Source organism: Roseburia intestinalis L1-82, assembly GCF_900537995.1.
Lineage (GTDB): Bacteria > Bacillota > Clostridia > Lachnospirales > Lachnospiraceae > Roseburia > Roseburia intestinalis.
Genome location: NZ_LR027880.1, coordinates 4,408,872 through 4,466,542, shown reverse-complemented (window position 1 = coordinate 4,466,542; position 57,671 = coordinate 4,408,872). Strand labels below are relative to the sequence as shown.

The 57,671-nt window shown below is 42.5% G+C and carries 48 protein-coding genes, 1 tRNA gene and 3 pseudogenes (2 of these 52 cut by a window edge); 37 read left to right on the top strand and 15 right to left on the bottom strand.

The genetic code is table 11. The features are described from left to right. The 4 genes and pseudogenes from RIL182_RS20880 to RIL182_RS20865 form a co-directional block, all read left to right on the top strand. On the top strand, nt 1–887 hold the 3' portion of the coding sequence (locus RIL182_RS20880; protein WP_006858437.1) for an IS4 family transposase. 427 nt of this gene lie to the left of the window's left edge; only the last 887 of its 1,314 coding nucleotides appear in the window; its start codon lies beyond the left edge, outside the window; it ends in the stop codon at nt 885–887. 196 nt (nt 888–1,083) lie between these two features. Further along, nucleotides 1,084–1,826: pseudogene (locus RIL182_RS20875) on the top strand (transposase); the annotation flags it as partial. Nucleotides 1,827–1,998: 172 nt separating this feature from the next. Beyond that, on the top strand, nt 1,999–2,424 hold the full coding sequence (locus RIL182_RS20870) for a hypothetical protein (protein ID WP_006858433.1): 426 nt from the start codon (nt 1,999–2,001) through the stop codon (nt 2,422–2,424). 313 nt (nt 2,425–2,737) lie between these two features. Next, entirely contained in the window at nt 2,738–2,977 is a 240-nt protein-coding gene (locus tag RIL182_RS20865) for a DUF6061 family protein (protein WP_006858432.1), read from the top strand. A gap of 76 nt (nt 2,978–3,053) precedes the next feature. On the opposite strand, the gene RIL182_RS20860 is transcribed toward RIL182_RS20865, so the two are convergent. The 9 genes from RIL182_RS20860 to RIL182_RS20820 all read right to left on the bottom strand — a co-directional run bounded on the left by RIL182_RS20860 (nt 3,054) and on the right by RIL182_RS20820 (nt 11,342). After that, nucleotides 3,054–5,267 (bottom strand): FtsX-like permease family protein, encoded by a 2,214-nt coding sequence (locus RIL182_RS20860; protein WP_006858431.1) that lies wholly within the window; start codon nt 5,265–5,267, stop codon nt 3,054–3,056. Then, entirely contained in the window at nt 5,257–6,024 is a 768-nt protein-coding gene (locus RIL182_RS20855; RefSeq protein ID WP_006858430.1) for an ABC transporter ATP-binding protein, read from the bottom strand. Before RIL182_RS20855 ends, RIL182_RS20860 begins: the two co-directional genes overlap by 11 nt. 111 nt (nt 6,025–6,135) lie before the next feature. After that, nucleotides 6,136–7,149 (bottom strand): sensor histidine kinase, encoded by a 1,014-nt coding sequence (locus RIL182_RS20850; protein WP_006858429.1) that lies wholly within the window; start codon nt 7,147–7,149, stop codon nt 6,136–6,138. Next, complete coding sequence (locus RIL182_RS20845) at nt 7,146–7,814, bottom strand: response regulator transcription factor (protein ID WP_006858428.1); 669 nt, start codon at nt 7,812–7,814, stop codon at nt 7,146–7,148. Before RIL182_RS20845 ends, RIL182_RS20850 begins: the two co-directional genes overlap by 4 nt. A 108-nt stretch (nt 7,815–7,922) precedes the next feature. Next, nucleotides 7,923–8,669 carry a DUF6040 family protein gene (locus RIL182_RS20840; RefSeq protein WP_006858470.1) on the bottom strand — a complete coding sequence of 249 codons (747 nt, stop codon included), beginning with the start codon at nt 8,667–8,669 and terminating at the stop codon, nt 7,923–7,925. Then, a complete protein-coding gene (locus RIL182_RS20835; protein ID WP_134523471.1) occupies nt 8,608–10,329 on the bottom strand; it encodes a MobA/MobL family protein in 1,722 nt (573 codons plus the stop codon). Before RIL182_RS20835 ends, RIL182_RS20840 begins: the two co-directional genes overlap by 62 nt. Beyond that, nucleotides 10,286–10,657, bottom strand: a complete 372-nt coding sequence (locus RIL182_RS20830; protein ID WP_015529843.1) for a hypothetical protein — start codon at nt 10,655–10,657, stop codon at nt 10,286–10,288. The genes RIL182_RS20835 and RIL182_RS20830 overlap by 44 nt, the downstream gene beginning before the upstream one ends. Then, nucleotides 10,657–10,971 (bottom strand): hypothetical protein, encoded by a 315-nt coding sequence (locus RIL182_RS20825; RefSeq protein ID WP_006859613.1) that lies wholly within the window; start codon nt 10,969–10,971, stop codon nt 10,657–10,659. Before RIL182_RS20825 ends, RIL182_RS20830 begins: the two co-directional genes overlap by 1 nt. 140 nt (nt 10,972–11,111) lie before the next feature. After that, the gene (locus RIL182_RS20820) at nt 11,112–11,342 is read right to left on the bottom strand and encodes a helix-turn-helix domain-containing protein (RefSeq protein WP_004843519.1); all 231 of its coding nucleotides are present in this window, start codon (nt 11,340–11,342) and stop codon (nt 11,112–11,114) included. A 171-nt stretch (nt 11,343–11,513) separates the two neighbouring features. Between RIL182_RS20820 and RIL182_RS20815 the strand changes: the two genes are divergently transcribed. The 3 genes from RIL182_RS20815 to RIL182_RS20805 all read left to right on the top strand — a co-directional run bounded on the left by RIL182_RS20815 (nt 11,514) and on the right by RIL182_RS20805 (nt 14,965). Continuing rightward, entirely contained in the window at nt 11,514–12,143 is a 630-nt protein-coding gene (locus RIL182_RS20815) for a helix-turn-helix domain-containing protein (protein ID WP_015529844.1), read from the top strand. 86 nt (nt 12,144–12,229) lie between these two features. Next, nucleotides 12,230–13,525 carry a tyrosine-type recombinase/integrase gene (locus tag RIL182_RS20810; RefSeq protein WP_006859611.1) on the top strand — a complete coding sequence of 432 codons (1,296 nt, stop codon included), beginning with the start codon at nt 12,230–12,232 and terminating at the stop codon, nt 13,523–13,525. Nucleotides 13,526–14,380: 855 nt separating this feature from the next. Continuing rightward, nucleotides 14,381–14,965, top strand: coding sequence for a ParB/RepB/Spo0J family partition protein (locus RIL182_RS20805; RefSeq protein ID WP_006859609.1), 585 nt, complete (start codon nt 14,381–14,383; stop codon nt 14,963–14,965). Between the two features lie 291 nt (nt 14,966–15,256). On the opposite strand, the gene RIL182_RS20800 is transcribed toward RIL182_RS20805, so the two are convergent. Both RIL182_RS20800 and RIL182_RS20795 read right to left on the bottom strand, forming a co-directional pair. Further along, nucleotides 15,257–16,879, bottom strand: a complete 1,623-nt coding sequence (locus RIL182_RS20800) for a glycoside hydrolase family 43 protein (RefSeq protein WP_006859607.1) — start codon at nt 16,877–16,879, stop codon at nt 15,257–15,259. Between the two features lie 77 nt (nt 16,880–16,956). After that, a complete protein-coding gene (locus RIL182_RS20795; RefSeq protein ID WP_006859606.1) occupies nt 16,957–17,142 on the bottom strand; it encodes a flagellin in 186 nt (61 codons plus the stop codon). Between RIL182_RS20795 and RIL182_RS20790 the strand changes: the two genes are divergently transcribed. Then, nucleotides 17,136–17,285: a TipAS antibiotic-recognition domain-containing protein gene (locus RIL182_RS20790; RefSeq protein WP_006859605.1), complete on the top strand. Its 150-nt coding sequence runs from the start codon at nt 17,136–17,138 to the stop codon at nt 17,283–17,285. The two genes, RIL182_RS20795 and RIL182_RS20790, sit on opposite strands and share 7 nt — an antisense overlap. A gap of 374 nt (nt 17,286–17,659) precedes the next feature. Further along, on the top strand, nt 17,660–17,881 hold the full coding sequence (locus RIL182_RS20785; RefSeq protein WP_006859604.1) for an aldo/keto reductase: 222 nt from the start codon (nt 17,660–17,662) through the stop codon (nt 17,879–17,881). Nucleotides 17,882–17,977: 96 nt separating this feature from the next. On the opposite strand, the gene RIL182_RS20780 is transcribed toward RIL182_RS20785, so the two are convergent. From RIL182_RS20780 to RIL182_RS20770, 3 genes are all read right to left on the bottom strand, one after another. After that, complete coding sequence (locus RIL182_RS20780) at nt 17,978–19,174, bottom strand: serine hydrolase domain-containing protein (protein WP_006859603.1); 1,197 nt, start codon at nt 19,172–19,174, stop codon at nt 17,978–17,980. A gap of 86 nt (nt 19,175–19,260) precedes the next feature. After that, complete coding sequence (locus tag RIL182_RS20775; RefSeq protein WP_044999690.1) at nt 19,261–20,424, bottom strand: serine hydrolase domain-containing protein; 1,164 nt, start codon at nt 20,422–20,424, stop codon at nt 19,261–19,263. Nucleotides 20,425–20,521: 97 nt separating this feature from the next. Continuing rightward, entirely contained in the window at nt 20,522–21,976 is a 1,455-nt protein-coding gene (locus tag RIL182_RS20770; RefSeq protein WP_015521711.1) for an MATE family efflux transporter, read from the bottom strand. A gap of 145 nt (nt 21,977–22,121) precedes the next feature. Between RIL182_RS20770 and RIL182_RS20765 the strand changes: the two genes are divergently transcribed. The 18 genes and pseudogenes from RIL182_RS20765 to RIL182_RS20675 all read left to right on the top strand — a co-directional run bounded on the left by RIL182_RS20765 (nt 22,122) and on the right by RIL182_RS20675 (nt 47,068). Further along, nucleotides 22,122–23,423, top strand: a complete 1,302-nt coding sequence (locus RIL182_RS20765; RefSeq protein WP_006857610.1) for a transposase — start codon at nt 22,122–22,124, stop codon at nt 23,421–23,423. Nucleotides 23,424–23,847: 424 nt separating this feature from the next. Further along, a complete protein-coding gene (locus tag RIL182_RS20760) occupies nt 23,848–25,554 on the top strand; it encodes a PHB depolymerase family esterase (RefSeq protein WP_006856509.1) in 1,707 nt (568 codons plus the stop codon). 99 nt (nt 25,555–25,653) lie between these two features. Beyond that, nucleotides 25,654–26,574 (top strand): ABC transporter permease subunit, encoded by a 921-nt coding sequence (locus RIL182_RS20755; RefSeq protein WP_006856510.1) that lies wholly within the window; start codon nt 25,654–25,656, stop codon nt 26,572–26,574. A gap of 14 nt (nt 26,575–26,588) precedes the next feature. Continuing rightward, nucleotides 26,589–27,515, top strand: coding sequence for a carbohydrate ABC transporter permease (locus tag RIL182_RS20750; protein ID WP_006856511.1), 927 nt, complete (start codon nt 26,589–26,591; stop codon nt 27,513–27,515). Nucleotides 27,516–27,583: 68 nt separating this feature from the next. Next, entirely contained in the window at nt 27,584–29,353 is a 1,770-nt protein-coding gene (locus RIL182_RS20745) for a type 2 periplasmic-binding domain-containing protein (RefSeq protein WP_006856512.1), read from the top strand. 183 nt (nt 29,354–29,536) lie between these two features. Then, a complete protein-coding gene (locus RIL182_RS20740) occupies nt 29,537–30,595 on the top strand; it encodes a LacI family DNA-binding transcriptional regulator (protein ID WP_015561081.1) in 1,059 nt (352 codons plus the stop codon). Between the two features lie 108 nt (nt 30,596–30,703). Continuing rightward, nucleotides 30,704–33,016 carry an alpha/beta hydrolase-fold protein gene (locus RIL182_RS20735; RefSeq protein ID WP_242655515.1) on the top strand — a complete coding sequence of 771 codons (2,313 nt, stop codon included), beginning with the start codon at nt 30,704–30,706 and terminating at the stop codon, nt 33,014–33,016. A gap of 55 nt (nt 33,017–33,071) precedes the next feature. Then, on the top strand, nt 33,072–34,679 hold the full coding sequence (locus RIL182_RS20730) for an alpha-N-arabinofuranosidase (RefSeq protein WP_015521716.1): 1,608 nt from the start codon (nt 33,072–33,074) through the stop codon (nt 34,677–34,679). 15 nt (nt 34,680–34,694) lie between these two features. Continuing rightward, a complete protein-coding gene (locus tag RIL182_RS20725; RefSeq protein ID WP_006856517.1) occupies nt 34,695–35,489 on the top strand; it encodes an alpha/beta hydrolase in 795 nt (264 codons plus the stop codon). A gap of 1 nt (nt 35,490) precedes the next feature. Beyond that, nucleotides 35,491–36,267 carry an alpha/beta hydrolase gene (locus RIL182_RS20720; protein WP_015561083.1) on the top strand — a complete coding sequence of 259 codons (777 nt, stop codon included), beginning with the start codon at nt 35,491–35,493 and terminating at the stop codon, nt 36,265–36,267. 88 nt (nt 36,268–36,355) lie between these two features. Continuing rightward, nucleotides 36,356–37,765 carry an MATE family efflux transporter gene (locus tag RIL182_RS20715; protein WP_006856519.1) on the top strand — a complete coding sequence of 470 codons (1,410 nt, stop codon included), beginning with the start codon at nt 36,356–36,358 and terminating at the stop codon, nt 37,763–37,765. 111 nt (nt 37,766–37,876) lie between these two features. Further along, a complete protein-coding gene (locus tag RIL182_RS20710; RefSeq protein ID WP_015561084.1) occupies nt 37,877–39,838 on the top strand; it encodes a right-handed parallel beta-helix repeat-containing protein in 1,962 nt (653 codons plus the stop codon). A gap of 37 nt (nt 39,839–39,875) precedes the next feature. Continuing rightward, nucleotides 39,876–43,736 (top strand): alpha-L-arabinofuranosidase C-terminal domain-containing protein, encoded by a 3,861-nt coding sequence (locus tag RIL182_RS22105; RefSeq protein ID WP_006856522.1) that lies wholly within the window; start codon nt 39,876–39,878, stop codon nt 43,734–43,736. Between the two features lie 202 nt (nt 43,737–43,938). Continuing rightward, nucleotides 43,939–44,874 (top strand): annotated as a pseudogene (locus RIL182_RS22100) (glycoside hydrolase family 3 N-terminal domain-containing protein); the annotation flags it as partial. A 118-nt stretch (nt 44,875–44,992) separates the two neighbouring features. Then, nucleotides 44,993–45,250: pseudogene (gene tnpA, locus RIL182_RS20695) on the top strand (IS200/IS605 family transposase); the annotation flags it as partial. Between the two features lie 6 nt (nt 45,251–45,256). Continuing rightward, the gene (locus RIL182_RS20690; RefSeq protein ID WP_006856526.1) at nt 45,257–45,973 is read left to right on the top strand and encodes an AAA family ATPase; all 717 of its coding nucleotides are present in this window, start codon (nt 45,257–45,259) and stop codon (nt 45,971–45,973) included. A 64-nt stretch (nt 45,974–46,037) separates the two neighbouring features. Continuing rightward, nucleotides 46,038–46,619, top strand: coding sequence for a methyltransferase family protein (locus RIL182_RS20685; RefSeq protein WP_006856527.1), 582 nt, complete (start codon nt 46,038–46,040; stop codon nt 46,617–46,619). Between the two features lie 248 nt (nt 46,620–46,867). Continuing rightward, nucleotides 46,868–47,068 carry a hypothetical protein gene (locus tag RIL182_RS20675; RefSeq protein WP_006856528.1) on the top strand — a complete coding sequence of 67 codons (201 nt, stop codon included), beginning with the start codon at nt 46,868–46,870 and terminating at the stop codon, nt 47,066–47,068. Between the two features lie 45 nt (nt 47,069–47,113). On the opposite strand, the gene RIL182_RS20670 is transcribed toward RIL182_RS20675, so the two are convergent. Further along, nucleotides 47,114–47,956, bottom strand: a complete 843-nt coding sequence (locus tag RIL182_RS20670) for a helix-turn-helix transcriptional regulator (protein ID WP_006856529.1) — start codon at nt 47,954–47,956, stop codon at nt 47,114–47,116. A 192-nt stretch (nt 47,957–48,148) separates the two neighbouring features. Here RIL182_RS20670 and RIL182_RS20665 point away from each other — a divergent pair, with 192 nt between their 5' ends. The 10 genes from RIL182_RS20665 to RIL182_RS20620 all read left to right on the top strand — a co-directional run. Continuing rightward, nucleotides 48,149–49,705: a GH39 family glycosyl hydrolase gene (locus tag RIL182_RS20665; RefSeq protein ID WP_006856530.1), complete on the top strand. Its 1,557-nt coding sequence runs from the start codon at nt 48,149–48,151 to the stop codon at nt 49,703–49,705. A 68-nt stretch (nt 49,706–49,773) separates the two neighbouring features. Continuing rightward, nucleotides 49,774–51,171, top strand: a complete 1,398-nt coding sequence (locus RIL182_RS20660) for a family 43 glycosylhydrolase (protein WP_006856531.1) — start codon at nt 49,774–49,776, stop codon at nt 51,169–51,171. 3 nt (nt 51,172–51,174) lie between these two features. After that, nucleotides 51,175–51,318: a hypothetical protein gene (locus tag RIL182_RS21435; RefSeq protein ID WP_006856532.1), complete on the top strand. Its 144-nt coding sequence runs from the start codon at nt 51,175–51,177 to the stop codon at nt 51,316–51,318. Between the two features lie 15 nt (nt 51,319–51,333). Next, nucleotides 51,334–53,820, top strand: coding sequence for an alpha-L-arabinofuranosidase C-terminal domain-containing protein (locus tag RIL182_RS20655; RefSeq protein ID WP_006856533.1), 2,487 nt, complete (start codon nt 51,334–51,336; stop codon nt 53,818–53,820). A 91-nt stretch (nt 53,821–53,911) separates the two neighbouring features. Further along, the gene (locus tag RIL182_RS20650) at nt 53,912–54,313 is read left to right on the top strand and encodes a hypothetical protein (protein ID WP_243094312.1); all 402 of its coding nucleotides are present in this window, start codon (nt 53,912–53,914) and stop codon (nt 54,311–54,313) included. Nucleotides 54,314–54,390: 77 nt separating this feature from the next. Beyond that, nucleotides 54,391–54,463, top strand: a tRNA-Lys gene (locus RIL182_RS20645). 34 nt (nt 54,464–54,497) lie between these two features. Then, on the top strand, nt 54,498–55,712 hold the full coding sequence (locus RIL182_RS20640; protein ID WP_006856535.1) for an RtcB family protein: 1,215 nt from the start codon (nt 54,498–54,500) through the stop codon (nt 55,710–55,712). 61 nt (nt 55,713–55,773) lie between these two features. Beyond that, nucleotides 55,774–55,995, top strand: a complete 222-nt coding sequence (locus RIL182_RS20635) for a helix-turn-helix domain-containing protein (RefSeq protein ID WP_006856536.1) — start codon at nt 55,774–55,776, stop codon at nt 55,993–55,995. A 165-nt stretch (nt 55,996–56,160) separates the two neighbouring features. Next, the gene (locus RIL182_RS20625; RefSeq protein WP_006856537.1) at nt 56,161–56,376 is read left to right on the top strand and encodes a DUF4366 domain-containing protein; all 216 of its coding nucleotides are present in this window, start codon (nt 56,161–56,163) and stop codon (nt 56,374–56,376) included. A 151-nt stretch (nt 56,377–56,527) separates the two neighbouring features. Then, nucleotides 56,528–57,671 carry the 5' portion of an ATP-binding protein gene (locus RIL182_RS20620; RefSeq protein WP_006856538.1) on the top strand. It continues 89 nt past the right edge of the window, so only the first 1,144 of its 1,233 coding nucleotides appear in the window; it begins with the start codon at nt 56,528–56,530; the stop codon falls past the right edge of the window.

Below are 57,671 nucleotides of genomic sequence, written 5' to 3'. Positions count from 1 at the left end.
TGCATTTAAATGCTTTTTATGATTTATGCAGCCGCCAATACACAGATGCAATTATCCAGCCTTCACGCTTGGCGAATGAAAGACGTGCAATGTGTGAAATGATTGACCGATACAATGATACATCAGCTATTTTTATCGCAGACAGGGGTTATGAGAATTATAATATATTTGCCCATGTGGAACACAAAGGAATGTATTATTTAATTCGTGTCAAAGATATAACAAGTAATGGTATAACTTCAAAACTTACAATGCTTCCAGAGAGTGGGGAATTTGATGAATGGGTTAATGTTACGCTTACTAAAAAGCAGACAAATGAAGTAAAAGCAAATCCCAAAAAATACAGAGTTATTGATAAGAAAACGCCTTTTGATTATCTTGATCTGCATTTTAATAATTTTTACGAAATGAAAATGAGAGTGATACGTTTTCCAATACCTCAAGGTTCTTATGAATGCATTATTACAAATCTGCCACAAGATAAATTTAATTCTGATGAAATCAAACGGTTATATGCAAAACGTTGGGGAATAGAAACCTCTTTTCGAGAATTGAAATATGCCTTAGGACTAACACGTTTTCATTCAAAGAAACCAGAATATATTATGCAGGAAATATGGTCAAGAATGACTCTGTATAATTTCTGTGAAATTATAGCAACTAATGTTGTTATAAATGAGAAAAAAGGCTGTAAACATACATATCAGCTCAACTATACCCGAGCAATTCGGATTTGCTGTTACTTTCTATCGATTAAAAAAGAAAAAGCTCCACCCGATGTAGAATATCTAATCGGACATGAGCTTCTTCCTATACGTCCTGGGAGAATAGACCCTCGCAAAGTCAAGCCCCAGTCGGCGATAAGCTTTCTATATAGAGCAGCTTAAACAAATATTAGTATATACCATTTTTAAGGCAGATGAAAGCATCTGTCTGTTTGTTGTGCAAATTTATTATGTTAAAAGTGTTATAAGATAGAAATACAGCAGATAAACAAAATGTTTATCCGCTGTATAAGAATTTCTGACTATAAAGCAATCCTTATCTAAATGACATTGCCCAGAGATCCCCCCCTCCTGTGGTGGCAGCTCTGATGGAAAAGAAGAAAAAACGGTCAAGGAAAGTACAACGGATCCGGAAAGCGGATGGTTCCGAAAGGGTGAGCATAAAAATGTTTTTGCGTATTCCGTGCAGACAGCCTGTGACAAAAGCGGATGGATTCTGGGTTATGTGTAAATCCCGGCAATCAGCATGACAGCCGGACATTTAAATCCCTGTATGATAAGATAAAAGACATTGGCATTCAGACACTGGTAGCCGATGCAGGATACAAAACACCAGCGATAGCAAAGTTACTTCTGGATGATGGTATCACACCGCTTCTACCGTATAAACGCCCCATGACCAAAGATGTTTTTTTCAAAAAAGCCGAGTATGTGTATGATGAATATTTTGACTGCTATGTATGCCCGAATGATCAGGTGCTGGCTTATCATACGACGAACCGTTCCGGATACCGGGAATACAAGAGCTGCGGAATCGTCTGTGAAGGATGTCTATATCTGAAGCAGTGCACAGAAAGCAGGGATCATGTGAAGGTAGTGACCCGGCATATCTGGGAGCCGTACATGGAAAAGTGTGAGGATATCCGACATACGATTGGGATGAAGGAAGTGTATGCGCAACGGAAAGAGACCGTAGAGCGCCTCTTCGGAACAGCAAAAGAAAACCACGGATTCCGCTATACACAGATGATAGGAAAAGCCCGGATGGAAATGAAAGTCGGGCTTACGTTTGCCTGCATGAATCTGAAAAACTGGCAAAGATGATAGCCAGGAAGGGAAAAAGGGGAGCCCAAAAGTGTTTATTATTGATCAAGTACACACTTTTTGAACCGAAAACAAGAAAAACGCTTCTGGAGTGCTGACCAAAAGCGTTTTGTCTACAGTCTGAAAGGAAGCCCCCAAAAAGGGGGCTTCCTTTCTTTAATATCGGCAAATGTGTTTATTTTTGATTACTCTTGGAGAACCAGTCTCTTATCCTGTCAATCAGGTTGAAGGCTTTGAATTGACCATTGAAAAGCCCACATGGTCTCCGTTTAAGGGATATACCATTCGCTGGGCTGTTACTGCGAATTCTAAAGAAATCTATTCCTTCGGTGAGGATGGTAGTCCTGGCTTTGAGTATCTCGAACGCCACATTGACGGGCAATGGTATCGTTTGACATATTCGCAGGATATATTTCCTTTTAATAATTTAGAATTCTCATTGGGTGGAGACAGTACGGGCTTGCAGGGAAGTATTGTTCAAAAATATGATTATTATGGAACTCGCTTGGAGGCGGGAACCTATCGTGTAGTATTAGAAATGAAGGCAAAGGACGGAACACCGCATTATTTGGCGGCTGAATTTGATGTTGAGTAAATAAGCAGAAAGACAACTTCAAGTTGATATTTCACATATTTTAGGAAATTTAATAACTGTTATATTTGATTATCAAATTCTTCGCAAACCCTTGAAAATACTAAGTTTGTAGCAAGTGTACTTCCCCTTACTCTTTCCCTTGTGTTACATTCTCCCATTAGCTTTCATGAACCTTAATATGGGAAAAATTAAGGGAAAGAAAATTTCATAACACAGTATAACATATAACAATAACGACATGGTGAACTGATTGAAATGTTTTCGATATTTAACTCTATAACTGATTATCAAAAGAAAATGGAGATAAGATACGATGAGAACAATTTATGCAGAATACAACATAAATCACGATAGTATTGATGTTTACACAAGTGCTGGATATATGCTTCGCATTGACTGCTGGGAAGCTGAAAAAGATTTAAAAACCACATATGGATCAGAATGTGCACTTACTTCATTAGCTGTGGATGAGCCTTTGGAATATGCAAGATTATATCTTGAGGGCAATTTACAGATGTGGGTGGATGCAGAAGATTCATTAGAACTTTATTAAGTGAAAGAGGGATAGTGTTCATTAAGAGTGCTATCCCTCTTTAAAGAATGTGCGAAATGCAATAATTACATATTTTCTATGGATTAACAGAGCGCCTAAAAATAATCCATGTACTTATGAAGTAACAAATCAATAAAATTACCAAAATCCCCATTGTTGCCCCTATTTGTAACATCAATGTACTAAACCCAATATAGGCTGAAATTTCTGCTGATATGGTTTGGATAAAGTAAGCTATTACAACAGCAGCTACAATGATTGCTGTGATAATTGGAAGCCCAAACCAAACACTTAATTGTTGCAAGATAAGTTTTCCGATATGCTTTTCTTCCGCCCCCAATTTTCGGAGTACAGAGAAGCGATATTTATATTGTCCTGCGTCTAAGAGTTGTTGCAAAGAAAGTACGGTAAGACATATAACCATCAGTACGACAGCACCATAAATCATTGCAGTCTGTAAAATAAAGTTATTTGCTATGGAACTATTGATTTGCAGTGTGCTAAAACGCACGCCATAAATAGCCCCGGTTTCTGCCTGCTCGGGATATTTCTCTGTAAAAAGTTTTTCCAGTTTCCTTGCATTTTCATAGGAGATATTTTCCGTTGTTGTAATATATCGGTTTTTTATTACTGGCAACAGCTTTTCACAAATATTGTCTGGAAGTACATACAATACATTTGTATAGGAATTGTACGCTGTTTCTCCAATCGGATCCTCATAATAGGACTGCCCGGAAAGAGTCAATTCTCCTGCGTCTGTCATAATGCTGGTGTGTTCTTTCAAAAAGCTATCCCGTTCTTCCTCGGTGGCGATTGCTTTCCATTGTGTTGTAAATTCATCTTCCTCCAGAGAAATCTGTTCGTAACCCAGCATTTCCCGTATAGTGTTATAATCACTCAAAGAAATTGCTACAATCGGAAAATCATATTTCTGTCTGTTGTGAAAATCGTCTTTCTCTGGCAGATATAGATTGAACGTGCAATCATAAACTGTATCTATTTTGTGTTCTGTCAGAAACTCAGTAATGATTTCATAACTGTCTTGCGGCAGATTTTCTTCTTCATATACGTCATTATATCTTGAATATACCTGCACATCATACATAGAGCGCATATCCAAATAACCTGAAGCCCAGCCCGTCAAAATAGGGGCGGCAATAAACATGAAGATTGCAAGGACAAGGGTTATACAAATCAGCGTCATTGTTTTGCTGGTTGTATTTAGTTTTGATATAATTTGCCCGAAAAAGAACAGGTTTTCTCCCTTGTATCTATGTTCCGGCGATTTTACTTTCCATGCTACAATCAAGCTGCTGGCAAGATAAATCAATGCACAAATAAAGAAGAGCAAATCAATCAATACAAATACCAGATATTGATTCAGTATTCCACCATGTAAAGGCAAATAGTATTGATTGGTAAGAGCAGGTACGCTTGCTGCTAAAAAGGCGTGCAATACAGAACAAATAAGCAGCCCATCAATCAACTTTTGAAAAGCAATTTTTTTCTTTTTCAACATCCATAATGCCGCCCAGCCTAATGTAACAACAGGGAGCAAAATATTTCCCCAATACATGATTTTCACCGGGAAAACAAAGCGGGAGTCATAATAAAATCGGACATTTTGTATTCCTGAAAACAATTCCCATAAAGTAAACATTAAAAACAGAATTACTACGACAGGAATGAATCGGCTCTTTTTCAATTCTGGCTCATTTTCTTTCTCTGCGGAAAGCATATCAATAATTTTTGTTTTTTTGATTGTGCGTGTATTGAAAACTCCTACCACAAAAAAACTTACCACAAAAAATATCACTGTCAGCAAAACGGTGTCCGGGAACAATGTCCATGAGATTTCATAAGGCTCTCCATAAGCAGTAAGGAGCATTGCGGTAATGAATTGAGAGCAAAATACACCGCAAAAAATACCAATCAAAATGGAAAACATACCCATAATCAGTGTTTCTGCAAAGAAAATCCTGCCAATAGTTTTTTGTTCCATTCCCATAATGGACTGGACAGCAAACTCTTTTTGCTTTCGTCTTAGCATATAATGATTGACGAACCGTATCAAAAATAACAACAGCAATGTTATCATGCAGATTGCAATTTTCATTCCGTCACTTAACAGAGTAAAATCATACTCGCTGCCTATATCCGGGCTATAATAACTACTGGAAATAGACAAGAACGCATAAAACAAGGTAACACAGATTGTCATTGTGACAATGTAGACCAGATAGTCTTTTACAGACCGTTTTGCATTTCTGAAAACAAGTTTAGCATACATGGCTTTGTCCCCCTCCGATCATGGTAAGGACATTCAGAATTTTATCAAAAAAAGCACTTCTGCTGTCGTTGCCCTTGCGCAGTTCCATAAAGATTTCTCCGTCTTTCAAAAAAAGAATACGGTTGGCATAGCTGGCGGTAAAAGCGTCATGAGTTACCATAAGAATTGTCGCCCTAAGCTGTTCATTGATACTTTGAATGGTAGACAGCAACATTTGTGAGGAATGGCTGTCTAATGCCCCTGTCGGCTCATCTGCCAGTAAGAGCTTCGGGTTGTTGATAATTGCTCTTGCACAAGCACAACGCTGTTTTTGTCCGCCGGATACCTGATAAGGATATTTGTTTAGAATATCGCTGATATTCAGCTTTCCGGCTATATCCAAAATGCGGGATTCTACGCTCCCGGCAGGGACTTTGTTGATTGCTAATGCCAGTGCAATATTTTCTGAAATCGTCAATGTGTCCAGCAAATTGAAGTCTTGAAATATAAACCCTAAATTCTCCCTGCGAAAACGGGCAAGGGATTTTGGTTTGATTTCCGTTATATCTGTTCCATCTAAAAAAATATGCCCTGCACTTACGGTATCAATCGTAGAAATACAGTTGAGCAGCGTTGTCTTTCCAGAACCGGACGCACCCATAATTCCGAGAAATTCCCCAGCTTCCACAGAAAAGCTAATGTCTTTAATGGCTTTGGTAATATTCCCTTCATTGCCATAATATTTCTGGATATGTTCCAGTTTCAAAATCGTATTCATCTGATAAACCTCCTTAACTGTTCCATATCTTTATTGTAAATGGAGTATCTCATTTTTTGTATCAAGTTTTCTTACACAGTTCTTACAAAAATGTAAGAAGTGCAGAACCTGTCAGCCCTGCACTCCGATAATAAAATCATTCATTTGAAAGATAAGTGAAATCGTTGTTCCTCTGTTTTCGGAATAAGCAGTAAGCCCTATTCCCAGTTTATCACATAGACGCTTGCAAAGATATAAGCCAATTCCAGTAGAATTTTTCCCGGTTCGCCCATTCTGACCTGTAAATCCTTTTTCAAAAATACGGGGTAAATCACTTTTAGGAATACCTATCCCATTATCGCTGATAGATAGCACAATCTTGTCATTCGTTTTTGTTGCCCCAAAGTGCAAAATAGGCTGCTCTGCATGGTATTTGATTGCATTACCGATAATCTGATTTAAGATGAACCGCACCCATTTTTCATCGGTATAAACTTTTGTTTCTATATCGTCTATCTGAATTGACATATTGCTTTGACGCAAAAGATACTTATTATCTGCGATTGCACTATGCACAACATCGCATAAATTGACTTCACGGACAGAATAGTCTTTTTCAGCGTGTTCACTCCGGGCATAGTAAAGTGCCTGTTCTGTATATTGGTTGATATTCTCTAACTCTGCCAATACCTCTCTGGAAAAGGGAGAACGGTTATTCTCACACAGCAGCTTCATCGCTGTAATTGGTGTTTTTACTTCGTGTATCCATTGTTCAATGTATTCTTTATATTCCCTGCGTTCCCTCTGTACTTCGCCAATCCGTTCCAACATAGATTTTTCAGCCATTTTCATAATCTGGTAAAAAACCTGTTCATCAGCCCTTTCCGGCACTTGCATGATTTCCGGCAATAAATATCGTTCTTCTAATTGCTCCGTCATATTGAGCAATTTATTCAGATATTTTTTTCGTGAGAAATAAAATGCCAGCAAAGATAAAACAAGGACAATCGACCAGACTGCAAAAATAAACAGGACTGTTTGGATAGGATTATCGCTTGCAATCAGGAACAAAGCAAGGACAAGCATACCCAGCAGATTGATTAAAATAACGGGGAGTTGATTTTTCAAATATTGTTTTCCACTCATAATGTATATCCTTGCCTGTGTTTTGTTTTAATGAAATCTACAAGTCCGATTGCTGCCAGTTTGTCGCGAATACGGGTAATATTGACACTTAGGGCGTTATCATCAACATAAAGCTGATTGTCCCAAAGAAAATCCACAATATCATTTCTGGAACAGATTTTTCCGGAGTTCTTAAAAAGGTAGTAGAGGATTTTCAATTCATTCTTTGTCAATTCTGCTTTCTGTCCTTTGTACTCTATCATGCTACTCTCCAAATGCAGGGTAGCTTCTCTCCACATATAAATTTCTGTTTGAGGGGAACGGTAGGCTTTCTTTAACAATGCAGCAATTTTAGCAAGAAGAATAGCGGGATTATAAGGCTTTGTGATAAACGCATCTCCACCCAGCATAATGCTGTTCAGTTCGTCCATATCTGTATTGCTGCTTGTTACAAATACAATCGGAATATCTGAAAAGGTGCGAATCCCCGAGCATATTTCAAAACCGTTATTCCCCGGAAGTTTTATATCCAGAATAACCAGATGTGGCGCAGCTTCTTTTAACTGCTCTATTGTTTTGGAAAAATCCGTAACTGCAAATACTTCATATCCATTCCCAGACAAAAGAGTTTTAAGCTGTGTTTGTATCGTAAAATCATCTTCAATGATTAGTATTTTTTCCTTCATAGAGATACCTCCCTGACACTTTATTATACTGTATCAGAGAGGTTTTCTCAATCGTATTATTGAATGGGAATTTTAGAATGATTTTGTACATAGCTTTGTAAAAAATGCTTAATAGTTTCTTTTCTCAAGGTACGATTCTAAATAACACCTAAGTCCAACATATGCGCCCTGCAAAAGTACAAAAAGCAATAGAAGATTTACTGACAGTGCTTTTTTGATTGCTTCTCCAAAATAAATGATGACAGCAGCACTTGTCAGTATCATCAGTAGAGTAATGACATCCCAACACTTTTCCCTATATAATTCTATAACCTTTATTTCTATCAGTATCGCCAGTATCCCTGTTCCTGCCACACATATTCCTACAATCAATATTAGCAATATCCAATATACCATTCCGGCTATAAAAGGATTTGGAATTTTTGTGCTAATCTGTGCCACAGATTGCCCGACCTCAATCGTCCAACCGATAAAAGTTTGTATGAATGACGCTGCATCATGGAAGAATGATTTGCAATCGGAAAGGAGCACATCTGACTGTACTGCCTGAAAAAGAGTGGTTGTCAGCGAATACCATGCAAGAAGGAACAAGGTTGTTTGGAACATTACCGTTTTTGCTTTATATTGTCCTGCAAGTCGCTCTTTTTGTGTTTCGTATTTTGCTTTTGCATTCTGATAGTCTGTCCGGTCACAGGCTTCACATTTTTCATAGAGTACCGGCTTTTCTACCGGTATCTCTACGATTTTCTGATGTGTCCGGGCATAATCCCGTTGTTGTGTTAAGCATCGTATTTTATCTTGACATTCCCCTATCGTGACGTTTGCGCTTCGCAGCTTCTCTTTCTCGTTCCGCAATGCTCTGTCTGCTAGCTTCAAGTCGTTCTTTAATGCTTGAATATTCCCGGCTCTGTTCTCTTTGTTTAATTTCTCGTTCAAGGTCAGAGATTCGTTGAGCTGCGTCTTTAGTTCCACGATAAGCTGGTCTTTCTGTTCCAGTTCTTCTTGTATCTCCTCGGTCAAGAGGAGAAGTTCTTCCAACTGTTCGGCGTTCTTTGATTCTCTGGATTCGTTCATCTATATCACGTCCTTTCTCTATCTGCTGTTCCAGTTCAGCAATTCGGTGTTCTGTTTCAGTAATAAACTGTTTTCGCTGTTCAGCTTCTGTACCAATTTCTGCCATTGCTGATTTTCGTTTTCCAAAAGTTCTATCTTCGTTTTCTGTTCTTCCATCTTGGAAAGCAGTTCCTCGGTATTTGGCAAAATGTTGAGCAGCTCGGATAACTCGCTGTTTAATTTTTGCAATTTCTGATTCTGTTCCTGCATAAGAGAGAGTTGGGTGTCCCGGTTCTGCATTTCCAGAATCATTTCTGCCATTAAGGTCTGCTGTTCTTCGATTTGCCCAATCATGGATTCCATTAAGGGTATAATTTCCCGGCTTTCTTCTAATGTCATTTAATCGCTCCTTCCATAATGATAATGCACCCGATACTTTTCCAAAGGTGTCCAGTATCTTTTGCAATAACGTGTTTTGTTGTTTTATGATTTGATTTTCCGCTACTTTCCACGAACCTTTTATTTCCTGCCCGGCAAGAACCTTTTGTTCAATCTTTCTTGCGTCAGCGCCTTCATGGATGGTAGGAATCTGGAGTTTTCCCTGTTTTTCATAAGAACGGTGATCGACCTGATTATGCAAAGGAAGATGTTCATTACACACCTTTGCCCATTCACTCCGCCACAGTTCACAATTTTTTGGATTGTTCCATCCGGTAGCATCGGTCAGCACCCGTTTCCATTGCAGGCGGTTTCTTGCACCCATCTTCTGAATTCCGTTTTCGTCTAATACAGGGATACGGATTCCATGACGGTCAGGGTTTTTCTTATCCTGCCACCAGTTCGGATGGGATTCATCAATCACGATATTTCCGTTTTTATCTCTGAGAAAATCCCAATCCTTGACTTCTTTCTTTCCCCAAGAATGATCCGGGTTAAAAGGACGCATAGTCAGAAGCAGATGGACATGGGGGTTGCCATCCCCTTTATCGTGGATACTCCAATCAGCACACATTCCTCTATCTACAAAAGTTTTTTGAATATAGTCAGTTGTATATTGAATTTGTTCCTGTCTGTTCCATTCTTTGGGAAGGGCAAATTCAAATGACCTGCCAAGTTGGGCATCTGCATTTTTTTCAATCTTCAATACCTCATTCCATAACCTTTGTTTCTGAAATGTGATTTTAAATTTTTCTAAAGCAGCTTCTTTATCTTCTGATCTTTTGTATCGGACAGATTTTTGAAAGCGTTTTATATTTTCTTCTGGTACTATCTGCCATTCAGGAGGTGCGTTTTCACACATCATCAGCCGAGTGTAGACCACTTCTTTTTTAGAAGTGTAATAACTGATTCTCCCGGTTTCCTCGTTTTTCATCACATCCCCATTGAGATATGCGGAAGCGGAGATAACAGATTTCCCTTTACTTCGTCCGACTATTTTGACTGTGTAATGAAAAATCGCCATGTCTGGATTCCTCCTTTCTGCACATCCGGCATAGATTTCCGGCAACATTGCTTTCGGTTTTAGGAAAAGCAGCATTGCCGGAACGCCCTCTGCGTAAGAGTGCCCTGCGCATAGCAGCCTGCATGGAATGCGCCTCTCTGGCGAAGAGTGCCTCCTGCGGCATGAGCAGGTCTGGCTGAAAGCCCCGCCGACGGAACGAGCCCGGCAAGCGTGAACGCAGACCGGTTGCCACTTGTGGCAAACTTATTGGGACGACCTCTGGTTGTCCATAAGTGCGCCCTTCATGAAAAAGCAATGAAGGGAATGAAAAACTCATCCCCTCCGCCATTACACTTCCTCCATATCGGTATTGACTTCTTTCTGCATTGCCTTTGAGAAAAATTTCCCGTTGGCTTCCTGCCTTTTCAGAAAACCAATCAGCTTTGGGATGTCTTCTTCCTCAATAGGCGCACCGAGAACGGATTCCACCGCACCGCCAATCTGACAGAGCCTATGGGTTCGTTTTTTACTTTCTTCGGCTTTCTTTCGCTTCAGAAGTTCTTTCTTCTGTGCCGCATATCGTTTCGCCTTTTCAAGGCTTTCCTGCTCTTTCTTTTCCATTTCAAGCATTCGTGCTTCATAACTTTTTGTTGATTTTGCCATTCTTACATTCTCCTTTCCTTCACAAACATAAGTTCTTGGTTGCGTATCAGAAGAAGCACATGGTATAATCTTCTTGCGTGTAGGTATATCATGGCTTCGGTCTGATAGAACCTTTGGCGGTTTCTTGGGAAGCCGCCTTTTTAATTTGCCGCAGTTCTTGTTACGGCTTTTACATTTCCTCTATCCCTCAAATCACGACCTTCATTCGCTTCCATAAACATTTCCAGAATATCGGTTTTAATCAGGACTTTACGACCAACCTTTAATACCGGAAGTTTCTTCCATTCTACAAGCTGTCTTAAGGTGTTTCTGCCGATTCCCGTATAGTCGGCAGCTTCTTCGATGGATAATGCAATTTTTCTTTGCGTCATATAATCACCTCCTTATAAATTGCATTATGCAATTCCTGTGATGTAAGTATATCCTTTTCACATCTTTTTGTCAAGCGTTACGAAATGTTAAAAATAAATATTGCATTGCATATTGCAATTTCGGAAAAACAATGCTATAATTCATACATACCGAAAAAGGAGGCAGTCAGCATGAAAGATAAAGAATTACGCAAGTTGATAGGCAGCAGAATAAAACAGCGCCGTCTGGAATTGAATCTGACACAGCCTTATGTCGCAGAGAAGATGGGAGTTACCGCTTCTACAATCCTGCGTTATGAGAATGGTTCGATTGACAATACGAAAAAAATGGTGCTGGAAGGTCTTTCGGAAGCACTCCATGTATCTGTGGAATGGCTCAAAGGGGAAACAGATGAATATGAAACCGACATTACGGATAAGAGAGAATTACAGATTCGTGATGCGATGGGAGATATTCTGGAACAGTTACCGCTTGCCCTTACCAAAGAAGAAGATGCTTTTTCAAAAGATTTATTACTGCTGATGTTAAAACAATATGGTCTGTTTTTGGATTCCTTCCAGTTCGCCTGCAAAAACTTCAAGGGAAATGCTGGTCAGACGGATATTGCCAAAACAATAGGGTTTGAATCGAATGAGGAATATAATGAGATTATGTTCTTAAGGGAAATCACTCATACCATCAATGCTTTTAATGAGATGGCAGACATTGTAAGGCTCTATTCCAAGAAACCAAAAACAGCAGAACAAAGGCTTGCAAATCTTTTATCAGAAGTCTTATACGAAGATTCCGAATCGGTATAGTAAGACAACCGGAGTTATGATATACTTACACGCACGAAGCATTTCATCAGTTCCGATTGTCTAATATCGAAAGGAGACATACGATTATGGCAAAAGGATCTGTAAGAAAAAAAGGAAAGAAATGGTACTACCGCTTCTATGTAGAGGACGCAAGCGGCAATCTTGTTCAGAAAGAATGCGTTGGAACAGAAAGCAAAAGTGAAACTGAAAAACTGCTCCGTCAGGCAATGGATGATTATGAGAAAAAGAAATTTGTTGCCAAAGCGGATAATCTCACAGTCGGACAGCTTTTGGATGTGTGGGCAGAGGAGGAATTAAAAACAGGTACGCTCAGCAATGGTACGGTGGAGAATTACCTCGGAACAATCCGAAATATTAAGAAACACCCATTGGCAGAACGTAAACTGAAAAATGTAACCTCTGAACATTTGCAATCTTTCTTCGATTTGCTTTCCTTCGGGGGAGTTCATCCCGATGGAAAAGAGAGAAAGGGTTACAGCAAAGATTACATCCATTCTTTTTCCGCAGTCATGCAGCAATCATTCCGCTTTGCAGTATTTCCAAAGCAGTATATTACGTTCAATCCTATGCAGTATATTAAACTGCGGTATCAGACGGATGAAGTGGATTTGTTTTCTGATGAGGATATGGACGGAAATGTCCAACCAATTTCACGAGAAGATTATGAAAGACTGCTTGCTTATCTGCAAAAAAAGAACCCAGCCGCAATACTTCCAATCCAGATAGCCTATTATGCCGGGCTTCGTATTGGAGAAGCCTGTGGTTTGGCATGGCAGGACGTAAATCTGGAAGAACAATGCCTTACCATAAGACGCAGCATCCGATATGATGGCTCAAAGCGCAAATATATCATCGGACCAACCAAGCGGAAAAAAGTAAGGGTTGTTGATTTTGGAGATACACTGGTAGAGATTTTCCGTAATGCCCGGAAAGAGCAGTTAAAAAATCGAATGCAGTACGAAGAACTTTATCACACGAACTACTACAAAGAGGTCAAAGAGAAAAACAGAGTGTACTACGAATATTATTGCTTAGACAGAACGCAGGAAGTCCCGGCAGATTATAAAGAAATTTCTTTTGTCTGCTTAAGACCGGATGGTTGTCTGGAACTTCCGACTACTTTGGGGACGGTATGCAGAAAGGTGGCAAAAGCATTAGAGGGATTTGAAGGCTTTCATTTCCACCAGTTACGTCACACCTATACAAGCAACCTTTTAGCAAATGGAGCAGCCCCAAAAGATGTACAGGAATTGTTGGGACACTCAGATGTCAGTACCACAATGAACGTCTATGCTCACTCCACAAGAGATGCGAAACGAAAATCGGTTCGGCTTCTTGATAAAGTGGTAGGCAATGACTAAAAAATTTCCCTTATTTCCCTTGTGATTATCTCATAAGGGCAAAAATAAGGGAAACTACATATCATTTCACTAATGAACAGGCGGGAAAGCCTGTAAAATAGGGAAAGTTAGAGGAATAATTATATAAATTCAAGTTTGTAAAACTGATGGAATAAAAAAATGTAAAGCTGGGAGCATTAGCTTACGGCTTTTATAGTTAAAGCAAATAGAAGTAAATAATGGTCAAAAAACAATCGACATCCGACCTCGTACACGTTATAATATAAGTAATCTAATAAGAAAACAGTGTTATCATTACTGCATTGCTAAATGAGAATGGTAGCCATAAATATGAATTCGTAGGAACGGAATGGTTGAACCCTCAGGGTGACAATGTCACTCATTTGTCAGCGAGAGGTGCTTAACTTAGATGATTTTCAGTTTTCTTATTTTGACATGGATTTACAGGAAGGGTAGAAAAATCAATGATTTCATTGACTTATCTTAACTCAAAATAATATAAGTTTCCAACGGGGACTTGAACTCCTAAGACTCTATTGTAGGTTCGATTCCTATAGGAGACGCTCATTTTTAGCGGTAATGAAGACAAAATCATTGCCGCTTTTTTCATGCTTTTTTTTGATTTTGATGGCAAATTTGTCAGCGAAAATGAAATCTTGTCATCAGGATTTATTTTTCAGATCGTCACACGGAGAGATAAGGCACAATGTAGGATAAGAATTGGGGTGTAAATCAGAGTAAAAGTAACACTATTTTCTTGCCTGGTATAAGTCCTGTCGGAAGAGTCCGTTCAGATTAGATAATAACAATCTATTCTGGACGGGCTTTTTTACGTTCAGGGAAAGAAAGTTGCCTATGGCAGAAAAAACAGAATTATTGGAAGAAGATGAAAAAGTAGTTGAGATTGAGCTGGAAAGATTGAGAGGATTTGAAAATCATCCATTCAAGGTCAGGGCAGACAGCCAGATGATTGAATTACAGGAGAGTATCAAAAAGTATGGTATCTTAAATCCTTTAATAGTAAGACCGAAGAAAGATGGATGTTATGAGATTATATCCGGGCACCGAAGAAAATTTGCTGCTGAGAAAATAGGATATAGAAGGGTTCCTGTGATAATACGAGTCCTTAAAGATGATGAAGCTGTTGTATTAATGGTTGATTCAAACCTACAAAGAGAAATGATCAGCCCAAGTGAAAAAGCATTTGCTTATAAGATGAAGTACGAAGCAATCAAACGAAAAGCCGGAAGAAGAAAATGTGGTCAGGTGGACCATAATTTAGGAAAGAAGAGTATTGAGCTGATCGGAGAGGAATGTGGGGACAGTCCAAAACAGGTTCAGCTTCACAGATTTTTCCCAGTCACTTATACAGCAGAGCAAATGAGGCGGGAAATATTGGAAATGTTGAAATTAAATATGAAAAAATATTGGGATGCGTAAAGGAGAAAAGGATTATGTGTAAAGTAATAGCAGTCTCGTCCTCTGGGTTCTCGCCAATTATATCTTTGCCGTGATCTCACACCTGCGCGCTTCATTTCCGGCAGTTCTTCTGCTCTCCGTGCGCCTGATGGCAGGTCACATCAAAGAAAATTTCATCTTATTATTTACAATGGCCGGCGCCTGCCTCATCGTCTTCCTGGTTCCCGGACTTTTCGTCCTTTTTCCCGGAATCCTCTGCGGCATCGCCAGCCATCTGATTGAGCCTGGTTAAAAAAAGGCTCTTGCTATTGATTAATCCAGTTCTTTATAGTCAAAACTGCGGAATTCTGCTGTCTGATCGTATCCGGAGTAGTCCACGCATGCCATGCCGACAAATGCTCCGGTGAAGAATCCACCGTATGACTGGAGTACGTAATCATCGGACAATACAGCGGCATCTAGTGTGCCCGGAATCTCTGTATAGTTCTTTCCGTCAAAGGAATACTCGTAGCTGTAAGACTGCTTTCTTACTTTTGTGCGAAGCCATACAAATTCAACATCATCCGGTACAGGAATCGCATCGTCGCGAAGGAACGAACGATAGCCGCCACGATTGCACTCTGCCACTTCGATCACGCGGCCATTTTTCTCATTCCACGTAACGAAAGCGAATGACCAGTGCTTATCATTGTAAAAATTTGTCAATCCAGCCATCTGCTGATAGTTGAACGGATCAAATTTCACTTTCACTTCGGCATCAAAGTTAAATGCCTGCCAGCGTTTAGCCACCAACGAAAGCTCATGCTTATTGCTGAGGGATCCTTTTCCGACCAATGTCAGCCTGCCATCCCCTGTCGTACCCATTTCCTCGGTAAATGGTACGCGGAGGGTATTCCACTCATCATGAAGTTTTGGTGTGTCAAATTCATCATGCATCGAATGATCTGCCGGTGCTTCTGTCAAGATTGCATCTTTCGGTGCATCCACAAGCACTTTTCCGCCATGTCCGCCCTCGATACGCGGCCAGCCTTCTTCATCCCAGTATACTTTCTGAATTGCCGTCTCACGGCCAAGCGGACACCAGCCGCGTGGGTCGATCGAACTTTCATTTTCGTGGTTCCACGGTCTTCCACACAAACTTGCATAATACCACTCACCGCCGGGAGTCTCTACGAGAGCACCATGTCCCTGCTTCTGGATCTCAAGTTCCGGCGTATCAAAGTTTGTAATAAACGGATCGCCAGGCTCTGTCTCAAAACTCAACGCATCTAACGTCTTTGAACGAGCTACTACTTCCTGATGTGTCCAAACGGTTCCACCCTGTGCAGCAAACAGATAATAATATCCGTTGATCTTATACAAATGTGGTCCCTCAACCAGTTTAACGTCCGTTCCGGCGTAGATCGTACGTGCTGTCTCCGGTTTTAATTTCATTGTATCTGTGTCAAATTCTGTCACTGTAATACCGTCAAAAGCATGGTGGTATTCGCGATGATCCCATGTCTGCTGAACAAGGTATTTGCGTCCGTCATCATCATGGAACAACGATGCGTCAAATCCCACACCATTGACACGGATCGGATCCGACCATGGTCCGCGGATATCTTCTGCCGTCGTCAGATAATTGATCATATCTTTGAACGGTCCTTCGGTTACTTTTACATCCGTATAAATCAGCCAGAATTTTCCATCTGCATAGGAAAGATCCGGCGCCCAGATACCTCCCGATGACGGATTTCCTTTCATATCAAGCAATGTCGTCGTGGACAATGCGGATGGAAGAAGATTCCAATGTACTAAATCTTTTGACTCGTGCAGACGAACTCCCGGAAACCACTCAAACGTAGAGTTCGCAATGTAATATGTATCATCCACACGGATAATGGATGGATCTGCATTAAATCCCGGCAAAACCGGATTTTTAATCTGCAACATAACTGTATGCCTCCTTATTGTTAATCTATCTCTATCATACAGGAAAATGGGGGGTTTGCAAAGGGAAAAAGAAGAATTTATTCATCCTCTGCCTGAGCAAGCATGGAAGTAGCTGCCTGCTGCAAGATGCTCTCTTTCGAGAATCTTGTCATCTCATCTGCCATATCAGTATCACGGATACGGGATTCAGCGGACTGCAGGTTCTCAGATGTGTTGTCATCAACTTTGACAGTGTACTCAAGACGGTTCTGAATCAATGTCACTTACAGGTCATTTTTATACATGTTCTGATAAAATTTTATGCGGTCTTGGAAGAATGTATGTCGGTGGAGGAGAACTTACGGAAAATATTGATGATGTTGGAATGGTAGCCATATATATGAATCCGCTGGAACGGAATGGCTGAACCCTCAGGGTGACAATGTCAGCGGTTTGACAGCGAAAACCATTTTTCTCAGACGATTTTAAGTTTTCTTATTTTGACATGGAATTACAGAATAGTTAGAAAAATCAAGGCTTTCCTTGACTTGGATTAACTTAGAATTATATATGTTTCCAAGGTGGATTCGAGCTCCTAAGCACTAGTTGAGGGTTCGATTCCCGCAGGGAACATCGATTTTTTTGCAGCAATGATCGTAAAAATTCATTGTTGCATTTTTTATTTTATGGGGCTTGCGAGCACCGAAAAGACAAAATGGGCACCGAGAACTAAATCTATTCAAGCACCCAATGGAGATAACTAAAGTGTAGGATAAGATTTAGGTTATCAATGAATGTCCAATGCTTGGACTAGGAACTTTTATGTTATCACCAGAGGATGCCTACACAAGTACATTAGAGGCATTAAAAATGGGATATTCCCTAATTGATACAGCAAATGCTTATGTAAATGAGCGTGCAGTTGGAAGAGCAATCAAGGATAGTGGAATTGACAGAAAAAATATATTTACCATAATAATACGAAGAAGTATTTTGAATTTCAGCAATAAGTACAGAAGATAAATAGAAAAAGAGCTTCCACGCATGTTCTGTAGTAGAACTGCGTGGAAGCTCTTTTTCTGTAAGGAGGGAACTATAAAAAAGAATTATTGGTAAAGTTTACAGGCATCCGTAAGCAACTTCACGCATTCTTAAATGGTGATATTGTTCGAGGTTTGGCTGCAGATTGTGCATATATACAATGGAAAGTCCGGTTTCCGGATCACATTCTGCCCAGGTTCCGGAGCCACCGGTCCAGCCAAACTGACCGAGCATGCCATTGTGCTGACCTTCGTAGCGGTTCATCAGGGTACGCATACCATATCCGTAACCGTATCCGGCCAGATAGTCATTGGAGAAATCTTCCTTTATCATAGTTGGAGTCAGGGTATTCGTACGGATCAGATCTATGGTTTTTCTTCCGAGAATATGTTCTCCATTGTGTATGCCACCGTTTGCCAGCATCTGCATCAACTTTGTGTAGTCACGACAGTTGGTAATGACGCGGGCAAAGCCGGGAACCGTTCCAAGAGGCCCGACAAAGGAAGCTTCGTGTACTTTATCCGGAACGGTCAGACAGTCAGGATCGGCAAGGGTTTTGCCAGGTTTCAGGTAATAATTTTTTACAAGCCGTGATTCAAGGTCTCCGAACAGGAAATTTGCGGAACTGTCCATATCCAGAGGCTCAAACAGCATTTCTTTGATGACCTGTTCTGCTGGCTTGTCACAGAGTACTTCTAAGAGACCGGCGGTCAGCTCGCTGGCAAAACCATAAAGAAAGCGGGTTCCAGGTTCGAAAGCAAGGGGAACCCTTGCAGCAGCTTTAATCTGGTCGCGCAGAGTGAAGTAACCGTTGGCACGCAAAGCTTTCATTTCATCCGCCATTGCTTTTGCAGTTGGGTGATGAACCGGGATGCCTCCTATGATCATTTCGTAAGGAAGACCGCAGGTCATATTAAAAATTTGTTTTACTGTGATCGGATGCTCAACAGGAACTTCTTCGAGCGTACCGTTCGGCAGCTGGATGATTTTGGTAGAATGTCGGAACTCCGGAAAATATTCATAGAGCGGATCTGACATTAGGAAACGACCTTGTTCATAAAGCATCATACCGGTTGTATACATTGCAATTTTGGTCAGGGAAGCCTGGCGGAATACATGATCAGCAGTAAGAGGAACGGTATTTTCCTTATCTGCCCAGCCAAAGTAATTTTCATATAGGATTTCTCCTTTTTTGGCGATCATACAACTGCAGTTCGGGAGTCCATCATCTACATATTTCTGTAAAAGGCGATCTAAGTTTTTGAAATCTGACATGTAAAAACCTCATTTCTGCGCATATGCGCGTTTATAAAAACTGGATGCCACCGCATCTTGTGCGGAAGGCGAGGAACAATACGGGATTAAAGTAATCCGTAGGAAGCGGTCCGTACTCTCGGATGATAGTACTGCTCATCATTCGGGATCAGATTGTGCATATAGACAATAGAGAGCCCTTCCGCAGGATCTGCTTCGCACCAGCTTCCGAAGCCGCCGGTCCATCCGAAAGCACCGATGGACCCGTTCAAATCTCCGGCAGCAGGGTCAATGACTGTCCGGAAACCAAGTCCGTAACCATATCCTTTGTCAGGAAAGTCGAGAAGCTGCTCTCTGGTGAGACCATTTGTGCGCATCAGATCAATTGTCGTACTGCTCATGAGCCTTGTCCCGTCATAGACACCACCGCAGGCAAGCATCTGTAAAAGTCTGGAATAATCTTCCACGGAAGAATAAAGTCTTGCCCATCCGGCTTCATTTTCTTTTCCAGGGAGATGCTTTTTATCAAAAAAGTCAGGTCCTGGAACAAGATTTCCATCAAGATCTTTGGCATAGAGTGTGACAAGACGGTTCTTCGTCTGTTCGTCTGGAAAAATCGCAGCAGTGTCTTTCATGCCAAGAGGATCGAAGAGCATCTCTTTGAAAACATCGTTGACAGGTTTGTCGCAGACAGCCTCAATGATTCCGGCGGCGAGCTCACTGGAAAATCCGTAAATCCAGTGCGTGCCCGGATCACAGGCAAGAGGTGCTTTGGACATGGCAGATAAATGTTCTTTCAAAGTGTAAGATCCTTTTTCCCAGAGTGGCTGCATACACTCCTGCATGCCAGTCATGACAAGATCGTGGGTTGGAGCAGCAGAATTACAATAGGGAAGACCGCATTTCATGGACATGACATCACGGATATTGATTGGACGGCTGGTTGGAACGATATCGACATAGCCGTTCGGATGCCTGTCGTAGCGGGTACTTGTCTTCCATTCCGGAAGATAATCTCCAATTGGGTCTGTGAGGAGAAACTTGCCACGTTCATAGAGCATCATCATAACTGTGTAGAGCGGAATTTTGGACATAGATGCCTGACGGAACAGTGTGTCTTTCGTGACAGGTGTTTTGGTGTCGATGTCAGTGACACCGAAATAGCCCTCATAAAGGGTGTTGCCGTACTGGACGACTTTCAGTCCGCAGCCTGGAAGACCGCGTTTTAAGAACCCTTCTAAAAGCTGGTCAATTTGTTTTGCATTTGACATAAAAGATACCTCCATTCATAAATGTGTTAATTTATAATAAAAAAATGTTTGAAATTTCTAAGGTGCTTTGCATACACAACGGTATTTCTGACCGGTGTCAGGCAGCAGCTTTTGTACGCAGCACGGATTCCTTCCACCTGCCAGACTGATAGCGCCATGCAATCAGGGCAGAACGGATGATCTGATCGGTCAGGATAGCAAACCAGGCACCGGGAAGTCCAAGGGAAAATACGTTGATTGCCAGAAGAGCAAGTCCCGGACGGAGCAGCATGACAGTGAAAAATGTCAGCTTTGCAACAAACTTTGTATCACCGGCACCACGGAGTGCACCTGCCACGATAAACTGTGAAGATTGGAATGGCTGGATAAAAGCAACAATCCAGAGAATCTGGATACATAGTGTAATACAGGTTGCGTCGTTCGTGTACAGACCAGAAAGCGGCCTTCCGAATATTACAAAGAGTATACCGAGTGTAATGGCAATTGCCATACCGCACCGCTTGCAGCGTGTGGTATACGCCTGTGCCATGTCAGGTCTTTTTTTTCCAAGGCTTTGTCCGGTTAGCGAGGTCGATGAAATGGAGAATACTTGTCCGTTCATCATAGTAAGGGATTGAATATTCATACAGACCTGATGTGCAGCGAATTCAACTGTTCCAAGGGAAGCAACCGCTTTGGAAAAGATCATAGAACCAATTCGCATCATAAATTGCTCCAGGGCAGCCGGAAGACCGATGGCTGCGATTTCTGCGAGCTCTTTTCTGCTTGGTCTGAAGTCATCATGCAGATTCATATGAATATAACAGCTTTTCTTTGATATGGCGATCACTGCAAGGATACAGGATACAATCTGGCTGATTGTGGTGGCAAGAGAAGCGCCCGCAACCTCAAGGCGTGGAAAGCCTAAATGTCCGTTAATCAGTAAGTAGTTCAGAATCAGGTTTACCAGATTGGCGACTGTGTTATAGTACATGGCTGTTTTGGAATCGCCAATTCCGCGAAGAAGCGCTGTGATGGTCGAGGTCAGGGAAAAGAATACGAATCCTGCCATCTGAATCTGCAAGTAAGCAGTTCCGGCACTTAAAATGTGCCCATCCTTTGCACCCATGAAAAGAACGAGCGGTCTGGCAGTCACAAAACCGACGACAGAAAGCAGGATGCTTAAAGTAAGGTTGAGCAACATTGCCTGTCTGGCATACTTCTGTGCAGCTTCCCGGTTGCCAGAACCTCTTGACTGGGCAACAAGTGCGGTGGAACCGACATTCATCGCCATGACCATTGTCATAAGGATAAACTTTGGCTGTGTCGTGAGGCCTACTGCCGTGATTGCCCATGTACCAAGATTTCCTACCATAATCAGATCGGCCATAGATGTGAAGGAAGACAGAATCAGCTCCACACTCGCTGGTAAGGCAATTTGCAAAATATCCTGATAAACAGCCCGGTTGGTTACGCCGTCTGGAAGCGTATGAGGAATTTTCCCTTTTGCAAGGTCAGCATCTGTTCCGGCGGGCAGATGGTCCAGGACTGTGTTTTTCATACCCTGAGCCATAGATGATCACCTCTTTATTACTAAAATTCTGTAGCCATGAGCAAAACTCCACATACTCAGTATTTATGCATGTTTGCGAGGCATGGCAATCTCTTTTATCACTCCAAATTTATAGTAACAACCAGCTCCAAATGGTATAATTAAGTTGTCAAAATCAATTCACCGAGAGGAGCTGATTGTTATCTATCGTCAAGAAATTTTGAAAGACATCCGTCTTTTCACTTCACAACCAGTTGCAAAGTTTTACGATTCACTTTTTCTGAATCTCGATTTATCCTTTGTCCCTGAATTCTCTAAAACCGGACGAAAAGGCTTTTCCAATCATGCCATGATTTGTTCGTTTATCGTTATGAAATGTGAAGGCTTTTCAATGATTACGGATCTTGTTGATTATCTTAACAACAACCTTCTAATCGCCCATTACTGCGGTTTTGATATTTCTGCTCCGTTGCCTTCTTACTGGACGTTTGATCGTTTTCTAAAACAGCTTGATAACGATGTACTTTCATCCATTATGAAATCCCAGGTTCTTTATCTTTCAAAACAAGGTATTGTTGATACATCTTTTATTGGTTTGGACTCTACTCCGATTGCTGCAAACACTTCACAGAATAATCCTAAATCTTTTCTATCCAACAAATTTAAGCCTGATAACCAGCCCAAAGCAGATACTGATTGCAAACTTGGCGTACATACTGCTTCTAACCAAACAAACGAGAAAAAGTATGAATTCTACTGGGGTTACAAAAACCACGTCCTTGTTGACTGTATTTCAGGTCTTCCCATTTATGAACTGACCACTACCGCCAATGTCCATGATTCCACTGTTGCGCTTGATATTTTGGCTGACACACATACCTTTCTGCCGATAACCGAATGTACCTTCCTTGCTGATAAAGGCTATGATGTTAAAAATATCTATAATCAGGTACAGGAACTCTACCAAGGCGAATGTATTATTCCATTAAACAAACGATCCACCAAAAATCCAAAACTTCTTCCACAGGGAAATCCTGTCTGCGATGCCGGGCTTGCCATGTGGAAGGATGGTAAATTTTCTGATAATGGATGTACACGCCAAAAATTCTGCTGCCCACTAAAATCAAGCAAAGACGCTGATTGTCCCTGCCATCACAAAAATTTTTACAACGGCAAGAAGCATCGCGGCTGTACAAAATACATCACCATTCCCGATGATTTAAGACTCTCCGTCGACAGAGACAGCAAATATTTCAAAAGTAATTACTCTCTTCGTACAGAATGTGAAAGATACAATTCACGTTTCAAAAATACAGGGCAGGAACGTATGTGGGTAAGAAATAAATCATCTGTTACCAACTTGAATACAATTGCCCATATAAGTCTGTTAGCGGTTGCTGTTGCGGCAATCACCACCGGCACAGGGCAATCCTATCGTAAGCTTAAAGCTGTAAAGCGAATCGCATAATAAAGAGCTATTCATATCTCCCCATTTGCGTAGGTGCTGGACTTACGTCAGCTTTGCTATGTCATAAATTCCCATTCTTTCCGATTTACAAAAGCTAACTGCCAAATCCAACTTTTAAATCAATTCGTTTTGCTCATCTCTCCTAAAATTCTGTTTAAGATAAAACAATCTTAACATTGCGGATACAGTATGTCAATAAAAAGCTAAAACGAAATAGCTCTAATGGCAAAAAAACTTACGCAAAGAGAAATGGAAATAAAGAAGAAAAACAGGAAAAAAGTCGCAAAAGATGAAATAAACAGATGAATATTCAAAAAAATAGATTGACAGAATAGAAAAAAGAAACTATAGTTAAGCTACGACGTTTTAGCAGTTACAAACGGAAAATAGTTTAGCGAACCTGCACAGACAGAGGAGGTAAAAGATGGGGTTAGTATATAAGAAGCTGGAAAAGATCGGAAGAAGTATGTATCTGTATTTTCCGGAACAGGAAAGAAGGACAGCATTCAAACGCTGCAGCATTACAATATTACGTGATGGAGAAGACGAAGCATCCGTACGGTATTTTTTAGATGAGCTTGGCATGCAAAAACTCGCGGAGGAACAGGAAATCATTCTTTCATTCCCGAATCCGGAAAACGGGCGCTGGAATTATGATTTTTCCGGAGAGACAGATGATCTGACAGCTTTTCATGATTTTCAGGATGCAATGACAAAGGAAGATGATAAGCCTCTTGCAACACGGCCGAACGGGATTCCAACTTATGAAGCTATGTTGAGTGTCTGGCATCCGATGAATGACACCAGGTATCTAGTCGGTACCGGAAGCGGAGCGCATATGGTATGCACGCTTGCAGCCTGTGTGGCAGAGAATATAGCAGCAATTTTTGCAGTGGGTGGAAGGCTATGTGAGGAAGCCAGATATCAGGCGGTGAATGCTGCAGTACCGGCTTTTCTGGTGGACAGTGACAGGAAAACACAGAATTATTTCAATGTTGTTAATGAAACAGAATGGAAAGAGACGGCAGATCAGATTACAGTGACAAGAAATAAAAGAAATCCATCTCAGTGTGTCATGAATTCAGAGAATATGCAGCTTTCCAAAGAACTGGTGAACCGGGTATGGGAAGAACTATTTTCCGTGACCAGGCGCACCAATACCTCTGTGTATGGAGATGTGGAACCAAAACCGGACATGAAAAAAGCCGGGTTTGAACTTTATCTGGATGATGACAGGTTAGAGGAAAAGGTGAAGGTAAAGCATACCTGGTTTGTGCATGTACCTTCCGGTGTGAAAGATGGAACGTCAGGAAGGGTACCACTTATGCTCTTTTTCCATGGAGGATCGGATAACCCGGAGGAAGCCGCACAGATGAGCCGTTTTCATGAACTGGGGGAGAAGGAAGGCTTTATTACTGTGTATCCGTGGGGAACAGACAGAACACAGTGGAACAGCTTTTTAGCACCGGATGGAGCAGATGATATCGGGTATACAGTTGCATTGATCCAATATATGAAAGAACACTATCCAGTTGATCCGGAAAGAGTCTACCTGTCAGGCTTCAGCAATGGAGCAGGACAGGCGCAGGCAGTGGCAATGCTCCACCCGGAACTGATCGCAGCTATCTGTCATATTGACTCAAATTGGCCGGGAATCAGAAATGGTGCCAGTGAACTTACAGAACAGGATAAGTATCTGTTTGGTCTTGCGATGGAGAAAAAGAAAGAATACGATTACCGGATGCCGGTATGGTATACCTATGGTTCCCGGGAAATTTCTTATCCGATTTATTATCATTGCTCCCAACAGCATCAGTATGATTTCTGGAAGGCGTATAATCATATTCGGATCGAAGAGACACCGGATCTTTCCAAACCTGATCCGAGTGGATGCGGTGTGCCGGGGCAGATTCAGCAGAGAATCCGGCCTTCTGCCAGACATCCGGAACATTACTATGACGTTCAGAGGTTTTACTCGGATGAAGAGCATCCAGTGAATCTGTATAATCTGGCGATGATGCATGACAAAGGACATGAGGTAGCAGATAAGGATCCTGAGCTTGGATGGAATTATGTAAAACAGTTTAGAAGACTTCCGGATGGCAGTTTGAAAATAGTTTCTAATGAATAAGCTATTGACAGCTAAAACGAAATAGCATATAATAGCAACATAAGAAATGTACGGAGAGAAAACAGATTGGACTGAGGAGAAAATAGGAGGGGTAGCTGAATGAAAGTTTTTACAAATAAGAAAAAGATGAGAGGGTATCGGGAATTCCTCTATATTCTGCCTTTCATTATTCTGGTTGCGATATTTGCTTATTATCCACTGTATGGATGGGCATACGCGTTTTTTGATTACAAACCGCCAAAAGCACTTAGCATGGATGACTTTGTAGGATTGAAGTGGTTCCGGTATCTGGTAGACAATCCGGTGAGGATTAAGCAGACGCTGATGGTTTTGAGAAACACCTTTGCAATGAGTGGATTGACCATTTTATTTTCCTGGCTGCCGATGATTTTTGCCGTATTTCTGAATGAGATTAAGTGTATGCCATTCCGGAAATTTGTCCAGACCGTGACGACACTTCCAAACTTCATCAGCTGGGTACTGGTATTTTCTATCTGCTACTGTATGTTCAACAGTACAGGTATGGCAAACAGCTTACTGATACAGATGGGAGTACTTGAAAAACCGATCGCTTTCTTGCAGTCTTCCAATCATATATGGCTGAAAATGTGGCTGTGGAGTACCTGGAAGAGCCTTGGATGGTCAGCAATCATGTATATCGCAGCAATCTCAGGGATTGATGCAGAATTATATGAGGCAGCAAAAGTGGACGGGGCAACAAGAATGCAACTGATCTGGAATATTACGATTCCGAGCTTACTGCCAACATACTTTGTATTATTAATGCTTAATATCGCAAATTTCCTTTCCAATGGAATGGAACAGTACTATGTATTCCAGAATGCATTTAATATGGATACTATCCAGGTACTTGATCTGTATGTATACAATCTGGCAATGGGAAGTGGAAGTTATTCTGTATCTACTGCACTCAGTATGCTTAAGAGTCTGATCAGCGTCATTTTGTTATGTGGTGCCAATACGCTATCTAAAGTACTGCGTGGTGATGGATTTATTTAAATGGAAGTGAGGATATGAACATGAAACAGAATGGAAAAATAAAAGAAAATGCCGGTCCGGTTGATAAACTGATCAGCGTGATTACTTATATTGTGTTTGCATTGTTTTCCCTGATCTGTATTTATCCATTTTACTATATTTTTATCAATACGATCAGTGCTAACGATCTGAGTGAAAAAGGAAAGATTATCTTCTGGCCGCAGCAGATCCATTTCAGAAATTATCTGGATGCAACCAAGATTCCGGGACTGCTGCAGGCAGCACAGATTTCCATTGCAAGAACGCTGATCGGAACGGCATGTACGGTATTGTTAGCCGGCTTCCTCGGTTATATGTTCACAAGAGAAACCATGTGGAAACGGAAACTCTGGTACCGGTTCGTAGTATTGACTATGTATTTTAATGCAGGAATTATTCCATGGTATATTACAATGAATAATCTGCATCTGACGAATAATTTCCTCGGATATATTTTGCCGACGCTGGTATCGCCTTTTTATATTATTCTGACGAAGACTTATGTGGAATCAATTCCGAGGGAGCTGCAGGATGCAGCAGAAGTAGACGGAGCAGGAACATTGAAGGTGTTCTTCTCAATTATTCTTCCGATTATTAAACCGATTCTTGCAACGGTTGCAATTTTTGCGGCAGTAGGACAGTGGAATTCTTTCCAGGATACGCTGCTTCTTGTAACAGACACAAAGTTATATACGTTACAGTTTATTCTGTACCAGTATATTAACCAGGCAAGCTCACTTGCAACGATTGTTTCTTCCGGAACCTCCAGTGAAGCAATCCAGCAGATGCTTGCAACGACGCAGACGGCTACTTCCATCCGTATGACAGTAACTATTCTGGTCGTAACACCAATTCTATTAGTATACCCATTCTTCCAGCGCTTCTTTGTAAAAGGAATTATGATCGGCGCAGTGAAGGGTTGAGAAAAAATTCATAAACTTCAACACACAATAGGGGGCTATTGTAGAAAAACAAAAGGAGGATATGTATTATGAAATGGAGAAGGACAATTAGTTTAGGCCTGGCAGCAGCCATGACAGCAAGTACAGTTCTTGCAGGCTGTGGAGGAGATTCCGGAGCAAATGGAAAGGCTTCATCAGGGGACAACAAGAACCAGACAGCTGCAACAGAAGAGGGAGGCTCACAGGCATCAGGGGATGTGACAACCATCGAAGTCTATGATGTTGCGGCAAACTATCAGGGCATGCAGGCAGGCTGGTTTGGCGACCTTGTGAAAGAGAAGTTCGGTCTGGAACTGAATATCTTTGCACCGAATACATCCGGTGATGCGGCAGCACTTTATCAGACGCGATGCAGCTCCGGAAAGCTGGGTGATATCATTCTTCTGGACAATGCAGATTATCTGGACTGCGTAGAAGCAGGACTTGTTATGGATATTACGGATGATATCTGGAATTATCCAAACTTAGCAGAGTATAAGACACAGATTGAGGCGTTCAATGCGCAGGTTGGAGATGGAAGTAAGATTTGGGGAATCCCTACCGAGATGACGAATACTTCACCAGAGACATATTCACAGTCGACTCCGTTCTCAGCACCATGCCTTCCATGGGACTACTACAAAGAACTTGGATGCCCGGAATTAAAGAACCTGGATGATCTTCTGGATGTTTTAGAGCAGATGCAGAAAGCACATCCGACCAACGATGCTGGTGACAAAGCATATGCGATTTCCCTCTGGAAAGACTGGGATGGATTCGGTATGGAAAATATCTGCCAGACCGCAAAATGGTATGGGCAGGAAGTAAATCAGTCTGTATTAATTGGAAATGACAACAGTATGATGCCATTGATTGATGAGAACGGTGCATATTACAAGATGCTTGAGTTCTTCTTCAAGGCAAATCAGAGAGGGCTGATCGATCCGGATTCCTCTGTTCAGGACTGGACCACAACAGACGAGCAGAAGCTTCGTGCATACAGAAAGTACTTATTATGGTACAACTGGGAAATGAACCTTGCAGGTATCAATCTTTCCGATGAAGACAAAGCAGCAGGAAAAGGATTTGTGAATGTTCCTGTTGAAGACCTTAATATTTATCAGGTAGCAGATTCTTATTATGGCTCAGGCCGCGTATGGGGCATTGGTTCTGGCGTAGACGATGCAACAAAAGAAAAAATTATGCAGTTATTTGACTGGATGGCAAGTCCGGAAGGAATCAGTTACATGTGGGATGGTATTGCTGGTGTCAACTACACCATTGAAGAAGGAACAGGACGCTATGCACAGACAGATGACTCTGTAGCTTATGTAGCAGGTAAGAAGAATCTTCCGGATGAATGGGGCGGCGGTCTCTACAATGATGGAAAATGTCAGTTGAACCAGTACATTGTATCTAACATGGCAGTTAATCCGAATAATAATGAGCCTTACAGCATGAGCTACTGGAGCACTAATCTTGAAAAACCGAAGGACCAGAGATATGTTGACTGGACAGAAAAATATGGCACTGATACACAGACAGAATACTTTGAGGAGAACGGATTATTAAAGACGGTTGCAAATGTAAATGTTGTTCTTGAAAGTGATACAACAGATATTGCGCTGATCAGAAGTCAGTGTGGAAAGGAAATTACAAATGCATCCTGGAAGATGGTCTTTGCAGCAGACCAGGCAGAATTCGATGCATTATGGGAAAACTTAAAAGAGACTCTTACCGGTATCGGATGGGATGATCTTGTGAAATTTGATATGGAAAAATATCAGAAAGTAATCGATGCAAGAAAAGCAGCAAAATAAAAAACAAACAGATAAGCAGTGAATAAGCAATGGCATCCGGTCTTTTCAGAAAGAGAGGACAGCCGGATGCCATTGCTAAAACGAAGGAAAAACAGCCGGTTGTCGGGTTGACAAAAGAATCTTAGATATGGTAGGCTCAGTTATAAGGCAAAAATAGTTCAAAATAGGATGAAAGGCATTGATATGGGTAAAAAACAAGCGTCCAAGATGCAGATTAAGAATATTGCGGATAAACTGGGACTTTCCGTGAGCACAGTGTCTGTTGTGCTGAATGGCAGAGGAGACCAGGTAAGAATATCAAAAGAGACGCAGAAGAAAGTATTAAATGCGGCGAAAGAGATTAATTATCAGCCCAATATTTATGCGAGAAGATTGAGACAGGCAGCTAACGAGGAGGCACCATATGTTTTGGCACTGTTCTGGAGGCGTGACAATCTAAACTCACGTCTCGGGCGTTTCCTGGAAGGCATCTTTCAGACAATTGATTTGAAAGAGCTGAAGATAGAACTGGTTGTCCAGGCATATGAACCAGGGAACTTCATGACATATATGGATATGCTGTCAAGCAACCGCTTCAGTGGAGCCATGATCTGTGGACTTAACGAGGAAGAGCAGAAGGCGCTGGAAGAGAGGGAGATCACGATTCCGATTGTGTTTATCGGACGTGACAGCCAGATCTATCACAGTGTGCTGATGGACAGCTACCGGACAGGTGAAGAATGTGCGGCATGTATGAACCTTTCCGGAGTGAAATCTGCCGCCTTTTTGGGATTTGAGAAAACAGGAAGAGCAGAGAGACTGATGGAGGCAGGTTTCCTGTTTGGGTGCAGGAGTCATGATGTTGTGGCGAAGGAAGAATGGAATCCAAGGATTGAGAAGAGTTCCTATGAGATTGGATATCAGACAGCGAAACAGATGCTTTCAGATATGGAACTTCCGACCGCGTGGCTTGTAGCCGACTGCAGGCTTGCTACAGGGATAATGGCATATTGCAGGGATGTCGGAATCTGTGTCCCGAAAGATCTGAGGATTATATTTTTTGAGAACTCTCCACTACTCCGGTATAATAGACCAGCATTGTCTTCTGTGGATATTCCGTCACAGGAAATGGCAAAGAGTGCATTAGATATTTTAATTCTGGCAGGAGAGAGCCGGATGGATATTCCAATCCGGAGGGAGCTGCTGCCAATTTATCAGATTCGGGAAAGCAGCGGTCTGGAACAGGAAGAAAATTATAAATAACAATACAAAATAACAGCGGCGGTAAAAAATATGGAAATATATTGCCGCTATTATTTTTACAATATGCTAAAACGAAATAGCTAAAGAGAGCAGAAGGAGGAGATGAAAATGAAAAACAATCAGGCACTGACAATGTATCCGCTTTTTTTTGATCCAATTTATAAAAAAGCAGAAATGAAAAAGATAGATGGCAAAGATTGTATTTGTTATCAGGAAGATTTCTGGGGAACCAAGGTTGAGGAGGATGGAAGTGTTACCTTTACAATGGAAGCACCAAAAGCAGAGACGGTAGAAGTTTCCGGTTTTGGAGGAACGCTTGGAACGGAGAAAATTGCACTGGAGAAGCAGGCAAACGGACTGTTTTCTAAAAATGTAAAGGGGATTCTTCCAGGCTTTCATTATCACAGGTGGTTTGTAGATGGGGTACAGGTGACGAACCCACATGCACCGTTTGCTTATGGATGTTTCGGGGCAAATAACTTTTTTGAAATGCCACGGGAGGGACAGGATTTCTGGTATCTGAAGGATGTACCGCATGGGGATGTGCAGATTCATTCTTACGTGTCAACACAGAATGATCACATAAAGAAATGTTATGTCTATCTGCCGCCTTCCTACAGAGAGAATATAGATCAAAAATATCCGGTTATGTATATCCAGCATGGAGTGGGAGAGGATGAGACAAGCTGGCTGTGGAACGGCAAACTGAATTTTATTATGGATAATCTCATTGCAGAAGGAAAATGCAAGGGTATGATCGTGGTTATGTGCAGCGGTTACGCGTTTAGAGATGATGAGGAGGCTGTTTTTTTCCCGGGTGACTTTGGAAGGGAACTGACAGAGGATGTTATTCCATATATGGAACATACTTTTCGCGTGAAAAAAGGACGGATGCACCGCGCAATGGCGGGACTTTCCCTTGGGTCGGCGCAGGCAACCCAGATCGTATCGAGATTCCAGAATCTGTTCGGACATCTGGGAGTATTCTCAGGGGTCAGGGATGAAGAGACAGAACGGATTCTTGCACAGTTTGCAGAGTATCCGATGCAGACCGTTCTTATGACGGCAGGAAAAGGGGAGAAGGATTTAGATAAAAAACAGAAAATATATACGGATCAGTTTGAAAAGCTCGGGGCAGCCGGAGGGCAGCGAAGCTATGAGGGCTATCATGAATGGCATGTGTGGAGAGAGAGCTTTAGGGACTTTGCATCCTTAGTATTCCAGAAAGAGGAGCCAGAGGATGGAAGTGAACCAGTTTTTCCTTATGAAGAGAGAAAGCTATCCAAAGAGCAATTAGACCGTCAGACTTTTGCAGAGCATATGCTAATGTCTGATCCGATCCACAAAGGTCTGATTCATGCATTTGATGAGAAAGGCAGACCGTGTGGCAGATACCGGGAAGAACATCCGGGCGCAGAGGTGACAGATGGGAAGACTGGAACCGCCAGATTTTATCTGCGGGCAGACGGTGCGCATGATGTGGAGCTGAATCTGTGGGGAATGAAAAGCTATCCTATGGAAGAAGGAGAGGATGGCTGGTGGACAGCAGAGGTAACGGGAATTGAGAAAGGATTCCACTATTATAACTATATAGTAAACAGCGCGAACACGGTGGACTGCAATGCGCCGGTTGGCTACGGCGGCTTTCAGGCTGTGAACTATCTGGAAATGCCGGAGGAGGATTTTGAAGAATACAGAATCCGCCAGGTGCCACATGGAACGGTTCATTATGAATATTACAAATCTAATAGTACCGGGAGAACCAAGCTGTGTTATGTATACACACCAGCAGGTTATGAGGAACATCTGGAAAAACGATATCCTGTTCTCTATTTACAACATGGGGGCGGCGAGAATGAGGTTGGCTGGATCTGGCAGGGAAAGCTTGCCAATATCGCGGATAACCTGATTGCAAAAGGGCAGATGAAGGAAATGATCGTAGTTATGAATACTGGCTATGCCTTCCCGGAAAATGGTGAATATCACCATTCTATGAGCGCATTTCTGCAGGAGCTTCCGGAAAGCTGTGTCCCGTATATTGACAGCAGATACCGGACTATTGCAGACAAAGATTACAGGGCATTAGCAGGGCTTTCCATGGGAGGCATGCAGACGCAGAGAATCGTATTTACCTATCCGGAATTGTTCGGCTGGGCAGGCATCTTTTCCGGTGGTCTTGTGATCAGGGACGATGAGGTGGATTATACAGAAGTATTACTGAATCCGGAAGCATTCAGAAAGCAGTTTCATATGCTTTTTGTTGCATGTGGAAAGCAGGAATGGAGCTATGAGTCGACGGTTAAGAACGAGAAAGAAGTACTGGCGGCAGGTGTCCCGATTGAGGTGTTCGAAGGATACGGTTATCATGACTGGACATTCTGGAGACATTGCCTGAATGCGTTTTTAAGAAAATTATTTTAAATGTGTTTGCGGGGACAAGACACAGGTATGGCAGTGAAATGAAGGAGAAAAGACTATGGAAAAAGAAGCAAAAATTACAGTCCATCCATCCTTTGAGATAGGAGAAATCTCACCGAGATTATTTTCAACATTTCTGGAACCGATTGGAACAATGGTAAATGGAACGATGTACAACCCGAAGCATCCGACAGCGGATGAGCAAGGATTCCGGAAAGATGTGATTGAGGCATTGAAAAGTACCGATATGCCGGCAATCCGTCTCCCGGGTGGAAACTTTGTTTCCGCCTGGGACTGGAAGGATTCCATCGGACCGAAAGAACAGAGAAAAGTACATTTAGATCCGGCATGGTATCAGTATATTACAAATGAAGTTGGTCATGACGAATATTTACAGTGGGCAGAAAAAGTGGAAGCAGAACCGATGTATACGATCAACCTCGGAACAGGAGGAATCCGAGATGCGATGGATATTGTTGAGTATACGAATCATGAGGGAGGCAGCTGGTGGTCAGATCTGCGTAAAAAGAACGGACATGAGAAGCCATATGGGGTGAAGGTCTGGTATCTTGGAAACGAGATGGACGGACCGTGGCAAATCGGTTCCTGGGATAAGGATCCGAGAGGCTACGGAGTTCTTGCCAATGAGACATCCAAAGTGATGAAGTGGATTGATCCGACGATAGAGACTGCTGTCTGCGCATCCTCTGCCATCTTTATGGATCACTATCCGGAATGGGAAGAGACCGTGCTCGAACAGTGCTATGATTCGGTGGATTATCTGTCCATGCACCACTATCACAGTGCGCCTCCGGGAGATATTAAGGCATTACTGGGTGGTTCCCTGTATTATGAGGAATTTATTGACACCGAGGCGGCACTTTGTGATGTGATTGCAGCAAAGAGGCGTTCACCGAAAAAAATGATGCTCTCTTTTGACGAGTACGGAGCCATGATCCGGCCAAATGCCGAGCTGCATCCGGGCTATGGTGTCTACAATATGACAAGAGCCCACTACCGGTTTGATCCGGACAGAAAATATGTGCTTCATGATCCAGATCAGATGCCGGACAGAAAACATCCGGGAGGAGATATGCTGCAGATGCTGGCAATGGTTTCAATTCAGATGGCATTTTTAAGACATGCAGACCGTGTGAAGATTGCTTGCATGACAGGAGGACTTGGAGCACTCTGTTCTTCCGACCATGACCATGTGTGGAGATCAGCATCTTATTATGCACTGTCGCAGCTGATGGAGTATGCAAAGGGAACATCCATGCAGACAAGCGTGGAATGTGAGACCTATGATATGCCGGGATATGCGATCGATGATACATCCCAGTACAGGGGAAAAGAAAATGTTCCTTATGTGGACAGTGCATCGGCATGGGATCGTGAGAATGGCAGACTGAATCTGTTTGTGTTAAATAGAAATGAGGAGAGTGAGTATTCTCTGACTGTGGATGTCAGAGGATTTGAGGGATACAGGTTTGTAAAACAATTCGAGATGTATACGGATGATCTGGAGGCTTCGAGCAGCTTTGACAATCCATCTTTGGTTCTTCCAAAAGAAAAAGAAGATATTTTGTTCGCAGATGGCAGACTGACAACATCATTAAAACCACTTTCCTGGAATGTATTGTGTTTTGAAAAGGAAGAAGAGTAGAACAGGAGGAGAAAAATGGCACTGATCCAATATTCATTTCGTTCAGAAGTGTTGAAAGAAAACACAGAAATCTATGTGATTCTTCCGACTTATGAGGTTTTTCGTGACCCGGAGAAAAAAGGGGCAGAAACTTATTATAAAGAATATGAGAGAAAAAAAACGCTCTATGTGCTGCATGGAGGCAGTGATGATGCAAGCCTTTATCTGCGCCGTACCAGATTGGAAGAATATGCATTAGAGCGTGATCTTGCAGTTGTGATGCCGGAAGTACGCAACAGTTTTTATTGCGATATGGTACATGGAAAAAAATATTTTACATACTTAAGCGAGGAGCTTCCGGAGATTGTGGAGAATATATTCCCATTGACGCATGATCCGAAAGAAAGGTATGTGATCGGTAATTCCATGGGATCCCACGGAACCTTCAAGTGGGCTTTGAACCGCCCGGATTTCTTTGCAGCGGCAGCTGGAATGAGCGGTGCGGGAGAGGTGGAGAGCCTTGGATTTTTTGATATGAATAATCCGAATGTTGCATCAGCTTTCGGGACAAGGGAAGAGTACAGGGGAAGCAGTAATGATTTTTATCACCTGATCCGAAAGAATCTGAAAGAAGGGAAAAAACTACCAAGATTGTATAGCTGCTGCGGCAGACAGGACTTTTTTTATGAAGGATCAAAAAATTTTGCAGAAGTGGCAACCAAGATGGGATGTCCGGTAGAGTTCTCTGAAGGAGAAGGCAGGCATGAGTGGGGCTTCTGGGATCAGTGGCTTCCGGTCATGATAGACAAAATGATGAAGGAGGATGTATGAGATGGGAGTGACAATGTTTGATTTTTTATCAGATAAGCTGGGCTATCACACCAAATTGTATGTGATCCTTCCGGGGTGTGTCAATCAGGGGAAAAAGCCGGCAGGCACTTTGTATCTGCTGCATGGCGGTGGAGGAAACAGCCAGGACTGGATCAGGTTTTCTTCCATTGAGCGGTATGCGGAGGAAAAAAACTTTGCAGTTGTCATGCCGGAAGTGGATGGTGGATGCTTCTACAGCGATATGAAATATGGATACCCATATTATCAGTTTGTGACAGAGGAAGTTCCAATGGTAGCTGAGAAAATGTTTCCGGTCAATACGGAACCTGAAAACCGTTATGTAGCGGGGTTCTCAATGGGTGGATACGGTGCTTACAAATGGGCATTTACAAAACCTGGATTTTTCAGGGCAGCGGCAAATCTGTCCGGTCTTTCCTTTGTGACGGAACTTTTTGCAGAGCAGAGAGCACGGTATCAGGATAAGGAACAGGAAAAAAACGATGTGGTTTCGCTATGCTGGGGAAGCTTAGAGGAACTTGCCGGAACAGACAGCGATTCGAAAGTGTGGATCGATCGTGCATCTGAGACGGGAGAATATCCGGCCTTATTTGGAGCTATCGGCACGGAAGATGGAGGTTATGCACACGCACAGAAATATTTGGCTTACTGCAAAGAGAAGAATGTGAAGATTTATTACGAAGAGATGCCGGGCGGACATGAATGGAAGGTCTGGGATACGATGATCGTGAAATATCTGGATTGGATACAGACACTGTAGTGCAAAGAGCAGCGCAGTTTTGCCAGGTAAAGGACCAAGAAAAATCTGAACATTAGGAAGGGTTTACTACTGGAAATGGAGATAGAAGATGACAGAGAGAAGAAGAGCAGAGATCGACTGGAAATTTTATAAAAAAGTCTTTTGGCTGGCATTGCCAATCGCCTTACAGAGCCTGATCACAATCGGAGTCAACATGCTTGACACGATTATGGTTGGAAATCTCGGGGAAATGTCACTTTCGGCAGTGTCACTGGCAAATCAGTTTATAGGTGTCTATCAGATTTTCTGTATGGGGCTTGGAATGGGAGCATCTGTTCTTGTATCCCGTTACTGGGGAATGCAGGAAGCAGAACCGGTAAAAAGTATACAGGCCCTTCGTAAGACAATTTGTATCGTAGTAAGAATTACAGTCAGCCTTGCACTTTTATTTGCGGTGGTGACTTTGCTGATCCCGCAGGTTGTCATGCGGATGTATACGCAGGATGCAGAGATTATACGGCTGGGAGAAATCTATTTTAGGTTTTCTGTGATTACCTATTTCTTTTTAGGTCTTTCATTGGTATGTACGATCATACTAAGGTGTGTCGGGCAGGTGAAGCTGCCGCTTCTTGTTTCAATCGGAGCGTTTTTTGTGAACCTTCTGGCAAACTATGCATTTATTTTCGGAAAACTTGGAATGCCACGTATGGGAATCGCAGGAGCTGCGCTGGGAACATTGATTGCGAGACTGTTTGAGGCAGGGATGATCTGTGGATATCTGTTACTGAAAGATGAGAAAATCGGATTCAGGGTAAAACATCTTGGCATGAAGACGGCTGATCTGCTTGGAGAATATATCCGGATCAGCATACCGGTACTGATTAGTGACGGAATTCTCGCTATCGGAAATAATACAGTGGCAATGGTGATAGGAAGACTTGGAGTTACCTTTGTGGCAGCCAATGCCATTACAAGCGTAACACAACAGCTGAGTACTGTTATGATACAGGGAGTATGTCAGGCAGGAGCAATCGTGACAGGGCAGACGCTGGGAGAGGGAAAGCAAGAGCAGGCACAGAGTCAGGCTTACAGATTCTTAGGATTGGGACTGGGACTTGGAATGCTGTCAGCGTTCTTTATTATGGCAGTCAGTCCGGCGATTATTGGTTCCTATAAGGTATCGGAGGAGACAGCGGAGGTTGCTGCGCAGCTGATGCAGGCGATCAGCCTGATTCTTATTTTCCAGGCAACAAACAGCATTATGACCAAAGGAGTGCTGCGTGGAGGAGGAGATACAAAGATGTTGATGCTTGCGGATAATCTTTTCCTGTGGGTTGTTTCCATACCGCTTGGAATGCTTGCGGGGTTTGTATTTCACTTCCCGGCGTTCTGGATATATGTGTGCCTGAAAGCCGATCAGATTCTAAAAGCAGTCTGGTGTGTATTCCGGTTGCGAAGTGGAAAATGGATGAAAAAAATAACAGTTGGAAAAGTTTCCGGGCAGGAAGACAGAGCGTGAAGAAGGGAAGCGGGGACAGTGTGTCTGTCCCCGTTTTTGCACTTGAAAGAGAATATAATATGGGTTTGCAAAAGATAACAGAAAAATACTTGTATAATGAGGAGGAATATGATGGGGGAAACAGCAAAACTGCCAGATGGCAGCATGTTTGAATTTTGGGAAGACGAGACAGTGTATGACATCGTATTGCATGTAAACAGCACACATCCGGATGCGGATGATAGGAATGCAGGAACGTTAAAGGCACCACTTAAAACAATACAGGCAGCAGCGGAAAGGGCAGTGCCTGGAACGCGTGTCCTGATCCATGGAGGAGAATACAGAGAGTGGGTACATCCGGTGTGTGGAGGTATCAATGCATCACATATGATAAGCTATGAAGCATACGGGGATGGAGAAGTTGTGATCAAGGCTTCTGAAAAAGTGGAGAACTTCAGACCAAGTAATGGCTGGAGACTGTATAACAATTTTGGGAAAAAGAAAGAGGAAGCGAAGATAAAGGTCTGGGAATACTGTCTGGAGCCTAACTTATTTCTGGGATACAATCCGTTCTGCGCGGTGAACATTTTACATGACAGACTGTTTATTGAGTATGATAAGACAGATATGACAACTTATCTGAACCGGAGAGGGATGGTGTTCTGCGATGGAAAACCGCTTACACAGGTTTCACTTTGCAATGGACTTGGGGAAAAAGACGGAACGTACTGGGTGGAAGCTAACGGACAGCGTGTGCACTTCAGGCTTTGGAATGATGAAGATCCGGCGGATCATAGAATCGAAGTAACCTGTAGAGAACAGTGTTTTGCACCGGACGAACCATTTCTGTCTTATATAAAAGTAAAAGGACTGACCTGTGCACATGCGGCAACAGGGGCTCCGGTACCGCAGCGGGGAGCAATTTCCTGTTACAGAGGACATCACTGGATCATTGAGGACTGTACAGTAGACTGGTCAAACGGAGTAGGGATTGATGTGGGAAATGAATGCTGGCATCATGAGATGATACCGGGGCAGAAAATCGGATATAGCGTGATCAGAAACTGTACGATTTCCAACGCAGGGGTATGTGGAATTGCAGGGCTTCATGCAGTGCATATGTTGATCGAGGATAACCGGATCGAAGAAACCGGATGGCAGAAGATGGAACTTTCCTGGGAAGCAGGAGCAATTAAGCTTCACAATAGTGTAAACAGCCTGATCCGCAGAAATCTGTTCCGCAATACATTCCGGGCAGATCATCTGTGGATGGATTGTGGAAATGAAAATAACAGAATTACACATAACCTGTTTTTAGATGGAAGGGAGCAGAGAGAGGCTATTTTCATAGAATGTACGAAAGATGGTGTGAATCTGATCGACCACAATATCATCTGGAATGTGGAAGGTCGGTTTGACCGGAATCAGATAAAGGAGCAGAAAGGGTCGGCCGGCTGGTACGCAATGACGGAATCTGGTGAGGTGAATGGATATGGAATCTATGGGGAAGGAACAGACAGACTGCGGATCGAACATAATTTGATCGGGAATTGCAGAAGTGCTGGATATTTTGCAAAGCCGGTATCTTTCCGGATGCATGGTCTGGAAAGAGGCGGTACATCGAGAGATGCCTGGATTCTGAATAATTTGTTTTACCGTTGCGGGGAAGCTGCTGTGAAGTTCCCGACAAAGGACAACCATTGTGATGGTAATACCTACGTTGGAATGGAGGGAGGTTATCTGCGAATTCTGTATCCGGAACCGGAGGTATGTCTGCATCTTCCATCCTGGCAGGAATTTTATCAGTTCGACAGAGAAGGACAGGAAGGATGGTTTGAGATAGAGGTGGATACCGATCATCTGAAGCTGGAATTCAAGAAGGCAGATGATCGTCCATTTGGCTTCCCGGGAGAACTGGCAAAACGGGATATTGTATACAATCCGGAGGAGGTAAGAACAGTGGATATCCATACGCTGTCGCAGAGTGATTTTTATGGAAATGCTTTAGAAGCAGGGAAGGTAATTCCAGGACCATTTGCAGAGATGCGAAAGGGAAAGGTTTATGAGATAGATTGTCGCAGGAAAGAGAGATAACCTGGGGTATCAGGGAAGAAAAAAGGAGAAATAAAGTATGGACAGACTAAATATCAGGACCAAAAACAGGAAGTTTGAAACAGCAAAAGATTTGTATGGGATTTTCTTTGAAGACATCAACCGGGCCGGAGATGGTGGAATCTATCCGGAAATGATAAGAAACAGATGCTTTGAAGATTCACTTCTTCCGGAGGGATATACGCAGCGGGCAGATGGAGTTCATGTTGTGACAGATTCCGGATGGGAAGATGAATTCAATGGCGGAGAAGGACTTTCTAGCTGGGTAGAGGAGGACCAAATTGAAAAAACGTCTGTACCGGGGTGGTATGCACAGGATGCGCGCATGCGGTTAGAACAGGCGGACACTTTGAACAAAAACCGGAAAGCGGCACTGAATGTACGGTTTGAAAAGGGTGGAAGCATCTGGAATATAGGATTTTGCGGTATCCCACAGAAAAAAGGGGAAGCATATAAATTCTGTCTGTTTGCAAAAACAGCCCAGGAAACAAAATTGGAGGTTTCTGTCATAGAAAATAATGTGTGCTTTGCATCCACAACATTGCTGCTGAAAGGGAATGGTTACGTAAAGTACGATGCAGTACTTGCCGCAACAGGAGACAGTCAGAATGCGAAGCTTATATTTCGGTGTCCGGATGGTGGAGAGATCCTGTTTGGTTTTACATCTCTGATGCCGGGAACAACCTATAATGGACATGGATTACGCGTGGATCTCGTTGAAAAACTGCGCGATCTGCATCCGAGTTTCATGAGGTTCCCAGGGGGATGTATTGTAGAGGGTTCGACGCCGTCCACTGTCATGCTATTTCGTAATACAGTAGGACCGGTATGGGAGAGACCGGGGCAGCAGTTAGTATGGCATTACCGCAGCAGTAACGGACTTGGATTTCACGAGTATCTGCAGCTTTGCGAGGATCTTGGAATGGAACCATTATATGTATGTAATTGCGGTATGACCTGTCAGGGTAGGAAGCCTGTTCTCCTCACAGGAAAAGAACAGGACGAGATACTGGAAGATACAATGAATGCTTTGGAATATGCGCTTGGATCGCCGGAGAGCAGATGGGGAAGCTTAAGAACACAGATGGGACACAGAGAGCCGTTTGGGTTGACTTATCTTGAGATTGGAAATGAGAATTTCGGACCGGATTACGAGGAGCGCTATCGCAGATTTTATGATGTGGTGAAGGAAAAATATCCGCATTTGAAGGTGATTGCGAATGCGCATATCGAGGAGCATGCCTGCACGACGGAGTATGTGGATGAGCATTTTTATAATTCAACCGAGTTTTTTGCAGAAAATCAGAATTATTATGAAAACTATGACAGAAAAGGTCCAAAGATATTTGTCGGTGAGCAGGCGGTAAATGAAGGTGCACATCTTGGAAAATTATATGGAGCACTTGGAGAGGCAGCATTCCTGATCGGGCTGGAAAAAAATCAGGATGTTGTAGCACTTGCATCGTATGCTCCGTTATTTGAACATGTTCATTATCATTCCTGGTCACCGAACCTGATCCGGTTCCAAAATGCAGAGAGCTTTGGAATACCGACTTATTATGTATGGAAAATGTTTGGAAAAAACAGAGGATCATATGTAGTGGAGTCAGAGGTGGAATCCGGTAAAATATACCGTCCGATGGAGGGCATGGCATCTTTGAAATCCAGATCTGTCCTGAACTATAAAAATGCAATGTGGAATGGCAGAAAAACAGCAGTGACGCATGAAATGATGGGACATGTGATGGAAGAGGAAGAGGATGGCAGCTGCTGTATCGGACATCCTGATGAAGAACAGATTGCAGCAATGTGCCGGAAAATGCCATGGGGAGACAAAGAGAAGAGCTTTGTTGTATTCGGGGAGGAATCAGATACCTGTGGAAAATTTGATGTTGATATTTATGTAGAACCAGGCAGCAGCTTTGAAATTGGCATTTTCAGTGCAAGGGTAATTTTATCTTATTATGACCAGTTGTTAGAAGGTGCGGAAAAAATATGGACACCGTTTGGAGTAAGACCTCTGCTCTGGAAAATAGAGGAGGATCATGCATCGTTCTGGGAAACAGCAATTCCTGAGGAGAAGAGACTGACGGAAGATTTTCCGCTTTGTATAGAGCCTGGAAGATATCATCATTTTGGATATGAGACAGATGGAAAGACGGTACGGCTCTTTATAGACCGGAAGATAGTACGTGAAGTGGAAATTCCATCTTTTCCAGCAGTATCTTCTGTAACAACAGTGACAGAGGATGAAATTTTTATCAAACTTGTTAACATGGAAGGAAAAACAGATCCTATAGAAATCTCTTTAGACTGCGGTGTAGAGCGTGAGTATGAGGCAGTTCTTCTGACAGGGGAAAAGACAGCAGAGAATACATTTGAAGAACCGGAAAAAGTGAGTGACAAGACGGTGAAGATGGAGGGAGCATCTAAAAAATTCATTTATGAAGCACCTGCTTACTCTGTGAGTGTGTTAAGATTGAAGAAAAAGCAGGCATTTAACCCATATCTTCCATCGTGGGAGTATATTCCGGATGGAGAGCCGTATGTGTTCGGAGACAGGGTGTATGTATACGGATCCCATGATTTTTATAACGGACATGTATTTTGCCTGGGAGATTATGTCTGCTGGTCAGCACCGGTTGACAATCTCGCCGACTGGAGATATGAAGGAGTGATTTATCCTAAAACAGAAGATCCATTGAACAGGGATGGAAAGATGTGCCTGTATGCCCCGGATGTGACAGTGGGACCGGATGGAAGATATTATCTGTATTATGTGCTGGACCATGTCTCTGTCGTATCAGTTGCAGTTTCTGACACACCGGCAGGAAAATATGAATTTTATGGATATGTCCATGATAAAAAGGGAGACAGACTCGGGGAAAGACCGGGGGATGAACCACAGTTTGATCCGGGAGTACTGACAGAAGGAGCGCGAACCTATCTGTATACGGGATTTTGCGGAAGAGGAGACAAAACGAGACATGGTGCGATGGCGACAGTGCTCGGTCCGGATATGATTACCATCGAGGAAGAACCGGTATTTGTGGCACCGGGAGGAGAGTATGCGGATGGAACCGGATATGAGGGACATGCATTTTTTGAAGCACCATCTATCCGGAAGATAGGAAACACATACTATCTGATTTATTCGTCTTCGGTGATGCATGAGTTATGCTATGCAACCAGTGAGAAACCAACGGGAAAATTCACATATAGGGGTGTGCTGGTAAGCAACTGCGATATGCATATAGATACTTATAAACCTGCAGATATGCCATCTGCCTATGGCGGAAACAACCATGGAAGTATCGTGGAGATTTCCAGTGAATGGTATATTTTTTATCACAGACAGACGAACGGAACCTGGTATAGCAGACAGGGGTGTGCAGAAAAGCTTCATTTGGCAGAAGATGGAAGCTTCCGCCAGGTGGAACTGACATCCTGTGGATTAAATGGCGGATCACTAGTGGGAAGGGGGGAATACCCGGCTTATATTGCATGCAATCTGTTTACAGCGGAGGAGAGCATTTTTGATGCAAACCAGAGATTTCCAAGAGTGATGCAGGATGGAAGAGACGGTGATAAGGAACCGGGGTACATTTCCCATATTACAGATACCACAACGCTAGGCTTTAAATACTTTGAATGTGAAAATGTACAGAAAGTCATCCTGAAAGTGAGAGGATATGGAAGTGGGACGTTCGAGGTTAAGACAGCCTGGGATGGTGAGGTGCTTGGGACGGTTCAGATTGTAAACAGCAATGTGTGGGAGAAATATGAGATTCAGGCACAGATCCCGGATGGTAAGCAGGCAATCTATTTTACATATAGAGGATACGGAAATCTTGACTTACTGTCATTCACACTTGAGTAGGAAAAATTACGGATAAAAGTGGGAGCACAGTCATTCATTTGGGACTGGAAGAATTTGAAATTTTGTTATTTTAGCCGGTTGTGGAAAAAAATGACAGCGGATATAATTAGGAAAGAGATATGGGAGAGGGAGACGATAAAATGAGTGAAGAGATAAAAAACGTGCAAAAGAACTGGTAAGCCAGATAACAGTGGAGGAGAAGATGAGCCAGATGCTCTATCAGTCACCGGCAATCGAAAGGCTTGGCATTCCGGCATATAACTGGTGGAATGGGGCTTTGCATGGAGTTGCAAGAGCCGGAGTAGCAACCATGTTCCCACAGGCGATCGGGCTGGCAGCCACTTTTGACAGAGAACTGATACAGGAGATCGGAGATGTCGTTTCCACAGAAGGAAGGGCGAAGTTCAATGAATTTTCGAGAAGAGGGGACCACGGCATCTATAAAGGGCTCACCTTCTGGGCACCGAATGTTAATATTTTCAGGGATCCACGATGGGGAAGAGGACATGAGACATACGGGGAGGATCCGTATCTGACAGGAGAATTAGGCTGTGCATACATCAAAGGTTTGCAGGGTCCGGATCCGGAGCATCCAAAGGCAGCAGCCTGCGCGAAGCATTTTGCAGTACATAGTGGACCGGAAGCACTCAGGCATCAGTTCAATGCGCAGGTGTCAAAGCATGATCTGTATGATACTTATTTATATGCATTCAAGCGGTGCGTCAAAGATGCAAAAGTGGAAGCGGTCATGGGTGCCTATAACAGAGTGAACGGGGAACCGGCATGTGGCAGCAAGGGACTGCAGAACGGTCTCGAGAAGATCAGTAAAATCCTGATGAGTGCGCTGCTAATCATGATTGTGGTGCTCGCCGTCCACAGCTTTACCCTGTCCGGTGCAGGAGAGGGAATCCGTTTCTACCTGATTCCGAATCTTAAGACTGTAAAGGAGGTTGGATTTGGAAATGTCGTATCAGCCGCCATGAACCAGGCATTCTTTACCTTAAGCCTTGGAGTGGCTGCCATGGAGATCTTCGGCAGCTACATGGGAAAATATCATACGTTAGCTGGCGAGGGACTTCGGATCTGCGCACTGGATACATTCGTTGCCATTATGGCAGGACTGATTATTTTCCCGGCAGGTTCGATTCCCCCCGGGAACAGTCAAATTTTGCAACAAAGTTGTTATACAAAAAATCACCTTTCCGCTAAAATAGAGTTGTTCAGGCTGCTATTTAACGAAAGGAAAGGTGATTTTAATGGCATATCAAACAAATTCTATGGCACATACTAAATGGATGTGCAAGTATCACATTGTATTCACACCAAAGTACAGAAGAAAAGTGATATACAACCAGTACAAAGAAGATATCAGAGATATCATCAAAATATTGTGTAAATATAAAGGTGTGGAAATAATAGAAGGACACTTAATGCCAGATCATATCCATATGTTAGTAAGTATCCCACCGAAATATAGTATATCACAGTTTATGGGATATTTAAAAGGAAAAAGTGATTAGGTGAATGATCAATTTATACAAGGAGTAATATTTGATTGGGATAAAATTGATAAGGATAGTTATCTGAAGGGAATCAGGGCTTTTAAGGGAGTTGAAAAACTTGATTTTAACAAACCAATTACTTTTTTTGTAGGGGAAAATGGCAGCGGTAAATCAACTTTATTGGAAGCACTTGCCGTAGCACATGGTTTTAATCCTGAGGGTGGAACGAAGAATTATGTTTTTTCTACGCATGATACACATTCAGAGTTGTGTGATGCGATAAGAATTGCCAAAGGCTATCGGAAGGAAAAGTGGGGATATTTTCTTAGGGCAGAAAGCTTTTATAATGTTGCAACGCAGGAAGAAGAATATGCAGATATTACACATCCTTCCGCTAAATATCATGAAAAATCACATGGAGAGAGTTTTCTCGCATTAGCACAGAATAATATGAATCCAAATGGCTTGTATCTTTTTGACGAGCCAGAAGCTGCATTATCGCCGCAGAGACAGCTTACATTGTTGATGCAAATATACAGATGTGCAAAAGAGGGAGCACAGTTTATTATAGTTACGCATTCGCCAATTTTGTTAGGAATACCAGATGCAGATATCTATTGTTTTGATAATGGACGCATACATCTGTGCGAATATGAGGATACAGAGAGTTACCAGGTAACAGAAATGTTTATAAATAATAGGCAGATGCTGTTGGATAGATTACTAACAGATTAGATAATAAAGAAATCGATTAATTCAAGTTTGGAGAATTGAGAAAATCGCAATTTGGAGGTACACGATGATAATAAAAATTGTTACAATTTCACTGATGGCAGTGTTCTACATCTGCTATTTTGCAAAGCTGATTAGTCAGAAAAAGCAAGGCATAAAGACAGATCAATTAGGAAAAGGAAAAGAGGGATTTGTCAAATTTATAGAAGTGGCTCTTAAAATAATCACATATTTGCTTCCTGTAATACAGATTATCAGTATTGTGTTTTATTCGGGAACAGTACATATTGTGTTGCAATTTACAGGAGTTGTAATAACAATGTTCGGTGTACTTGCTTTTATTGTTTCTGTTACACAAATGAAGGAGAATTGGAGAGCAGGTGTGCAAAAAGAAGAAAAGACCAGTTTGGTAACAACGGGCATCTATTCTATTAGCAGAAATCCTGCATTTTTGGGTTTTGATTTAATGTATATAGGAATATTGTTTTCGTTCTTTAATTGGTTCCTTTGCTTTGCTACAGGTTTTGCAGTGGTATTTTTTCATTTGCAGATAGTCAATGTAGAGGAAGATTTTTTGATAGAAGCATTCGGAAATGAGTACCTGCAATACAAATTAAAAGTATGCCGATATTTAGGAAGAAAAAGATAACTTGAAGTTCTTGGGGCTAAAGCCAATATAAATAATACTAGACAGATTTGTCCAATAGCGTAAATACGGCATTTTCTCGCTTTGTGTCGTGTTATGTTTAGTAGAATAATATTACTCTGTCAATGAAAGGGGGAAACAGTATGGATCAGAAAAAGATTGGACGTTTCTTAAAAGAACTTAGGAAAGATTAAGGCAAGACGAGAAATGAAACGAAAGTACAACTGTAAATAAAAAGTCTGATAGAACAGATGGAAGAGAGGACCCATGAACAGAATGTAACAATGACGCAAAGCAACTGGAACCCCAATATGCAGACGCAGAATTCGTACCGGAATCAGGGAAGTCAGAGCCGGGAAGCTCCGGTACAAAATGTAAGCTGGAATCGGGGCACACAGGAGATGCCCGGAGATGAAATCGGTATCGGAAAGCTGAAATTTATTTACAGGTAGAAGCGAACGCTTAAGGAAATGCTGAATAAAGCAGCTACCGAAACACTATTTCCGGATATTTCGATTAATCTTCTCAAACTCCCTTCCTCCCAGGGTATTGTGGGTGAGAAGTCTTTTGTTGCTTCCCGCTGATGCATTTTTCCGGTATTGTCCAGGGGTACAGCCGTTATGCTGACGGAACTGTCTGCAGAAATGCTCTACATTATTATAACCACATTGCTCGGAAATGTCGCGGATGGAGTATTCGCTGTACTCTAATAAATCCTGTGCACGGCGCAGACGTCCTTCGATGACATTGTCCATGCAGGAGGAGCCAAATTGGCGGTGATAGAGAGTCTGAAGATGACTGGGACTTAAGTGAAGCTTCGCAGCCATCATGTTTATATTCCATGGAAGCTGAGGATTATTGTAGATCATCTTATGCAATGCAACCAGCTCATGATCGTGAATACCCGGGGACTCATTCTGGATTCCTTCTCTTAATTTGGAGAACAGAACCCGCAGCAGGTGAGTAATGTTTGCTTCGCTTTCAGAGGAGAAAAAGGCGGACTCCCAGGTTAGTAATTTAAAAAGCTGATGACAGTATTCCGGATCTGTTACGGGAAATGGGGTGTTTGTTAACGGAAACAGCTTCACGAAGGAGTGATCGGAACGAAAACGAATCCAGTCATTCCGGTATTCTTCACCGGCAGCACGGTAATAAATCCTGCTTCCTGGTGTATACAGAATAGCAGAATTGGCGGCTGTCCGCATTAGTCTTCCGTCTATGAGCAGCTCCGAGGGAGAGCCGAAAAGAAGCAGAAGATAGCCTGTAAAGCCATTCGGAACATCATATATAAAATCTGAGGGGTGAACGGCACTGTAGCCGACAAATTCAATTTCAGTCATCTGGAATCTCCGTTCTGATACATCAGAGGATATATCAATTTTCTTATAGTATAAATCATTGGAAACTTTAGATCAATGCGATAGTATCAGATTAATATGGCAATCGTCATCAGAGAGCTGCGGATCGTGCAGCGGTCAGACATCTGATGCGTTACTGCATAGGAACATGATTTGGAAGAAGGAGATACATGCATGGTAAATTTGGGTGGAGCAACAGAGAATGACAGAAAAAAGATCGTGATTACAAAGGATTCAAAGGCCTTTTTTCACAATAATGTAGATTATTGTGTGGGAACCGGAAGAATGGGGCTTGCATTGACAGAAGAATATCAGGAGGAGCTGCGCTTGGTTCAAAAGGAAATCGGATTTAAGCATATCCGGGGACATGGATTATTCTGTGATGATATGGCGATCTTTCAGACCTATGAGGAGGATGGTAAGGTAAGGGTCGAGTACAACTATACTTATCTGGATAGAGTAATGGATGCCTATAAGAAGGTGGGGCTGAGACCTTTTCTTGAACTGGGTTTTATGCCTAAAAAGTTGGCAAGTGGAAGCCAGACTATCTTTTACTGGCAGGGAAATACCACTCCTCCAAAAGATTATGATATGTGGTGTAATATGGTGCATTCATTGCTGCGGCATCTGATGGGACGCTATGGAGAAGAGGAAGTTATTCAATGGCCCATTGAAGTATGGAACGAGCCCAATCTTTGCGGCTTCTGGGAAAATGCGGATATGCAGGAATATTTTAAGCTGTTCCATAGAACCTTTGATGCCATAAAGGAAGTGAATCCGGGATTCCGTGTAGGAGGCCCTGCTGTTTGTGGAGGAACGGATGAGAAATGGATTCAGGCATTTATGGAATATTGCCATGAGAATCACATACCTGTGGATTTCGTAACCAGACATCATTACACCATTGATCCGCCGGAATGTATTGGACATTATGCATATTCTGAACTGATGAAGGCAGAGGACGGCTTTGCCAATTTAAAAACAACCAGAGATATTATTGACAGTTTCCCGGAATATAAGGGTCTGCAGATTCATATCACGGAGTTCAACAGCTCCTATACTCCTCAGGGCGTCATTCATGATACAAACCTGAATGCGGCCTTTATAGCACAGCAGCTTTCCAGATTGGGAGATGTGAATGAATCCTATTCCTACTGGACATTTGGTGATGTGTTTGAAGAGCTGGGAGTTCCTTTTACACCATTCCACGGCGGCTTTGGACTGGTTGCCAATGGCTGTATTACCAAGCCGACCTTCTGGACATTTGCTTTTTACAAAAAGCTTGAGGAAAGTGAAGCCAATTGTGTATATAAGGATGACAATATTGTTGTTTTGAAACGTGCAAACGGTGATTATCTAGGTGTAGCCTGGAATATTGCCCGTAAAAGTGCAGAACAGGGTAAAGAAAAAATGCTGTTGGAGTTTACATTTCCGGCTGAACAGGAGGAGTACTGCTTCCTGACTAAGACGGTAGATGAGGAAACATGTAATCCCTTGAAGGTATGGCATGATATGGGAGAACCTGCCAATCTGAGTGAGGAACAGACGAAGCTGATTCGGGAATCATCCAGACCTTTTGTAAAAACAGAGCGTAAAAAGCAGGAGGATGGAAATATCTGCGTAGAGCTTCCTGTAAACGAAAACGGTGTGGTTTATTTCGAACTGAATGCCGGAAAGGTGAATCCGGATCGAGGATATGACTATGATCGTGTGGTCAGCTTGAAGGCTTAAACTAGCACCCAGTAATTTGCTTTATGAAACAATGTACATAGATTAGGCTTGTAAAGGAGGATATCAAAGTGAAAAAACAGGCGTTTAACCCATATTTACCGTCCTGGGAGTATATTCCGGACGGAGAACCTTATGTTTTTGGCGATCGCGTATATGTTTACGGATCCCATGATTACTTTAACGGATATGTTTTCTGCATGGGAGACTATGTGTGCTGGTCAGCTCCGGTCGATGACCTGGGCAACTGGAGATATGAGGGTGTGATTTATCCGAAGACAGCCGATCCGCTGAACCCGGAAGGCAAAATGTGTCTGTATGCCCCGGATGTTACGGTGGGACCGGACGGAAGGTACTATCTTTATTACGTGTTGGACAAGGTTTCGGTAGTTTCAGTTGCTGTATGTGACACTCCGGCAGGAAAGTATGAATTTTATGGCTATGTTCATTATGAAGATGGCACACGTCTGGGCGAAAAGGAAGGTGATGAACCCCAGTTTGACCCGGGGGTTCTGACGGAAGGAGATGTGACATATCTTTATACCGGAGCTTGCGGAAAAGGTGATAAATCCCGTACCGGAGCTATGGCTACGGTGTTGGGAGCAGATATGCTGACGATCAGGGAAGCTCCGGTGTTTGTGGCCCCCGGCTGTGAATATGGTGCCGGTACCGGATTTGAGGGACATGAGTTTTTTGAGGCATCTTCCATCCGTAAAGTAGGTGACACCTATTATTTTGTCTATTCATCCATATTAATGCACGAATTATGTTATGCCACCAGCAAGAATCCTACTAGGGACTTTGTCTATGGCGGAGTTATTGTCAGCAATTGTGATCTGCACATCGATACCTACAAGCCGGCAGATATGCCAACAGCTTACGGTGCCAATAATCACGGAAGTATTGTGCAGATCGGAGAGGACTGGTACATTTTTTATCACAGGCATACCAATAATACCTGGTACAGCAGACAGGGATGTGCTGAAAAGCTGCAGATTATGCCGGACGGCAGTATTCCACAGGTAAAAATTACCTCCTGCGGTTTAAATGGAGGTCCGCTTGAGGGTAAAGGCGAATACCCCGCTTATCTTGCATGTAATCTGTTTACCGATACCCCATCAGTTTATGTGGGCGAAGGGAATTTTCCACGAGTAATGCAGGACGGAAGGGATGGAGACGAAGAAGTTGGATATATTGCCAATATTACAGATTCAACTACCATCGGCTTCAAATATTTTGACTGCCATGATATTCGTGAAATCAGTATTTGGACCCGGGGCTATGCAGATGGCACTTTTGAAGTAAAGACAGCATGGGATGGAGAGGTACTGGCGACATTAGAGGTTCAATATACCAATGTCTGGGAAAAGTATACCGCACCGGTTACGATTCCGGATGGAATACAGGCGCTTTACCTGACCTATCGCGGTAACGGAAATGCTGCATTAAGATCATTTGAGTTATCATAATCTATGTTATTGCATATACAGGCAGTTCAAAAAGAAATCGGAAAGAGAAAACGATACATTGATATAACCGGAAACTGGTTAAATCACCCCAATGATTATCTTGCCAGAATTCTGGCACAGGTAGTGATCAAAACTCTTGGAATGTAAAAAAAGGAGACTACAATGAGCAAGTTAAAGATTAAAACAAAGGAAAGACGATTTGAGACAGCCAGGGATTTATACGGAATCTTTTTTGAAGACATTAACCGTGCCGGAGACGGAGGACTTTATCCGGAAATGCTTCGAAACAGAAGCTTCGAAGATTCCGTTTTACCGGAGGGTTATATACAGCAGGAGGATGGCATCCATGTAAAAACCGTATCCGGATGGCTGGATGAGTTTTGCAACGGAGAAGGCTTATGCCGCTGGGTAAAGGGCAACAATATTCCGGAGACAGAAATACCGGCATGGTATACACACAATGCAAAGATGGAACTGGAACTGACGGATACCCTGAATGAACATCGGGACGCAGCTCTGCGTATGCAGTTTGAAAAGGACGGATCTCTGACTAATACCGGTTACTGCGGTATATCCGTAAAGGCTGGAGAAAGTTACTCTTTGTATTTATTTGCAAAAGCAAAGGAAGAAATAGGACTGGACGTAGCGATCGAATACCAGGGAAAAGTACTGACTGGAAACAGTCTGGTGGTTTCCGGTCAGGAGTATACAAGATATGACATGAAGCTGACAGCAGCTGAGGATTGTCACGAGGCACAGCTTACTATTTCCTGCAAAGAAGGCGGAGAGGTTCTGCTGGGATTTATTTCACTAATGCCTGACAATACCTACATGGGGCATGGACTCAGAACAGATCTTGTAGAAAAGCTTAAGGGAATGAGTCCAAAGTTTATGCGTTTTCCCGGAGGCTGTATTGTGGAAGGAACGACACCGTCCACAGCGATGAGATTTCGGGATACGGTAGGTCCGGCATGGGAAAGACCAAGTAAGCTGTTTGTATGGCATTACAGAAGTACATTAGGACTTGGCTTTCATGAATATCTGCAGCTTTGCGAGGATCTGGGGATGGAGCCCCTGTATGTATGTAACTGCGGAATGACCTGTCAGGGAAGAAAGAGTGTCCTTCTGGAAGGAGAGGCTCTTGATGAAATGGTACAGGATACACTGGATGCCATTGAATATGCTATCGGCTCTAAGGAAAGCAAATGGGGAAGGCTTCGTGCTTCTATGGGGCATCCGGAACCCTTTAAAATGACCTATCTGGAAATTGGTAATGAAAACTGGGGTCCGGATTATGAAAAGCGATACAACATGATTTATAAGAAAGTAAAGGAACTGTATCCCCAGATTAAAACCATAGCCAATGAGCATGTAGAGAAAAATGGTTGTCCTGCCGAGTGCGTGGATGAACATTTTTACAATACAACAGAGTTCTTTGCAGAACGTGTAAATTATTATGATGACTACGATCGTAAGGGACCAAAAATCTTTGTAGGAGAGGTGGCTGTAAACGAAGGCAACTATATGGGACAGTTGTATGCGGCTTTGGGAGAAGCGGCTTTCCTTATGGGTATTGAGAAAAATCAGGATATCGTAACATTGGCCTCTTATGCTCCATTATTTGAAAATGTAAATTACAGAGCGTGGTATCCTAATCTGATTCGTTTCAATAATCATCAGAGCCTTGGAATTCCTACTTATTATGTCTGGAAAATGTTCGGTCAAAATCGTGGAGAATATGTGGTGCGATCCGAAGATGAGGGAGGACGTGTTTATCGTCCGAGAACCGGAATGGCATCTTTAAAATCCAATAAGGAACTTCGCTTCAGAAATCCCATTTGGAATGGAGAAGAAGCAAAGATTACTCATGAATTAATGGGACATGTGCAGGATACAGAGGATGGCCGCCTGCTTCAGCTTCCGGATGAGGAGCAGAAAAAGGAATTTCACAGTATTCTGGAATGGGCTGATGAGACCAAGAGCTTTGTGGTATTTGGAGAAGAAGACCAGACTTATGGAAGATTTGAGACCGATATTTTTGTTGAGGAAAATGCTTACTTCGAGTTGGGTATATTCAGTGCCAGGGTGGTTCGTTCCTATTATGAGGAGCAGCTCGTGATTACGGCCGGAGTGGAAAAAGAATGGGATGCAGCTATGGTGCGTCCGTTCCTTTGGAAGGTTAATGGAGGACAATGTTCACTGGAAGAGTTTGGCTATATGCATGACAACAAGCTGACGGAGGACTTTGCTATTTCAGTAAAACCGGGAGAATATCACCGCTTTGGATATGAAACGGACGGAAAACAGATTCGCCTGTATGTTGATGGTGAGCTTCAGAAGGAAATTTCGATTCCCTACGGACCTGCTTTTGTTTCGGTAGTAACTGACACCAAGGACGAAATCATTATTAAGGCGGTTAATTTTGCAGGAGATGTGGATCCGGTTTCCATTACACTGGACTGTCAGGTACAGGGCGACTATACCGTAACACTTCTTAGCGGTGAAAAGGGGGATGAAAACAGCTTTGAAGAGCCGGAGAAGGTGAAGAATATTACCGTGAATATGCATGGCGCTTCCTCAGAGTTCGTATACGAGGCACCGCCATATTCTGTCAGTGCTTTGCGATTGAAGAAGTGCGAAGCGTTTTAGAGGTTGACCCTGTTAACAAAAAGACATAAGAACGGCCTGAGAATACAGCCGCAGGAAATGGTGGAGGTGGAACCCGGGGATGAAATCCGTTTTGGGAAGAGGAATTTCTGTTTTCGGTGAGAGCTCCTGCTTTCTGTTTGCCCATGAGTTATCCTGTCATATGAAATTGCTGTTCTGTATGTATGCCGGCATTCACAGAAAGCAATTTTGTATGGCTCTAAATAGTTATAAATTTTATACCACAGGTATAATGACAACCGCAGAAAATTGTGTTATTCTTGGTTACAGAAAGAAGATAAGCGGAGGCAGAGAACTCCATAGAAAGGAAAAAGACATGACAACAATGTATCGTTTTGACCAGCTTCATAGTGAACGTAAATCGTTAGCACTGCTTAAAGATCATGAGTGGGGCTTTGATTACATGCGCTCATTTAAGGCTAGGCATAAACGAGAAAATTGTGTTTTTGATACTGCACCTGAACCGGAGGCATAGCCGGACAGGGGTATAATAGATAAACATGTTTTAGCGTACCGCTTACCTTAGATGATAAGGCAGGCGGTATTTTTTATGCTCCTTTAACTCAATCGGCAGAGTAACCGGCTTTTAACCGGTAGGTTGTGGGTTCAAATCCCATGAGGAGCACTTGTCCAATGTAGAATCAGAAAGGAAAATAAAAATGAATGCATTAGAGATTAAGGGAAAAGTAAATACGGCTCTCTGCTATGCAAAAGTAGTAGAGGATGAGGCTATAGAGCAGATCAGACGCATGTGTGATTATGCAATGACAGAAGGTTCCCAGATCCGTATCATGCCTGATGTGCATGCCGGTAAGGGGTGTACGATAGGAACAACAATGACCATAACAGACAAGGCAGTGCCTAATGTGGTCGGAGTGGATATCGGATGCGGGATGTATACGGTAAATCTTGGAAAAGATGAGATTGATTTTGAGAAAGTGGATGAGGCAGCACATTTTATTCCATCAGGACGTGAAGTGTGGGAAGGACGGCAGGAGAAATTTGATCTGACAGAGCTTCGATGCTACAGGGAGCTGAAAGATGCAAAGAGACTTGCAAGGTCTCTTGGAACACTTGGAGGCGGAAATCACTTTATTGAGATTGATGAAGCAGCAGATGGAACAAAGTATCTCGTAATTCATTCCGGCAGTAGAAATCTTGGAAAGCAGGTGGCAGAGCTTTATCAGAAACTTGCCATTAACTTAAACCGTGGTTATGGGGAGTATCTTGAAAAGAGGGATGAGATTATCCGTACTTATAAGGAACAGGGAAGAAAAAGGGAGATACAGGATGCCCTAAAGCAGCTTCACTGGCAGGTATATGAAAGTCCTACAAGCATGCCGGAGGATCTGTGTTATCTGGAAGGAATATATCTGGAGGATTATCTGCATGATGTGGAAATATGCCAGGCATTTGCCAGAAGAAGCAGAGAGAAGATGGCAGAGGTTATTCTTGAAAGAACAGTCATGACTGGGAGTGATGCTTTTCACACGATTCATAATTATATCGACACAGATGAAATGATATTGAGGAAAGGTGCAATCGCAGCCCATAAGGGAGAAAAAGTGCTGATACCGATTAACATGAAGGATGGAAGTATACTTGCCATTGGAAAAGGAAATCCGGAATGGAACTTTTCTGCCCCACATGGTGCAGGAAGGATTATGTCCAGAACAAAGGCGAAAAATGAACTCAATCTGGATGAGTATAAGAAAGCTATGGAGGGAGTATATACAACCTCAGTAAATGAAAATACATTGGACGAGGCACCAATGGCATACAAGTCTCTGGATGACATCATAGATGTAATCAGGGAGTCGGTGGATGTTATTGATGTAATGAAACCTATATACAATTTTAAGGCATCAGAGTAGCACCGCCTGTACAGCCCGGCTGTTGGGAAGGTGTTGACTGACAGCCGGAACAGGAGGAAAAATGATAACAATGCCTACAATAGATATGGCAGCAACAGGAATGAACATAACAAGACTGAGAATCAATGCAGGTCTTTCAGTAAAGGATCTGGCAGATATATTCGGATTTGCAACACCACAGGCAGTATACAAGTGGCAGCACGGCGTGGCAATGCCAACCCTGGATAATCTGGTGGTACTGGCGGCAGTCTTTGGTGTGTCAATGGACGAGATAATTGCGTAATGCCGAGATCATTTCTTGCGTCAGCCAGTCTGCTGGTAATTGAATCAGTAGCTGTATTTTTATCCATTTCTATATTCATATCCATATCTGCGTACCTCCGTAAAATAGTAAAAAATAACCGTATGGGCTGATAACCTATTCTGATCCTATCCAAAATCCACGAATATGCTCCCGGCGATTCTGACTCTGATTGTGCTTGCCTGTGGCGGCGGATTTTTCGTATTCAAGAAAGTTCAGGAAAAGAAGAAGGAACAGGAGGCGGCAAAGCCTGATCCGGATGCTGATTATGTGGATGATGACGAGGACTATGGGTACGATCTGGAGTTTGAGGACGATGATGTAGATGGCTCCGTCGATGAAGATGACAACGAACCTGTGTAAACAGGATAGGCTTGATGTCTGGGGCAACCTTCGGGTTGCCTTTACATAGTTTTCACTTTCAAAAAATAAAAAATTATATGTTTTTGAAAGCGACATCTTGCATATACTATTAGCAGACAGTATAATAAGTACAGCGAAGCGGTTTCGAGAAATGAAAAAACTTCAATTTTTGAAAGCGGGTGACTATATGAAAACAATCACGAGAGCAAAATATCTCGATAGAATCATTGAACTGAATGGCACTCCTGACATCAAGATCATCACAGGTATTCGGCGATCTGGTAAGTCCAAACTGATGCAGGCATATATTGCGTATCTGAAAAGCAATTTTGAAAACATCAATATTATCTTCATCGACTTCATGGATTTGGCGTATGAAGAAATCAAGGAATACCATGCCTTACACGCCTATGTGGAAGAACATTATCAGGAAGGCAAAACGAACTACCTGTTTGTAGACGAGGTTCAGATGTGTCCCAAGTTTGAGCTGGCAATCAACAGCCTGTACTCTAAGGGAAAATACGACATCTATGTAACAGGCTCTAATGCTTTCCTGTTGAGTGCAGATCTGGCAACTCTGTTTACCGGACGCTATATTGAAATTCATGTGTTTCCTTTCAGCTTCCAGGAATATTGCCAGTATTATGATGATATTAGTGACAAAGATAAGCTCTTTGATGAGTACGCTATCAAGGGCGGTTTAGCAGGTTCCTATGCTTATAGAACCGAAAAAGACAGAACAAACTATATCAAGGAGGTCTACGAAACGATTGTTACAAGGGATTTGGTACAGAAATATACTCTCCCGGACACTTTGGTTTTACAACGTCTGAGCGAGTTCCTTATGGATAATATCAGCAACCTGACTTCTCCAAATAAGGTCAGTCAGCTACTGACAGCAAATGAGACTCCAACCAATCATGTAACCGTCGGCAAGTACATTAAGTATTTGTGCAATGCTTTTGTATTTTATGATATTAAGAGATACGACATCCGAGGTAAGAAATACCTTGAAAGCTCTGAAAAGTTCTATTTGTGTGACAGCGGTATTCGATATGCAATACTGGGAAGCAGAAATATGGATTATGGCAGAGTATATGAAAACGTTGTTTGTATCGAGCTTCTTCGCCGTGGATATGATGTCTATGTCGGCAAACTCTATCAAAAGGAAATCGACTTTGTTGCTCAGAGAGGCAGCGAGAAGATTTATATTCAGGTCAGCGACAACATTTCCGGGCAGGAAACATTTGAGAGAGAATGCTCTTCTCTGCTTCAGATTCGAGACGCTTATCCGA

Bases quoted from the DNA above. Each gene is read 5' to 3' on its own strand.
- RIL182_RS20665 (WP_006856530.1), top strand. From the start codon at position 48,149: ATGGTAAATTTGGGTGGAGCAACAGAGAATGACAGAAAAAAGATCGTG.
- RIL182_RS20870 (WP_006858433.1), top strand. From the start codon at position 1,999: ATGTGTTTATTTTTGATTACTCTTGGAGAACCAGTCTCTTATCCTGTC.
- RIL182_RS20655 (WP_006856533.1), top strand. From the start codon at position 51,334: ATGAGCAAGTTAAAGATTAAAACAAAGGAAAGACGATTTGAGACAGCC.
- RIL182_RS20775 (WP_044999690.1), bottom strand. From the start codon at position 20,424: ATGTCAAATGCAAAACAAATTGACCAGCTTTTAGAAGGGTTCTTAAAA.
- RIL182_RS20800 (WP_006859607.1), bottom strand. From the start codon at position 16,879: ATGTTGCAGATTAAAAATCCGGTTTTGCCGGGATTTAATGCAGATCCA.
- RIL182_RS20750 (WP_006856511.1), top strand. From the start codon at position 26,589: ATGAACATGAAACAGAATGGAAAAATAAAAGAAAATGCCGGTCCGGTT.
- RIL182_RS20850 (WP_006858429.1), bottom strand. From the start codon at position 7,149: ATGAGTGGAAAACAATATTTGAAAAATCAACTCCCCGTTATTTTAATC.
- RIL182_RS20855 (WP_006858430.1), bottom strand. From the start codon at position 6,024: ATGAATACGATTTTGAAACTGGAACATATCCAGAAATATTATGGCAAT.
- RIL182_RS20860 (WP_006858431.1), bottom strand. From the start codon at position 5,267: ATGTATGCTAAACTTGTTTTCAGAAATGCAAAACGGTCTGTAAAAGAC.
- RIL182_RS20640 (WP_006856535.1), top strand. From the start codon at position 54,498: ATGAATGCATTAGAGATTAAGGGAAAAGTAAATACGGCTCTCTGCTAT.
- RIL182_RS20670 (WP_006856529.1), bottom strand. From the start codon at position 47,956: ATGACTGAAATTGAATTTGTCGGCTACAGTGCCGTTCACCCCTCAGAT.
- RIL182_RS20770 (WP_015521711.1), bottom strand. From the start codon at position 21,976: ATGGCTCAGGGTATGAAAAACACAGTCCTGGACCATCTGCCCGCCGGA.
- RIL182_RS20780 (WP_006859603.1), bottom strand. From the start codon at position 19,174: ATGTCAGATTTCAAAAACTTAGATCGCCTTTTACAGAAATATGTAGAT.
- RIL182_RS20805 (WP_006859609.1), top strand. From the start codon at position 14,381: ATGGCAGAAAAAACAGAATTATTGGAAGAAGATGAAAAAGTAGTTGAG.
- RIL182_RS20815 (WP_015529844.1), top strand. From the start codon at position 11,514: ATGAAAGATAAAGAATTACGCAAGTTGATAGGCAGCAGAATAAAACAG.
- RIL182_RS20865 (WP_006858432.1), top strand. From the start codon at position 2,738: ATGAGAACAATTTATGCAGAATACAACATAAATCACGATAGTATTGAT.
- RIL182_RS20820 (WP_004843519.1), bottom strand. From the start codon at position 11,342: ATGACGCAAAGAAAAATTGCATTATCCATCGAAGAAGCTGCCGACTAT.
- RIL182_RS20725 (WP_006856517.1), top strand. From the start codon at position 34,695: ATGGCACTGATCCAATATTCATTTCGTTCAGAAGTGTTGAAAGAAAAC.
- RIL182_RS20635 (WP_006856536.1), top strand. From the start codon at position 55,774: ATGATAACAATGCCTACAATAGATATGGCAGCAACAGGAATGAACATA.
- RIL182_RS20710 (WP_015561084.1), top strand. From the start codon at position 37,877: ATGGGGGAAACAGCAAAACTGCCAGATGGCAGCATGTTTGAATTTTGG.
- RIL182_RS20790 (WP_006859605.1), top strand. From the start codon at position 17,136: ATGTCACTTACAGGTCATTTTTATACATGTTCTGATAAAATTTTATGC.
- RIL182_RS20835 (WP_134523471.1), bottom strand. From the start codon at position 10,329: ATGGCGATTTTTCATTACACAGTCAAAATAGTCGGACGAAGTAAAGGG.
- RIL182_RS20745 (WP_006856512.1), top strand. From the start codon at position 27,584: ATGAAATGGAGAAGGACAATTAGTTTAGGCCTGGCAGCAGCCATGACA.
- RIL182_RS20830 (WP_015529843.1), bottom strand. From the start codon at position 10,657: ATGGCGGAGGGGATGAGTTTTTCATTCCCTTCATTGCTTTTTCATGAA.
- RIL182_RS21435 (WP_006856532.1), top strand. From the start codon at position 51,175: ATGTTATTGCATATACAGGCAGTTCAAAAAGAAATCGGAAAGAGAAAA.
- RIL182_RS20810 (WP_006859611.1), top strand. From the start codon at position 12,230: ATGGCAAAAGGATCTGTAAGAAAAAAAGGAAAGAAATGGTACTACCGC.
- RIL182_RS20730 (WP_015521716.1), top strand. From the start codon at position 33,072: ATGGAAAAAGAAGCAAAAATTACAGTCCATCCATCCTTTGAGATAGGA.
- RIL182_RS20760 (WP_006856509.1), top strand. From the start codon at position 23,848: ATGGGGTTAGTATATAAGAAGCTGGAAAAGATCGGAAGAAGTATGTAT.
- RIL182_RS20720 (WP_015561083.1), top strand. From the start codon at position 35,491: ATGGGAGTGACAATGTTTGATTTTTTATCAGATAAGCTGGGCTATCAC.
- RIL182_RS20685 (WP_006856527.1), top strand. From the start codon at position 46,038: ATGATAATAAAAATTGTTACAATTTCACTGATGGCAGTGTTCTACATC.
- RIL182_RS20845 (WP_006858428.1), bottom strand. From the start codon at position 7,814: ATGAAGGAAAAAATACTAATCATTGAAGATGATTTTACGATACAAACA.
- RIL182_RS20675 (WP_006856528.1), top strand. From the start codon at position 46,868: ATGGAAGAGAGGACCCATGAACAGAATGTAACAATGACGCAAAGCAAC.
- RIL182_RS20625 (WP_006856537.1), top strand. From the start codon at position 56,161: ATGCTCCCGGCGATTCTGACTCTGATTGTGCTTGCCTGTGGCGGCGGA.
- RIL182_RS22105 (WP_006856522.1), top strand. From the start codon at position 39,876: ATGGACAGACTAAATATCAGGACCAAAAACAGGAAGTTTGAAACAGCA.
- RIL182_RS20735 (WP_242655515.1), top strand. From the start codon at position 30,704: ATGAAAAACAATCAGGCACTGACAATGTATCCGCTTTTTTTTGATCCA.
- RIL182_RS20785 (WP_006859604.1), top strand. From the start codon at position 17,660: ATGCTTGGACTAGGAACTTTTATGTTATCACCAGAGGATGCCTACACA.
- RIL182_RS20715 (WP_006856519.1), top strand. From the start codon at position 36,356: ATGACAGAGAGAAGAAGAGCAGAGATCGACTGGAAATTTTATAAAAAA.
- RIL182_RS20755 (WP_006856510.1), top strand. From the start codon at position 25,654: ATGAAAGTTTTTACAAATAAGAAAAAGATGAGAGGGTATCGGGAATTC.
- RIL182_RS20825 (WP_006859613.1), bottom strand. From the start codon at position 10,971: ATGGCAAAATCAACAAAAAGTTATGAAGCACGAATGCTTGAAATGGAA.
- RIL182_RS20740 (WP_015561081.1), top strand. From the start codon at position 29,537: ATGGGTAAAAAACAAGCGTCCAAGATGCAGATTAAGAATATTGCGGAT.